This is a genomic window from Streptomyces sp. NPDC036815 (assembly GCF_055609205.1).
The window spans coordinates 1-53,470 of record NZ_JBVJPW010000014.1 but is presented as its reverse complement, the minus strand read 5'-3'; the positions used below and the strand labels follow the sequence as shown (position 1 = coordinate 53,470).

The following is a 53,470-nucleotide window of genomic DNA, read 5'->3' as shown; positions in this document are numbered from 1 at the left end:
GAGTCGGGGGCGTTCACCTTCCACGACGGGCGGGGCAACCGGATCTACCCCATCGCGGCGGGGGAGCGCGGCACCGGCTGGCTCAAGCTCACCGCGCGCGGCAAGGCGGGCCACGGCTCCAAGGTCAACCACGCCAACGCGGTGAGCAGGCTGGCCGGTGCCATCGCCCGCATCGGCGAGCACCGCTGGCCGGTGCGGCTCACCCCGACGGTGCGCGCCTCACTCGTCGAACTCGCCACGCTCTACGGCCTGGAGGCCGACCCCGAGGCGTCCGGCTTCGACGTGGACGCCCTCCTGGAGAAGCTCGGCCCGACGGCCGACCTCGTCGCGCCGACGGTCCGCAACAGCGCCAACCCGACGATGCTGCAGTCGGGTTACAAGGTGAATGTGATCCCAGGTGAAGCAGTGGCGTATGTCGACGGCCGCTTTCTGCCCGGGGGCGAGGAAGAGTTCCGCAGCACGCTTGACCGGCTCACCGGCCCTGACGTCGACTGGGAGTTCCACCACCGCGAGGTGGCGCTGCAGGCGCCGGTCGACTCGCCGACGTATGCCCGGATGCGGGCGGCCGTCGAGGGGTTCGCACCGGAGGGCCACGTCGTGCCGTACTGCATGTCGGGCGGCACGGACGCCAAGCAGTTCTCGCGGCTCGGCATCACCGGCTACGGCTTCTCGCCGCTGAGGACACCGGAGGGCTTCGACTACCAGGCGCTGTTCCACGGAGTCGACGAATGCGTTCCCGTCGACGCGCTGCACTTCGGCGTCCGCGTCCTCGACCGTTTTCTGCGTACGGCCTAGCAACAATGGGGGAAGAGAAGGACATGATGCAGACCCGGGCGTACGGATCATGGCCGTCGCCGATCGACGCCGAGCTCGCCGCCACCCACGACGGCGCCCCGGGGTACGTGGGCTTCGTCGGCGCCGAGACCTGGTGGACCGAGCCGCGCCCCACCGAGGCGGGCCGGCGCGCGCTGGTGCGGCGGCTGCCCGACGGCGAGGAGCGCACGGTGCTGCCCGCGCCGTGGAACGTGCGCAGCCGTGTCATCGAGTACGGCGGCCGCCCGTGGACCGGCGCCGAGCGGCCCGAGGGCCCGCTCGTGGTCTTCGTCGACTTCGCCGACCAGCGCCTCTACGCCTACGAGCCCGACGCGCCCGGCGCCGCGCCGCGGCCCCTGACACCGCTCTCGGACGTGGGGGGCGGGCTGCGCTGGGCGGAGCCGGTGATCCACGTGGAGCGGGGCGAAGTCTGGTGCGTCCTTGAGGAGTTCACCGGGGCCGCGCCCACCGATGTGCGGCGCGTCATCGCTGCGGTGCCGCTCGACGGGTCGGCGGCCGGGGACCGCCGGGCCGTGCGCGAACTGTCCGACGGCAGACACCGGTTCGTCACCGGGCCGCGCCTGTCGCCCGACGGCGCCCGCGCCGCCTGGATCGCCTGGGACCACCCCCGCATGCCGTGGGACGGCACGGAGCTGATGCTCGCCGAGGTGGCCGACGACGGCACCTTCGGCGCGGCGCGGGCCTTCGCGGGCGGCCTCGACGAGTCGGTCGCCCAGGTCGAATGGGCCCACGACGGGCGGCTGCTCTTCTCCAGCGACCGCACCGGCTGGTGGAACCTGTACCGGGCGGACCCGGACGCCAGCGGCGCCGTACCGCTCTGCCCGCGCGAGGAGGAGTTCGCCGGACCGCTCTGGCAGACCGGCCTGAACTGGTTCGCGCCGCTGGACAGCGGGCTCGTCGCCGTCGTGCACGGCAAGGGCGCCACCGCGCTCGGCATACTCGACCCCGAGACCGGCGAGGTCGTCGACGCGGCCGGACCCTGGACCGAGTGGTCCGCGACCGTCGCCGCGCACGGCTCCCGCGTGGTCGGTGTCGCGGCGAGCCCGCGCAGCGCGTACGAGGTCGTGGAACTGGACACCTGCACCGGCCGCGCCCGCGTCGTCGGCGCCGCCCACGACGACCCGGTGGACCCCGCGTACTACCCGGAACCACAGATCCGCACCTTCTTCGGCCCGGCGGGACGCGAGATCCACGCGCACATCTACCCGCCCCACCACCCCGGGCACATCGCGCCCGACGACGAACTGCCGCCCTACGTGGTGTGGGCGCACGGCGGTCCCACCGGCCGCGCCCCGCTCGTGCTCGACCTGGCCATCGCCTACTTCACCTCGCGCGGCATCGGCGTCGCCGAGGTCAACTACGGCGGCTCCACGGGGTACGGGCGCGCCTACCGCAACCGGCTGCGCGAACAGTGGGGCATCGGCGACGTCGAGGACTGCGCGGCCGTCGCCCTCGCCCTCGCCGACGAGGGCACCGCCGACCGCGCCCGCCTCGCGGTCCGCGGCGGCAGCGCGGGCGGCTGGACCACGGCCGTCTCACTGACCAGTACGGACATCTACGCCTGCGGGACGATCACCTACCCCGTGCTCGACCTCGCCGCCTTCGCCTCGGGCGAGACCCACGACTTCGAATCGCAGTACCTGGAGTCGCTGGTCGGACCGCTCGACGAGGTTCCCGCGCGGTACGAGGAGCGCTCCCCGGTGCGCCACGCCGAGCGGGTCTCCGCGCCGTTCCTGCTGCTCCAGGGCCTCGACGACGTGGTGTGCCCGCCCGCCCAGGCCGAGCGCTTCCTCGCCCGGATGGAGGGGCGCGGCATCCCGCACGCCTACATCGCCTTCGAGGGGGAGGGGCACGGGTTCCGTCGCGCCGACACCATGGTCCGCGCCCTGGAGGCCGAACTCTCCCTGTACGCGCAGGTGTTCAGGATCGACCTCGCCGCGCCCGTGCCCATCCTGGAGATAGCCAAGTGAGACCCCTCGTACGACCCGCGCGCCTCACGCCCGGCGCGCGGGTGGCCGTCGTCGCGCCGAGCGGCCCCGTCCCCGGCGACCGCCTCGAAGTGGGTCTGGACATCCTGCGCGGCTGGGACCTGGACCCGGTCGTCATGCCCCAGGTGCGCGAGGTCCACCCGGAGTTCCGGTACCTCGCGGGGGCGGACGCCGACCGGGCCCGTGACCTGGAACGGGCCTGGTGCGACCCGTCCGTGTCCGCCGTGTTCTGCGCCCGGGGCGGGTACGGCGCCCAGCGCATGGCCGACCTCGTCGACTGGGCGGCGCTGCGGGCCGCGGGCCCCAAGGTGTTCCTCGGCTACAGCGACGTCACCGCGCTGCACGAGGCCTTCGCCCTGCGCCTGGGGATCGCCACCCTGCACGGGCCGATGACCGCCGCGGCCGACTTCCTCAAGAACGCGCGGGCCCAGGAGCACCTGCGCACGACGCTCTTCGCCCCCGAGGAGGCCCGGGTGATCCCGGCGGGGTCCCCGCACGCGGCGGCGCTGACCGGCGGCCGGGCCCGGGGCGTCACGCTCGGCGGCTGTGTGTCGCTGCTCGCCGCCGGGCTCGGCACGCCGACGGCACGGGCGTCCGCGCGCGGCGGCCTGCTCCTCCTGGAGGACACCGGCGAGGAGACGTACCGCCTCGACCGCATCCTCACCCAGCTCCTGCGCGCCGGCTGGCTGGACGGCGTGGCGGGGATCGCGCTGGGCTCCTGGGAGGCGTGCGGGCCCCGCGACGAGCTGCGGGCGCTCTTCGCGGACCGGCTCGGAGGCCTCGGCGTGCCGGTGGTCGAGGAGTTCGGGTTCGGGCACTGCGAGGGCGCGCTGACGGTGCCGTTCGGCGTGTCGGGTGAACTGGACGCGGACGAGGGGACGCTGACGCTGGACCAGCCCGCACTGGCGTAGGGGCACCTTCACCGAAACTCCCGGCAGAAACCGCTGTCACGGTCGTTGACCTCTACATGACACGTGTCACACCATGGCGTGGCTGGTTCTTACCGGCCAGTAGCCGCCGGTCGTCGGCCGTCCTCAGTGTGGAGGTCCCCTTGTCCCGTCGCCGTGCCCTGACCCTCGCCACCGCGGTGGCGCTCGCCGCGCCGCTCGCGATCGGCGGACCCGCCCCGGCGGGCGCGACGGGCCAGTACACCGTCACCGCCCTGAGGTTCACCGTTCAGGCCGGCGGTCGGAGCTGCGCCGTCGACGCCGACCTGTACCGGCCCGCGGGCGTGGACGCCGGGCACCCCGCGCCCGCCGTGCTCGCCACCAACGGCTTCGGCGGCAGCAAGTCCGACGACGGCACCGCCGCGATCGGCAAGGCCTTCGCCGGGCGCGGCTACGTCTCGCTCGTCTACTCGGGCCTCGGCTTCGGCAAGTCCGGCTGCCCGATCTCCCTCGACGACCCCGGGATCGACGGCAGGGCGGCCGCCGGGCTCATCGACTTCCTCGGCGGCACCCGGGCCGCCGACGACGGCACCGAGGCGGACTACGTCACCGCCGACGCCGAGGGCGACCCGCGCGTCGGCATGATCGGCGGCTCGTACGGCGGCGCCGTGCAGCTGGCCACCGCCGCCGTGGACCACCGCGTCGACGCCCTCGTGCCGATGATCACCTGGAACGACCTCGCGTACTCGCTCGACCCGAACAACGCGGCCGACCGCGGCGTCCCCGGCGCCGCCAAGTGGCAGTGGATGAACGGCTTCTACCTGATCGGCGAGGGCCAGCCGCTGCTCGTACCCAACCTGGACCCCTCCCGCATCAACAGACTCGGCTGCCTGCACTTCGTCACCAAAGCCTGCGAGACGATCCGCACCCTCAACGCGGGCCGCTACCCGGCGGACAGGACGGAGGCCCTCCAGACGTTCGCGCGCGGCGTCTCGCCCGTGTCCTACCTGAGCAAGGTGAAGGCACCGACGCTTCTCGTGCAGGGCCAGGCCGACAGCCTCTTCAACCTCAACGAGGCCGAAGCGACGTACAGGACGCTCAAGGGCCAGGGCACCACGGCCAAGATGATCTGGCAGGCCTGGGGCCACAGCGGCGGCGCGAACGACGCGGCCTCCGGCGAACTCGACCTCGCCGCGGGCAACCTGGAGACCTCCTACGTCGGCAAACGCGTCCTCGCCTGGTTCGACCGCTACCTCCAGCGGAAGAAGAACACCGACACCGGCCCCGACTTCGCCTACTACCGTGACTGGATCACCGACCCCGCCGACCGGTACGCCACCGCCGCGAAAGTACCCGCCCGCAACCGCACCCTGTACCTCTCCGGGGACGGCAAGCTCGTCGACAACCGCGAGAAGGTGGCGCGCGGCAGCCGCGAGTACCGCAACTGGCTGATCCCCACCAGCCATTCGGAGTCCTCGCTCGCCGGAATGATCGGCCTGCCCGACCCGGCTCCGCACGACACCGAGGGCACCTACCTCGGCTGGACGACCGAGCCCCTCACCGACACGGTGGACGTGGTCGGCGCGCCCCGCGCGAGACTGAAGGTGATCTCGCCGAGGACCGAGCGCGTGCAGCACTCCGGCGACGCGGCCGACAAGCTCGTCCTCTTCGCCAAGCTGTACGACGTCGCCCCCGACGGCAAAAAGACTCTCGTCCACCGTCTCGTCGCGCCGGTACGGGTGCCGGACGTCACGAAGCCGTTCACCGTCGCGCTGCCCGGCATCGTGCACCGCTACGAGAAGGGCCACCGGTTGCAGTTCGTGGTGGCCGCGAGCGACGGCGCGTACGGCGGCAACAAGGGCGTCAAGCCCGTGACGGTGACCAGCGCCCCCCAGGACACCGGCGTCCTGGACCTGCCGGTCGTCCGCCCCTGACGTCACCCGATCGGCCCAGCGACCCGCCCCGGAGGGACCCCCACCGCGCGCTCCGCTCCCCGGCTGCCCATGCTGGGGAGCGGGGGAGGCCCGCGTACCTCCGACGGAAGGGTCCACACCATGAGCCCCAACACCTCCACGGGCGGCTCCCAGGGCGGCGGCCCGGGCGGCGGGCTGATGACGCCCGGCAGGGTGGCCGTCGCCGCGGTCGCCGTCCTCACCCTCGTCTTCATCTTCGAGAACACCCGCAGCACCAAGATCCGGTTGCTCATCCCCGAGGTGACGGTGCCCCTGTGGATGGCGCTGCTCGGCACGGGTCTGATCGGCGCCCTGTGCGGGGCCTACTTCATGCGCAGGCGCAGGTGAGGCGGCGGCCGACGGGCCGGGCAGTGCGGGTACCCCACGGGCCGGGAGCCCGCGGCCGGGGATAGCGTGGGCGGATGCCCGATCACGCCGCCTCGCTCGCCGAAGGTCCCCACGTGGGCATACGCCCCCTCACCGGCGCGGACCGCGCCGAGTTCACCGCACGCGCGCGCGAGAGCCACGAGCTGCACCACCCCTGGCTCTTCCCGCCCCGCACGGACGACGCCTACCGCGCCTACGCCCGCCGGCTCGCCGACGACCCGGCCAGGGCCGGGTTCCTGGTGTACGAGCGGGGCAGCGGCGACGTCGGCGGCTTCATCAACATCAACAACATCGTCCGGGGCGCGTTCCGCAGCGGCGCCCTCGGCTACGGCGCCTTCGCCCACGCGGCCGGGCGGGGCCTGATGAGCGAGGGGCTCGGCCTCGTCCTGACGTACGCGTTCGGCGAACTCGGCCTGCACCGCCTGGAAGCCAACATCCAGCCGGGCAACGCCCCCTCGATCGCGCTGGTCCGCCGCGCCGGATTCCGCCTCGAAGGGTTCTCACCGGACTTCCTGTTCATCGACGGGGCCTGGCGCGACCACGAACGCTGGGCGGTCACCGACGGCATGGCGCGGACGGCCGCTGTGACGTGAACTCCATTTGCGCCAAACCGTATTGATGGGTTCCGGCGAACGACCCGGCCCCCGACGCCTCCGTCAGCAGGTCCCACCTGCCCCGGGCGATCACCCGACAGGCGGGCCGCGCGACCGAGTTGCGCCCCGCACCGCCCGCCCGCGCGACAGCGGAGTTGAAAGCCCCGGCTCGCGTCGCCCAGGATGGGCGGCATGCGGAATATCGTGGTCGTCGACGCACCCTCCAACCTGGGCCTGCGCCCGCCCGCCCCCGGCACCGTGCCCGGCTGCTACAAACTGGCCGGCGCCCTGCGGGAGCGAGGCATCCTGCGTCGTCTCGGCGCCTTCGACGGCGGCGTCGTCGTACCACCTCGCTACGACCGGGGCGACTGGCAGGAGGGCGACGGCGTCTTCAACGCCGCGGCCATCGCCTCCTACACCCGTCAGCTCGCCGACCGCATCGAACACCACGTCCGCGGCGAGGACTTCGTCGTCGTGCTCGGTGGGGACTGCTCGATCCAGCTGGGCGCCGCCCTCGCGCTCCGCCGCATCGGGCGGTATGGCATCGCCTCCCTCGACGGCTCCGCGGACTTCCGCCACCCCGGCAACTCCGACCGGGTCGGCGCCGCGGGCGGCGAGGAGCTCGCCCTCGCGACCGGCCGCGGACAGGACGACCTCACCGACATCGAGGGGCTGCGGCCCTACGTGCGCGACGAGGACGTGACGCTCTTCGGGCTGCGGGACGGGGACGAGGACCGGGCGGAGTTCACCGCGCTGAAGATCGCCAACGCCACCGTCGGCGAGCTCAGGAAGTGGGGCCCCGAGAACGTCGCGCGCGCCGTCACGCAGACCCTCGAAGTGCCCGAGCTCGACGGCTTCTGGGTGCATCTGGACGCCGATGTCCTCGACCCCTCGGTGATGCCCGCCGTCGACAGCCCCGACCCCGGCGGCCTCTTCCCCGACGAACTCCTCGAACTGCTGCGGCCGTTCGTGCGCTCGCCGCGCTGCGTCGGCCTCAACGTCACCATCTACGACCCCGACCTCGACCCCGACGGCAAGGCGGGCGACGTGTTCACCGACGTGATCGTGCAGGCCCTCGCCCCGTCCTGACCGGGGGCCGGGCGCTCTCGGCCGCCTTTGCGCAATCCTGACCCGGGTGTGCTCTGGTCGACGCCCCGCCGAACGTGTTCCATGGTGATCGTGAAGACCACCGTGCGACGCGACGTACTGACCCTGCCCGCTGCCGAGCCGGGTCCCGAGAACCCGTTGCCGCCGCTCCTTCCCCTGCGGGCCGCGCACGTCCTCGACGAGCGTGCCAAGGATGGCCTGCCGCGCGACATGGCACGCCAGATCGGGTACGCGCCGCTGAGTTCACCACTGCCCACCCGGGTCCGCGACGCGTACGGGCGCACGCGCACCGGGACGGCGATCGACGTGCTCGTCGTGGAGAACGCCCGGCTGCGCGCCACCGTCCTGCCCGGGTACGGCGGCCGCGTCCACTCGCTCCTGCACAAGCCGACCGGACGCGAACTCCTGTACACGAACCCCGTGTTGCAGCCCGCCGCTTTCGCGCTCAACGGCGCCTGGTTCTCCGGCGGCATCGAGTGGAACATCGGCGCCACCGGCCACACCACCCTGTCCTGCGCCCCCGTGCACGCGGCGCGCGTACGGGCGCCCGACGGCGGCGAGATGCTGCGGCTGTGGGAGTGGGAGCGGCTGCGCGACCTGCCCTTCCAGGTGGACCTGTGGCTGCCGGAGGACTCCGACTTCCTGCACGTCGGCGTCCGTGTCCGCAACCCGCACGAGCGGACCGCACCCGCCTACTGGTGGTCGAACATCGCCGTGCCCGACGAGCGCAGGGTGCTCGCCCCGGCCGACGAGGCCTGGCAGTTCGCGTACACCGGCGCGCTGCGGAAGGTGCCGGTCCCGGAGTTCGAGGGCGTGGACCGCACGTACCCGCGACGCAGCGAGTACCCGGCCGACTACTTCTACGACGTGCCCGACGGCGCCCGGCGCTGGATCGCCGCGCTCGACGACGCCGGGCACGGCCTCGTCCAGACCTCCACGGACCTGCCGCGCGGCCGCAAGCTCTTCGTCTGGGGGACGGGCACCGGCGGCCGTCGCTGGCAGGAGTGGCTCACCGAACCCGGCACCGGCGGCTACGCGGAGATCCAGTCGGGCCTCGCCCGCACCCAGCTGGAGCACGTCCGCCTGGACGCCGAGTCCGAGTTCAGCTGGCTGGAGTCGTACGGACCGCTGTCCGCGCCCGCGGAGCGCGTGCACGGCGACTGGGCGGCCGCCCGTGAGGAGGTGGCCGCGCGCCTCGCCGACGCACTGCCGAGGGAGGCGGTCGAGGCCGCGTACGGGGCGTGGCTGGCCTGCGCCGACCACGAACCCGGCGAGGTGCTCGCCGTCGGCTCGGGGTGGGGCGCGCTCGAAGTCCTGCGCGCCGAGTACAAGTTGCCCGGCACGCCCTTCGCCGAGTCGACGCTCGGCCCCGAACAGGCGCCGTGGCTGGAGCTGTTGCACACGGGCGCCGTCCCCGAGCCGCGCAAGGTCGCTCCGCCCGGCCCGACGCTGGTCGCCCCGCACTGGCGGGACATGCTGGAGACCGCGCCCGCCAGACCGCTCGCCGAGTACCACCTGGGCATCGCGCAGTGGCACGCGGGCGACCGGGCCCAGGCCGTCCGCAGCTGGGAACGCGGCCTCGAACTGGCGCCCTCGCGCTGGCCGTTGCTGCGCTGCCTCGCCGTCGCCGACCGCGCGGAGGGCAACACCGAACGGGCCGCCGACCGGTACGCGGAGGCCTTCGACGACCTGTGCCAGGAGCGGCGCGACGACGGCGCCGTCTGGACCGCGGCGACGGCCGCCCTCGGCCGTGAGGCGATCACCGCACTGCTCGCCGCACACCGCCCCGACGCGGCCCGCGCGGTATGGACCCGCCTCGGCGAGACCACCCGCACCGAGGGCCGCTTCCGCCTCCTGGAGGCCCAGATCCTCTACGCGGAAGGCGACATGGCGGCCGTCCGCGCCGTCTTCGAGTCCGGCTTCGAGGTGGCGGACCTGCGTGAGGGCGCGGAGACGCTGGGCGAACTGTGGTCGGCCGCGACGGGCGAGGAGGTGCCGGAGCGGTACGACTTCCGGATGCGACCGACGGAGAGCTGAGAGCCTGGCCTCGCACCTCCGTCGACCGGGTGGCGCGCGGGCGTCACACCAGTTCGCCGTCGCGTGCCACGACCCGGCCGCCGCGCACCACCAGATCCCGCTGCGGCAGGTCGACGACCGCCTGCGGCAGGCCTTCACCGCGTACGAGGAGGAAGTCGGCCGGGGCGCCCGGCGTGAGGTCGGCGTGGTCGAGGCCCATGACGTCCGCGCCGCCGTGGGCGCCCACGCGGTAGCAGTCGGCCAGCTCCTCGTCGAGGCGGACGTCGGTGACCCAGCCCAGGATGTGCGCGCGGTGGAGCATGTCCGCGTTGCCGAACGGGCTCCACGCGTCGCGCACGCCGTCGGAGCCGAGCCCGACGCGCACCCCGTGCTCGCGCAGCTTCGCGATCGGCAGGACCAGCGACTCGTTCGGCGCGACCGTCGTCAGGGAGATGTCCTGCTCGCCCAGGTCGGCCGCCATCCTGCCCAGTTCGGTGTCGGACAGCTGCGGCAGGCAGAAGACGTGGCTGACCGTGACCTTGCCGCGCAGCGAGAGCGCGCGGGTGCGCTCGATGACCGCCCGCAGGACCTTCGTGCCCTTCTCGTCGCGGTCGTGGAGGTGGATGTCCACGCCGAGGCCGTGCCGGTCCGCGAGGCCGAAGACCAGATCGAGCTGCTCCTCCATCGCGTGGTCGAAGCTGATCGGGTCGATGCCGCCGATGAGGTCGACGAGACCGGAACGGGCGGCCTCCTCCAAGAGCTCGGTGGTGCCGGGCGTCCGGACCACGCCGTGCTGCGGGAACGCCACGATCTGCACGTCAAGCGCGTGCCGGAGCCGGTCCCGCGCGTGGGCGACGCCTTCGAGCCCCGCCAGGTCGTAGGCGGGGGCCACGTCCGCGTGGGCGCGCATCGCCCGGGTGCCGCGGGTCACGGCGTGCGCCATCAGACCGTGGGCGCGCTCGCCGACCGGCCGCGCCTGGCTCTTGAACAGCTCCACGTCCTGGGCGCAGTAGTCGGCGATCCCGCTCGCCGGTCTCCGCGTCACCCAGGGCCCGCCCCACGTCGTCTTGTCGGGGTGGATGTGCGCGTCCACGAGCGAGGGCAGCGCGACGCGGCCGCCGCACTCGACGACCTCGGCGCCCTCGGGCGCGGGCCGGTCCGAGATCCGGCCGTCGACCACCGTGAGGTCCACGGGGCGCCGCACGCCGAGCGGGCGGACGTCGCGGAACACCACGGCCCTGGGACGGCGGCGGTCACCGGACCCGCGGGCGGCCGCGGCGTCCGGCGCCAGGGCGGCTCCGGTACCGGCGAGCGCGGCGGCACCGGTGAGCACACCGCGGCGGGTGAGCCCGGAAGGGGGTGGCGGAGTGTTCTCGACGCACATCGGGCGACTCCTGGGGGAGGGGAGGAGAGAGGGAACGGAGGGGGCGCGTCCGCCAGTTTGTATACCAAGTGGGGAGGTGGGTGCAAGGGTCGGTGAGGTCGATGCAGGAAAGAGCGGTGAATTGTCTGGGTGGCGCGGCGAGGGTCAGCTCTGCGGTATACAACTCGCTAGCTTGCGCGTCGGGGCCCGCCCGCCCGTCCACCGCACCGGTGTCGACCGAGTGGACCGCGGGGCGTGACCTCGTGGCGGTTGTGGCGTTAGCGATCTTGTTCGCGGCTTTCCGCCCGGATCCGTCTTCTGTAAGGAGTCTCGATGAAGCCCATGATCAAGATTGGTATCGCCGCCGCCGCTGCCTGTGCCGCCGTGCTCGGTGCCACCGGTGTGGCCGCCGCCGACGCCGGTGCTTCGGGCGCGGCCCAGAACTCGCCCGGCGTTATCTCCGGCAACGTCATCCAGGTCCCGGTGCACGTCCCGGTCAACGTCTGCGGCAACAGCATCGACATCGTCGGCCTGCTCAACCCGGCCTTCGGCAACACCTGCGTCAACGACTGACAGAGGTCTCGCGGTTTCCTGTGCCGTGACAGGCCGGGTCGCTTTCCGGTTCTTCCCCTCCGGACGGGCGGCCCGGCCCTCGCGTTTCCGGCGGCGCCCGCCGCGCGGCGCCTTTGGCCAAACGGCCGTGCGACGTCTGTTCACCTCGGGAGCATGCCCATATGCTGAGCGGCCTTCGCGGACTGGGGAGGTCCCGTGAACGGTCTCCGTGCGCTTGTCGTCTGCCTGGTGATCGCGTCTGCCGCGCTGGTGTCGCCGGTCGCGGCGCCTGCTTCGACACCCGTCCCGGCGCCGGGCTGGGCGGCGCTCACCGTCCCCGCCGCGGCCCCGCCCGTGACCGTGTCCGATCTCGCCGCACGCGGACCCGGCGAGGCGTGGGCCACCGGGTTCGAGCAGGTCCCCGACGGGCTGCGGCCGATGCTGTACCGGTGGGACGGCAAGGCGTGGAGCCGGGACGCCACGTTCCCCGGCGCCGGTGAGCCGGGGTGGCTCGGCACGGTGCAGTTCGTCGGCAAGGAGATGTGGGTCCTGCACAACCGCGCGGGGCAGGGCGAGATCCTGCGCCGCTCGGCGACGGGCGCGTGGAGCGCGATCCCGCTGCCGCGGACCCTGTGGACCTACCAGGACTTCACCGCCGTACCGGGCGCCGCGTGGGTGGTCGGCGAGGACGACACCGGGCTGAAGGTGCTGCACTACGACGGTTCCGGCTGGACCACGCAGTCCACCCCGGACGGCGTGCTGTACCTGATGGGGATCACCGCGCGTACCGCCACCGACGTCTGGGCCTGGGCGGACACCACCACCGGGACCACCATCCTGCGCTGGGACGGCACGGCGTGGCGGGACGGCGAGGTGCCGCTGCCGCCCAACAGCAACGTGCACACGACCCTGCTCGAACCCTCGGGACGGGTCACCATCGGCGGCAGCCAGTACACCGACGGCGTGGGCCGAACCTACCTGATGACCTTCAACGGGCATGCCTGGCGCACCACTTACCCCCCGCTGGGCGACACCTACACCGAGGGCATGGTGCGCGGACCGGACGGCGCGCTGTGGCTGCCGGTGCGCAGCGACCGCGCGTTCCAGTCGAAGTACGCACGCGTGGACGGCTCCCGCACCACCTTCTCGTACGGCCCGGAGCGCGCGAACGCGATCGACGTCAAACCGCGTGAGCTGACGAGGGCCGGGTCCGCGCTGCTCTCCTTCGGCACCGTCGAGATCTACGGCTCCAAACCGAACCTGATGAGCGAGCGGCTGGGAGGCTGACCATGGCACGCAGACTTCTCGTCGCGGCCCTCGCCGCCGTCCTGACCCTGGTGGCCGTGATGGCCGCGGCCGCGGCGGAGACCCGCTCCTGGCAGCACGTTCCGGTCCCGGCCGAAGTGCGTCCGCAGGCCGGGCTCAGCGAGGCCGTGGCGTTCGGTCCCGACCGGGCGTGGGCCGTCGGCGCCGACGCGGTCGGCCGCGAGGCGCCGGGCTTCCCGCTGTTGCTGCGCTGGGACGGCACCGCCTGGCAGCGCCAGAAACTGCCCGGGTCCGGCTGGCAGGGGGAACTGGTGTCGATCGCCGCGACCTCGCCCACCGCCGTCTGGGCGGCGGGCCGTGACGCGTCGGGCGGCGCCCACCTGCTCCGCTTCGACGGCAAGGCCTGGCAGGAGAGCCGCCCGCCGAGCGGTGTCGTGCCGACCAAGGTCGTCGCGGGCGGCGGCGAGACCTGGCTGATGGGGACGCGGGAGGGCGCGCAGGTCCTGCTGCGCAGGGACGGCCGCGGCTGGCGGGACCTGCCGGTGCCGCCGGGAGCCGTGTACGGACTGCACGTCCTGGCGCCCGACGACGCCTGGGCCGCGGGCGCGACCGGATCGGGTGCGGCCGTCTCGCACTGGAACGGCCAGGCGTGGCAGCAGACGATCGTGGACGGATTCCCCCGGGCGACCGTGACCAGCGTCCTGGCGACCTCGCCGACGGAGGTGTGGGCGGGCGGCACGGCCGGCTTCGTCGGCGGCCCGGTGGGCAAGCCGATCCCGCCCCTCCTCGTCCGCTGGGACGGGCAGTCGTGGAGCCGGGTGGCCATGCCCACCGACTTCGGCGCGGTCACCTCGATGGCGCCTGCCGCGAACGGCAAGCTCGGCTGGATCTCGGTGGCCCGCTCGCTGAAGTGGGGCCCGCCGGGCAGCTATCCCCCACTGGTCCCCGGGCCGGACTTCCTCTCCTGGAACGGAGAGTCGTTCACCGGGTACAGCGAGCCGGAGGTGGCCGGGGAGGGCGACTCCGCGCTGCTGCGCCTCGCGCCCGTGCCGGGTACGGAGACGGTGTGGGCGGTCGGCCGCGCCGCCGGGCCGGAGGGAGCGTTCGCGCCGCGCGTCCTGCGGTTCGACTGAGAGCCTGTCTTTGAACCCCCGTCGTCCGCGCGGAGCGCGGGCGCAGCGGCGTCCGGTGCGTGCGATCGGTGTGCGGAGTCCGAGGTCATGTGGCGGAGCCACCTGTCCTTGGACTCCGTGCGCCGAGCGTGCGTGCCGGGCGTCGGGGCGCAGGCGGGGGTTCAAAGACAGGCTCTGAGGGCGATCGGTACGGGCGCCGTCAGCTCGCGGCCCGCTCCGAGGGGAAGTCGGTGCTGAGAGTGACCTCCCGCCAGTCGGCGAAGGTGGTTCTGAGGGCGTCGAGTTTGGCGGTGGCGAGGTCGTACGCGGCCTTGCCGAGCAGCAGGCGCGGCGGTGGCTGTTCGGACGTGACGGCGTCGATGACGGCTCGGGCGGCGCGTGCCGGATCTCCCGGCTGGTGGCCGTAGGTGGCCAGGGTGCCTGCGCGCCGAGCGCCCGCCGTGGGCGCGTAGTCGTCGATGGTGGCGGCGGACTGGCGCATCGAGGGCCCGGACCAGTTGGTGCGGAACGCGGCGGGTTCGACGATCGTCACCTTGATGCCCAGGGGGGCGACTTCGGCGGCGAGCGACTCGGAGAGGCCTTCCACGGCGAACTTGGTGGCGTGGTAGTAGCCGGTGGCGCCGAAGCCGAGCAGGCCGCCGAGTGAGGAGATGTTCACGATGTGGCCGGCACGGCGGGCCCGCATGCCCGGCAGGACGGCTCTGGTGGTGGCGGCCAGGCCGAAGACGTTGGTGTCGAACAGATCGCGGATCTCGTCGTCCTCGCCCTCTTCGACGGCGGCGAGGTAGCCGTAACCGGCGTTGTTGACCAGGACGTCGATCTTTCCGAAGGCGGCCTGTGCCCGGGTGACCGCGGCCGCGATCTGCCGGGAGTCGGTGACGTCCAGGGGCAGCGCGAGGGCGCGCTCGCCGTGGCCGGAGATCACGTCGGCGACCGTGCGAGGGTCTCGCGCGGTCACCACCGCCTGCCAGCCGCGCTCCAGTACGGCGGTGGCCAGTGCCCGGCCCAGGCCGGAGGAGCAGCCGGTGATGAACCAGACCGGTACGTCAGGGGAGGTCATGTCGGGTGTGCCCTTCGTTCGTCGTGGCGTGGGAATCGGTGCGGGGGAAATCGCCGAGCAGGGCCAGCGACCGCTCGTCGGCGGTGCCGGGCTCGGCCCGGTAGACGACGAGGTGCTGGCCGGGGGCGCTGTTGACGGAGAAGGTCTCGAAGCCGAGGGTGAGGTCGCCGGCCAGCGGATGGTGGAAGCGCTTCGTCGAGGCCGTCTTGGCGCGCACCTCGTGGCGCGCCCACATCCGTGCGAAGTCGGGGCTGCGTACGGACAGTTCGCCCACCAGCTCCCGCAGCCGCTGATCGTCCGTGGCGGGGTTGGCGGCTCGCAGCGCGGCCACACACCCCTGCGCGACGACGGCCCAGTCGCGGTAGAAGTCGTGGGCGTTCGGGTTGAGGAACAGGGCCGTGATCAGGTTGGTGTCGCTGCCGAGCCACGAGAAGAGGGCCTCTCCGAGCGAGTTGACGGCCAGCAGGTCGAGGTACCGGCCGTAGACCAGAGCCGGTGTGTCCGCCCACGTGTCGAGCAGGGCCACCAGCTGCGGGCCCGCGTACTCCCGGGCGGGCCCCGAACGCCGGGAGCGTGGGGGATCGACCAGCGCGCGCAGGTAGGCGGCTTCTTCGTCCTCCAGGAGCAGGGCGGCCGCCAGGGCGCGCAGGACCTGGGGCGAGGGGTTGCGTTCGCGGCCCTGTTCCAGCCGCACGTAGTAGTCGGTGCTCACCCCGGCGAGGACCGCGATCTCCTCACGTCGCAGACCGGGAGTTCGGCGGGCTCCCGCGGGCATCTCGTGGTCCTCGGGGCGCACCAGAGCGCGCCGGGCCCGCAGGAAGTCACTCAGCCGATTCGTGTGCATGGCCACCAACGTAGGGGGACGAGGCGCGGAGAAGGTGGCCCTGTCACACCCACCCGGACGCCCTCGTCGCGCGCGTTCCCAACCGGTCAGGAACGGAGAAGCCGCGGTGGAAACGTCGGCTATAGCGTGACGTCATCCACCTGGAGCACCTCAAGGAGAAGTCATGCCGTTGCAGATGAACACCGTGATGCTGGGCGTCGAGGACCTGAACCGGGCCAAGAAGTTCTACGTCGAAGGACTGGGGGCCGAGCTCGACCAGGACTTCCCCGGGTTCGTGAAGCTCGGCCTGGGGCCGGACTCCTCGATGCTGGCGCTCTACGAGTGGGAGGCGGCCGCGAAGGACGCCGGAGTGCCTTCCGAAGGGTCCGGGTTCCGTGGCGTCTCGCTGCACTTCGTCACCGACTCGCGGGACGAGGTGGACGAGACCCTGCAGGCGGCGGAGGCCGCCGGCGCCACCGTGGTGAAGGCCGCGGCCGCCTCCGAGTGGGGCGGGTACTTCGGCTACTTCAGCGACCCCGACGGCCACCTGTGGAAGGTCGCCACCAGCGCGTGACGTCGGGTCCCGCTCGGGCCCGACCGCTCGGGCCCGACCGCTCAGGCCCGCCCGCCCTCGCCCCGGTCCTCGTCGCCCTCCTCGAAGAGCGACTTCAGGGCCACGGCCTGGCTGTCCCGCACATGGAGCAGCGTGCTCGCCGCCGCCGTGTCCTCGTCGCCCGCCGCGATCTGCCGGTAGATGAGCCGGTGCTGGGCCCGCATGTGGTCCGGCTCGGCCCGCAGGCCGAACAGGAGCTGGAGCTGCCAGCTCAGCTGCTCCATCGTGCGGGCGAGCAGCGGGTTGCCGGAGAGGGCGACGATGCCCTCGTGGAACGCGGTGTGCGCGGCCACCTCGCGCGCGCCGTCGTCCGCGTCGGACGCCCGGTCCGCGTGGCCGAGGGCGGCCCGCAGCGCGGCGAGGCCCGGTGGCTCCTCGGGCGCGCTGTGCGCCACCCGGCGCGCGGAGAGCCGGGACGCCTGTACGGCGAGGGGCTCCCACACCTCGTACAGGTGGCGCACGTCGGCACGCCCCAGGCGGCGGACCCGGACGCCGCTGTGCGGCAGGAGTTCGAGCAGGCCCTCGGCGACCAGGGAGCGCAGCGCCTCGCGGACGGGGACACGGGACATCCGCAGCTCCTCGGCGACCTCCCGCTCCACCAGGCGTGCGCCGAGGGCGTAGCGGCGGTCGACGATGCGCTGCCGTACGGCCTCGCGGGCCCGGGCGCTCAGCGACGTCCGTTCGGCGCCGCTCGCCGTGCGGTCCGCCGCGCCGTCCGCAGAGCCGCTCGCCGTACTGCCCGCCACGTGCACCGTCCTTGGTTCGCTCCGGGCCCGCGGCCCGGGGGACGCCTGCCCCGCCGTGGAGGATACGGGTCAGCTGCCGGCGGCGCGGCGGTCCACGTACTCGAAGACGGCGCCGTCGGGGTGCATCGCGATGAGGTTGCGGCCCACGGGCGTCGGCACCGGGCCCGCGATGACCCGCGCGCCGGAGGCGGTCAGGACGGCGAAGGCCTCGTCGACGTCCTTCACCGCGATGGTCGCCGCGACCTTGCGGAGCACTTCCAGCTCCTCTTCCGGGCCGCTCATCAGCAGGAAGCAGCCGATCGCCGCGACGGACACGCCGCCGCGCTCGAAGCGCAGGGCCGTGCTGCCCGCCAGCCGTTCGTAGAACGCGACCGAGGACTCCAGATCCTCGACGCAGATCCGCAGCGTGGTTCCCAGGATCTCCATGATTGGAACGCCCTCACCTCTCTGGCCTGCCACCGGCTCCGCAACGATTTCATGATTGCCCGCTGGCCCGCCACCGTCTCCGGCGAGAAGCTCTCCCGGCTGCGGCCCGGTCAACTCGCGTACGCCACAAGCACGTCGGAGGGCGGCACCGTACGGTGCCGCCCTCCGGTGGTCGAGTCCGCCGTCAGGACTGGGGACGGCTGCCGTGGTTCGCGCCGTTCTTGCGGCGGGCCTTCTTCTTGCGACGTCGCTTCGAGGACATGGATACCTCCGTGGTTCCGATGGTGCTTCCCGGGTGCGAACCCGGGCGATCATGCGCCGCCTACCCCGGCGGGCACCTCGTCATGGCGTGGCCTGTGTCACGTACGGGCGGCGGGTGCGAGCTGCCGTTAAGCGTCCGTGGGTCCGGGTACCCGGGCGCCATGACTGGCCCAGACGAACCACTGACCGTCCCCGAGAAGCCCGTGAGCGGCCCCGGCACACCGCTGACCGACCCCGGGAAGCCGTTGGGCGGCCTCGACAGGGCTCTGACCGACGAACTGGTCCGGGCGATCCGCGCCGAGCTGCGGGAGGAGCTGCGCGAGCAGACCAGGAAGCAGCGGCGCAAGGCCACGCTGTACGCCGCGTCCGGCGCCGCGGCCCTCTACGCGGGCGCCGCCGTCGCGCTCGCCCTCGGCCTCGTCGTCGACCTCGGCCTGCCCGCCTGGGCGGCGGCCCTCATCGTGGGCGCCGTGCTCGGTGCGGCGGCGGTTCTGCTGCGCGGCGCCGCACGGTCGGGGAGCGGCCGGGACGCCGGGGCTCCGGCGGCCGGAGCGCTTCCGGGGGCGGGCGGCAGCGGGCTCACGGCCCCTGGTGGAGCCTCGGCTCCGGGCGGAACTCCGGCTCCGGGCGGAGTCTCGGCCCCCGGCGGAACTCCGGCCCCCGGCGCAACCCCGGCCCCCGACGGGCTCGCCGCCCCCGGTGGACCCACTCCGCCCGGCCGCCCCGGCGTGCCCGCACCCCCGCCCATGCCGCCCACCGCGCCCGCCCCCGGCCCCGCCGAAAGTGCGAGCACCCCCGACCCTGAAGCGCCCTCCCGCCGGGACGGATGAGCCGCACTGCCCCGCCACTCGCGCCCCCTCACTCCCACCCCGTCACCCGCACCACCTCCGCCGCGATCTCCCGTAGACCGCGGGCATCCGTGGCGATGCGGTGGGTGCCGGGGGCCACGTGGTCGTCCAGATGGCGGGCCATGTACGCGCTGCGGCTCAGCTGCTGTGCGAGCTCCGAGCCCACCTCGCGTGCGGTGAGCCGCTGCTCGGCCGTGGCGTCCGTCGCGGTCAGCAGTACGCGGATGATGCGCGGCCCCTCCATCGCGTTCGCGAACAGGTGCTCCTCGGAGGGAAGGACGCTCGCCGTGTTCGTGTAGACGAGCCGGCGGCAGCCGAGCGCCCGGTAGTTGGCCCAGACGGCCGCGAGATTGCGCTCCGTGATCCGTGAGCGGTCCGGGTCACCCGGCGGTGCGGGGTGGACCGCGTCCAGGAGGTCGCCCTCGATCAGGGCGTGGCCGATGTCCGCGGCCCGCAGCCGCGCCGCGACCTCCCGGCCGACCGACGACTTGCCGACGCCGGACCGGCCCCCGATGAGCAGCACCTCGACGTTGTCCATGGCGCGAGCCTGGCAGGAAGCCCCCGCCTCGCGCGATCGGAATTACGGCGGCCCTCACACCACCCGGAACTCCGCCACCTCGTCCGTACGCAGCTGCAGCCCGTGTCCGATGCCGCAGCCCGGACGGACCACGCCCCCCGTCGGGTCGAGCGCGCCGTCGAAGAACATCGACTCGATCCGCACGTGGTCGTGGAACCACTCGATGTGCCGCAGATTCGGCACGCACGCGGCGACCGCGGCATGCGCGTGCGGCGCGCGGTGCGCCGAGAGCTCCAGGCCGTGTGCCTGCGCGAGCGCCGCCGCGCGCAGCCACTCCGTGAGACCGCCGCAGCGCGTCGCGTCCACCTGGAGGCAGTCCACGGAGGGGATCATGCGGCTGAAGTACGGCAGGTCGTACCCGTACCCGCCCGCCGTCACGTCGCACACCAGCGCGTCCCTGACCTGCGCGAGCCCGCGCAGGTCGTCCGACGACACCGGCTCCTCGAACCAGCCGACGCCGTACTCGGCGAGCACCCTGCCCACGCGTACCGCCTGCTTGCGCGTGTAGCCGCCGTTCGCGTCGACGTACAGCTCGGCCTGCGGGCCGATCACGTCGCGCGCGGTGCGGACCCGGGACACGTCGCGGCCGGCCGCCCTGCCCCACCCCTCGCCGACCTTGATCTTGACGCGGGGGATGTGCTGCCCGTGCACCCAGCCGTTCAGCTGCGCCGCCAGATGCGTGTCGTGGTACGTCGTGAAGCCGCCGCTCCCGTAGACGGGAACCTCGTCGCGGGCCGCCCCGAGGAGCCGTACGAGAGGCAGCTCGAGGAGCCGGGCCTTCAGGTCCCACAGGGCGATGTCGACCGCGGAGATCGCGCACGCGGCGACGCCGGGGCGGCCGGTGTCGCGGACCGCCTTCGCCATCGCGTCGTGCGCGGCGGGGATGTCGAGGGCGTCAAGTCCCCTGATCGCGGGCGTGAGCTGTTCTTCGACGAGGGCGGCCGTGGCGGCGGGGGCATAGGTCCAGCCGGTCCCCGTCGCGTCGCCCGCGGTGATCTCGACGACGATGACGGTCGTGGTGTCCCAGGCGAAGGTGCCGTCGGCCTCAGGGCCGTCCGCGGGCACCGTGTAGGCGGAGACGGCGGGCCGTTCGAGGGAGACTTCGTGCTTCATCGCATCGTTCCTAGGTCGTGGGGGAGGCGGGCGCCGCGTCCTGGATCCGCGGCAGCACCTTGGTGCGGTAGAAGTCGAAGAAGCCCCGCTGGTCCGGGCCGATCTGGCTCACGTACACCCGGTCGAACCCGGCGTCGGCGAACGCGGTGAGCGCCCCCACGTGTTCGTCGGCGTCGGCGCCGCACGTGAAGGACGAGGCGGCCATCTCGTCGGTGACCAGCGGTCCCAGCTGCTCGAAGTGGCGCGGTGTCGGCAGGATCTGGCCCGCCTCGCCGGGCAGCAGTTGACTGCCCCACAGCTCGCGCGCCCGGCGCGCCGCCGCCTCGCGGTCGAGGCCGTAGCAGACCTTGAGGCCACCGCTGACGGGCTTTCCGCCCCCGCCGCCCTTGCGGTAGTGGGAGACGAGCGTCTCGTCGGGCGCCATCGTGACGAAGCCGTCGCCGACGCGGGCCGCGAGCGCGGTGGCCTTGGGGCCGAAGCCGGAGATGTCGATCGGGACGGGCTCGTCCGGCACCGTGTACAGGCGGGCGTTCTCGACCGTGTAGTGCGTGCCGCGGTGGCTGACCTCCTCGCCGGTGAAGAGGTTCCGCATCACCTGGACCGCCTCCTCCAGCATCTCGAGGCGGACGTGGACGGGTGGCCAGGAACCGCCCAGGATGTGTTCGTTGAGCGCCTCGCCCGTGCCGACGCCGAGCCGGAAGCGCCCGTCCGTCATGACCGCGCTCGTCGCCGCGGCCTGCGCCACGACCGCCGGGTGCAGGCGCACGGTCGGGCAGGTCACCGCCGTCTGCACGGGCAGGGACACCGCCTCGGCGAGCGCGCCGATCACCGACCATACGAAGGGGCTCTCGCCCTGCGCCGCGTTCCACGGGTGGAAGTGGTCGGAGATCCACAGCGCCTGGAACCCGGCCTGCTCGGCCATGCGGGCCTGTTCGAGGAGTTCGGCGGGGCCGAACTCCTCGGTCGACAGGAAGTATCCGTACTCGGGCATGGGGGTGCACCTCCGGAACGGCGTGCGGAGCTGGACGGATACGACTGCGGGTAACCCCGGCGCGCGGCGGCAAACGGCGCCGGAGCGGTGTTCACCCGCCCGGCACCGGAGTTTGGCGTCCGCCGCACAGGGGCACGCGGGGGGTCCCTGCCCACCGGGCCGAGGCCGGGCGGACCGCAGCACCCGCAGTCCAAGGAGGACCCTCATGTCCAGCAGCAACGAACAACTGGACGCTCTCGCACGGCAGTTGCGCGTCGATTCGGTCCGGGCCGCGGCCGTCGCGGGCTCCGGGCACCCCACCTCGTCGATGTCCGCCGCGGACCTCATGGCGGTGCTCATCGGCCGCCACCTCCACTACGACTTCGAGCGCCCCGACCACCCCGGCAACGACCGTTTCATCCTCTCCAAGGGCCACGCGTCGCCGCTGCTGTACGCCGCGTACAAGGCGGCGGGGGCACTCACCGACGACGAGCTGCTCACCTTCCGCGAGCAGGGCAGCCGCCTCGAAGGGCACCCCACGCCGCGCACCCTGCCCTGGGTCGAGGTCGCCACCGGATCGCTGGGGCAGGGGCTGCCCGTCGGCGTCGGCATGGCGCTGTCCGGCAAGCGCCTCGACCGGATCCCGTTCCGGGTCTGGGTGCTGTGCGGCGACAGCGAGCTCGCGGAGGGCTCCGTCTGGGAGGCCGCCGAGCACGCCGGGTACGAGCACCTGGACAACCTCACCGCGATCGTCGACGTCAACCGCCTCGGCCAGCGAGGACCGACCCGCCACGAGTGGCAGCTGAGCGCCTACGCCGACCGCTTCAAGGCCTTCGGCTGGCACGTCGTGGAGACCGACGGGCACGACGTCGACGCCGTCGACCGCGCCTGCCGGGAAGCGCGCTCCACCGCCGGGCGGCCCACCGTGATCCTCGCCCGCACCGTCAAGGGCAGGGGCGTCGCCGCCGTGGAGAACCGCGAGGGCCTGCACGGCAAGCCGCTGCCGGACGCCGACGCGGCCGTCGAGGAGCTCGGCGGCGTGGGTGACGTGCGCGTGGAGGTGCGCAGGCCGGCCGCCGCGCGGACCACGCACGCGGTGCCCAGCGGCCACCTCGAACTGCCGCGCTACGAGAAGGGCGAGGCCGTCGCGACCCGGGACGCGTACGGCCGGGCGCTCACCGCGCTCGGCACCGCGCGCGGCGACGTGGTGGCCCTGGACGGCGAGGTCGGCGACTCGACCCGCACCGAGTACTTCGCCAAGGAGCACCCCGACCGGTTCTTCGAGTGCTACATCGCCGAGCAGCAACTCGTCGCCGCCGCCGTGGGGTTGGCGGCGCGCGGCTGGGTGCCGTACGCGTCGACGTTCGCGGCGTTCCTGACCCGCGCGCACGATTTCGTACGGATGGCCGCCGTCAGCGGCGCCGAGATCAACCTCGTCGGCTCGCACGCGGGCGTCGCGATCGGCCAGGACGGCCCCTCCCAGATGGGCCTCGAGGACCTGGCGCTCTTCCGTGCGGTGCACGGCTCCACGGTCCTCTACCCGTGCGACGCCCACCAGACGGGGCAGCTCGTCGCGGCGATGGCCGGACTCGACGGGATCTCCTACCTGCGTACGTCGCGGGGCGCGGCGCCCGTCATCTACGGGCCCGACGAGGAGTTCCCGGTCGGCGGCTCGAAGGTGCTGCGCTCCAGCGACGCGGACCGGCTGACCGTGGTGGCCGCGGGCGTGACCGTGCACGAGGCGCTGGCCGCCGCGGAGTCGCTCGACCGCGAGGGCATCCCCGTACGCGTCGTCGACCTGTACTCCGTCAAGCCCGTCGACCGCGACACCCTGCGCGAGGCGGCCGAGCGAACCGGCTGCCTGCTGACCGTCGAGGACCACCGCGAACAGGGCGGCCTCGGCGACGCGGTCCTCGACGCGTTCACCGACGGCAGGCCGGTGCCGCGGCTCGTGCGGCTCGCGGTGCGGGGCATGCCGGGCTCGGCCTCGCCCGCGGAGCAGCTGCACGCCGCGGGCATCGACGCCGAGTCGATCGCGGCCGCGGCGCGGCTCCTGGTGGAGGAGGGGGTGGTGCGCTGAGCGCGGCTTGCGCTCAGCGGCGCCGGGCCGGCCTGAACCAGGTGTTGGCCGCGGGACGGAACATCAGCACCGTCGCGGTGAGCACGACGGCGAGGAACAGCACCCGCGCGCCGCCGACCAGGACGTCGAGGGCCCCCGCGTCCCGGAAGGCGTCGCCGATCGCCGTCCGGTGGACGGCGGCCGCCACCAGGGGCACCGTGCCGAGCGCGCCGAGTCCGCAGGCCAGCGCCGGACGCGCCCAACCGGCGCCGCGGCGCATCCGCACCGCGACGAGGACGGCCGCCGCGAGCACGGCCATGCGCAGCGGCACGCCCCACGCGAACCCGTCGGTGACCCCGTACGGGGAAGAGCCCGCCCCGGCGACGGCGAGCACCGTCTCGAAGACGCCCGCGGCGACCGCCGTGAGCCACAGCGCGAAGGCCGCCCTGACGACGCCCGGCGCCGGTGGCTCGTCGCCGCCCGGCAGCACGCGGGCCAGTGGCCACGGCTCGTGCGAGCGGGGCCGGGGCCTGGGGCTCCGGGGCAGCTCGGAGCGGGGCGTGGAACCGCGCGGCGCGGCGGAGGCGTGGGTGGCGTCGGAGCGGTGCGTCATGGCGTGCCTCACAGAGCGGTAGCGGGTCGGCTGGTGGGGCCGATGGCCCCGACGGGTCGTACGGCGCCCCGGGCCCGGTGACCCCGGCCGTCTCGATCCTCGTGGCTCGGGCGCCGCCGCGCACGCCCGTCGGCCCCCCACTTCCCGGTGGTGCCAGCCACCCTCCCCACCAGGGTGAACACCACCTGACCGGGCGGGCACGCCCCACCGTGGACGACTACCGGGGGCGGCCCCGGGTACCCGCCGGTGACGTCGGAACCGGCGAAGCGCAGCGAGGCGAAGGGAGCCCCATGAACGACGTACGGACGGTGCGGGCCGGCCGCCGAACCGTAGAGCTGCACCGACCGCGAAAGGTCCTCTTCCCGCGCCGCGACGGCGACGGCGGTCACACGAAACAGGACCTCTTCGACTACTACCGGGCCGTCGCCCCCTTCATGCTGCCCCACCTGCGCGGCCGTCCCCTGATGCTGGAGCGCCACCCGGACGGTGTCGGCGGCCCCCGGTTCATGCAGAAGGACACCCCGGACCACTATCCGGACTGGATCACCCGGGCCGAGGTGCCCAAGGAGGGCGGCACGGTCACGCACACCGTGTGCGACGACACCGCGACGCTCCTCTTCCTGGCCGACCAGGCCTGCGTCACCCTGCACCGCTGGCTCTCGCGCACGGGGCGGGTCGAGCTCCCGGACCGGATGGTGTTCGACCTCGACCCCGCGAAGGACGACTTCGCCGCCGTGCGGGACGCGGCCCGGCTGCTCGGTGAGCTGCTCGACCACATGGGGCTGCCGTCCGCCCTGATGACGACGGGCTCGCGCGGACTCCACGTCGTCGTACCCCTCAACGGCCGCCACGACTTCGACGACGTGCGCGCCTTCGCCAGGGACGTCGCGGAGACCCTCGCGGCCGCCCACCCCGAGCGGCTCACCACGGCCGCCCGCAAGCAGGCGCGCGGCGACCGGCTCTACCTCGACGTGCAGCGCAACGCGTACGCGCAGACCGCCGTCGCCCCCTTCTCGGTGCGGTCCGCGCCGGGCGCCCCGGTGGCCGTACCGCTCGCGTGGCAGCAGCTCGACGACCCGGCCGTGCACGCCCGCCGCTGGACCATCGACGATGCCGTGGAGCAGGCGCGCACGGACCCGTGGGCCGACGTCATGCGGGCGGGGCGCGCGCTCGGACCGGCCCGCCGCAAGCTGCGGGCGCTGCGTGGCTGAGCGTCCCGGGAGGCCCGGAGGGATACGCAGCGATCACGTTTGGCCAAGGCTCAGCGGGTAACTCGGTGGAGGAGGTGAACATGGCCAATACGACGCGTAAGACGACAGACAGCAAGACATCAGGCGAAAAGGCATCGGAGCGGAAGGCGCCGGAGGCCGAGGCCGAGAAGTCCGGGGCGTCGGACGGCGGCGGAAGCGCGCAGCCGGGCCCCATGGTCGTTCTCCGCGGCGCCCGCGAGCAGCTCGCCGAGCTGACCGGCATGACGCCCGAATCGGTGTCGTCCTTCGAGCGCACCGAGGACGGCTGGCTGTTGGAGATCGAGGTCCTCGAACTGGCCCGTGTCCCCGACACCATGAGCCTCCTCGCGAGCTACGAGGTGCAGCTGGACCCGCAGGGCGAGCTCACGGGCTACCGAAGGCTCCGCCGCTACGAGCGCGGACGCTCGGAACCCCGCGGCACCGGCGGCTAGACCGCCGCCTCCCGCGCACCCCCGGAATCCGGACGAAAGACCCGGCAGAGAGACCGGACGAGAAAGCAGAGATCCAGAGCCAAGACCCCAGCACGACCCAAGGAGGCAGAGTCGGCATGACCGTAGTCCCGGCACAACAGTCCGGCGGCGGAGGCGGCACGAGTGGCCTGTACGACGTCGTGGAGCTCATCCTCGACCGAGGACTCGTCATCGACGCCTTCGTACGCGTATCGCTCGTCGGCATCGAGATCCTGAAGGTCGATGTCCGTGTCGTCGTCGCGAGCGTCGACACCTATCTCAGGTTCGCCGAGGCCTGTAACCGCCTCGACCTGGAAACCGGACAGAAGAAGGACCCCGGGCTGCCCGGCCTCGTGGGTGAGATCACGGAGTCGGGCGCCAAGGGCAAGTCCAAGGGCGCGCTCTCCGGAGCGGCCGAGACCATATCGGACGCCTTCAAGCAGTCCCGGGACGAAGGCCAGCGTGAGAGCGAGGAGCGGCCGCGGGCCCGACGCTCCACCACGTCCCGCCGGAAGGAGGAGAAGGAGTGACCACGTACGTCTACGGCATCGCGAGCAGCTCCCACCCGGCGCTGCCGGACGGCATGGAGGGCATCGGCCGGCCGGCCTGCCCCGTGCGCGTCCTGAAGAACGGCGACCTCGCCGCCATCGTGAGCGACGCTCCCGAGGACCTCAAGCCGAAGCGGCGCGATCTGCTCGCGCACCAGAACGTCCTGTCGGAGGCCGGTGCCGCGGGCTCCGTGCTCCCGATGCGGTTCGGCAGCCTCGCCCCGGACGACGAGACCGTCGTGTCCGTCCTCGGGGAGCGCGCCGAGCACTACGTCGAGCGGCTGCACGCCCTCGACGGCAGGGTCGAGTACAACGTGAAGGCGACCCACAACGAAGAGGCCGTACTGCACCAGGTGCTCGCCGACAACCCGGAACTGCGCGCCATGGTCGAGGCCAACCAGCGCCAGGGCGGCGGCAGTCACGAACAGAAGCTGCAGCTCGGCGAGATGATCACGTCCAGCGTGCGGGCCCGCGAGACGACCGACGCCCACGCGGTGCGGCGCGCGCTCGAACCGGCCGCCGAAGCGGTCGGCGACGGCCCCGAGGGCACCGGCTGGCTGGCGAACATCTCGTTCCTGGTCAACCGCAAGTCCTCGGAGGGCTTCCTCGCCGCTGTCGAGGAACTCAAGTCCGCCCAGCCCCACCTGGAGCTGCGGGTGCACGGCCCGCTGCCCCCGTACAGCTTCGTCGACCCGGGGCCGGCCGAGCCCTCGGAGTGACGAGTGACGCAGGGACGTGACGCATGGGACTCATCGGTGAACTGCTGATGCTTCCTCTGGCCCCGGCCCGTGGCTCCCTCTGGGTGCTGCGGCAGGTGGTCGACGAGGCGGAGCGGCAGTACTACGACCCCTCGGCGATCCGTCGTGAACTCTCCCGCCTCGAGGAACTCCTGGAGGCGGGAGAGATCGACGAGGCCGAGTTCGAACGGCACGAGGACGAGCTCCTCGACCGACTGCAGCACAGCACAGGACGGGAATTCTGAGAATGAACCGAATGGCAGTGGGCCTCGCCGTGGGCGCGGGATACGTCCTCGGACGCACGAAGAAGGCGAAGTTCGCGTTCGCCGTCGGCACGATGGTGGCCGGCAAGCGGCTCAACCTGAGCCCCAAGGCGCTGGGCCAGTTGGTGACCCAGCAGCTGGAGAACAACCCGCAGTTCAAGGAGATCGGCGACCAGCTGCGCCAGGATCTGCGGGGCGTGGGCAAGGCTGCCACGGGTTCGCTGCTCAACCGGCAGCTCGAAGGCCTCGCCGACCGTCTGCACGACCGCACCCTCGGCGTCCAGGACCGCATCTCCGGTGTGGTTCCCGACGACGAAGAGGAGCGCGAGACCGGGACCGAGGACTCCTCGGACGACGAGGGCCGTCGGGACGACCAGGACGACCGGGACGACGAGGAGAAGGACGCGGAGTCCGAGCGGTCCGAGCCGCGCAGGAAGGCCCCCGCCAAGCGGTCCGCCCCGAAGACGGACGCGAAGTCCGCCCCGAAGGCGGCGAAGAAGACCGCGGCCAAGAAGGCCCCGGCGAAGAAGACCGCGCGGAACACGGCCCGCAACACGACCAGCAACACTGGCAAGACCGCCCAGAAGAAGTCCACCGCGGCGGCCCGCAGGGCGAAGGGAGGCAGCGACCATGGCTGAATCACCCCTCAGCAACATCGCGCGCGGCCCGGCCGTCGACCGTCTGAAGGAAGAGGCGCAGGCCTACCTCATGGCGCAGGCCGAGCGCATGCTCGTGGGCGTCGGACACCGGCTCGGTGACGCCACCGTCAAGCTGAACGACATAGCGGAGGGCAACAGCCCCGGCTTCGGCAAGCTCGCGGCGCAGGCGGGCAAGAAGGTCGCCGAGGGCAAGGGCCCGGTGCGCAGCGCGCTGGAACTCGGCGGCGGCCACCTGAAGGACAAGGTCACCGACGCCGTCAAGGGCCTCGGCGGCAAGCGGAAGAAGGGCGGTGCCGGCCAGAAGCCCACCGTCATCCTGGAGTACGTCGACGTCGGCGTCCCGCTCCGCGAGGCCTACGACCAGTGGACGCAGTACCAGGAGTTCTCCACCTTCGCCAAGGGCGTCAAGGGCGCCACCGTGGCGAACGACACGGAGTCCGACTGGAAGCTCAAGGTCTTCTGGTCCAACCGGAGTTGGAAGGCGCACACCACCGAACAGGTGCCGGACCAGCGGATCAGCTGGACGTCGGAGGGCGCCAAGGGCACGACCAAGGGCGTCGTCACCTTCCACGCGCTCGCCGAGAACCTCACCCGGGTGCTGCTCGTCATCGAGTACTACCCGAAGGGCCTCTTCGAGAAGACCGGCAACATCTGGCGCGCCCAGGGCCGCAGGGCCCGGCTCGACCTCAAGCACTTCGCCCGGCACATCACGCTGCGCGGCGAGGCGAGCGACGGCTGGCGCGGCGAGATCCGTGACGGCGAGGTCGTCCGCAGCCACGAGGACGCGGTGGCCGAGGAGGAGGACGAGCAGGCGCGCCAGGACGAGGTCGAGGCCGGCACGGACGGAGAGGACGAGCCGGAGGCCGAGTACGAGGAGGAGGCCGAGGGCGACGAGGAGGAGACCGGCCGCGACGACGAACCGGCCGAGGAGTACGAGGACGAGGACGAGCCCGAGGAAGAACTCGAGGACGAGCCCGAGGCCGAGTACGACGAAGAGGACGAGCCGGCCGAGGAGTACGAGGACGAGGCCGACGCCGACGAGGAGAAGCAGCGTGAGTACGCCGAGTCGGCCGGCGGCGGACGGGACCGTCGATGACGGCCTCTCCGGGCGGCGGACTGCCTGGCCCCTACGGCAGCAACGGCGGTGGGGCCAACCTCGCCGACATCCTCGAACGTGTCCTGGACAAGGGCATCGTCATCGCGGGTGACATCAAGATCAACCTGCTCGACATCGAACTCCTCACCATCAAGCTCCGCCTCATCGTCGCCTCCATCGACAAGGCCAAGGAGATGGGCATCGACTGGTGGGAGGACGACCCGGCGCTCTCCACGGGGGCGCGCCGCGCCGAGCTCTCCCGGGAGAACGCCGAACTGAGGCAGCGTCTGGCAGAACTGGAGGACAGGCAATCCCTGGAGCCGGCCGAGAAGGAGAACGATGAACGCCGTCAACGATGATCCGTACGGTGACGGTCCGCAGTACGACGGTCCGCACCACGACGGCCCGCACCACGACGACCTGCGTTACGTCTACGCGGTCTGCCGTCCGCTCGCCGCACCGCTCGCCGCCGACCTCACGGGGGTCGGCGGCGTCCCGCCCCGCCAGCTCACCCACGCGGGCCTGGTCGCCATGGTCGGCCCGGTGCCGGAGCGGGACTTCGCGGAGGAGCCGCTGCGTGCCCACCTCGAGGACCTGGACTGGCTCTCCGAGACGGCCCGCGCGCACCAGCGGGTGATCGACGCGCTCACCTCCGTGACCTGCCCGCTGCCGCTGCGGCTCGCGACCGTCTTCCGGGACGACAGCGGGGTGCGCGCGATGCTGGAGGACGGGGCGGAGCGTTTCCACCGCGTCCTGGAGCGGATCGACGGGCGCGTGGAGTGGGGTGTGAAGGTCCACATGGAGAGCGAGGGGTCCGCCGCACCGCAGGCTGCCGCCGAGACGCCGCGGCCGAGCGGCCCCGGCAGCGGACGCGACTACCTGCGCCGGCGGCGCAGTCAGCGGACGGCCCAGGAGGAGAGCTGGCAGCGGGCCGAGGCCTTCGCGCGGGAGCTGCACGAGACGCTCTCGCGGCGGGCCGACGACTCCCGGCTGCACGCGCCGCAGAACACGGAGCTGTCCCGCACGCCGGGCCGCAACGTCCTCAACGCGGCCTACCTCGTGTCCCGCGCGGACTCCGAGGAGTTCGTCGAGCTGGTGGACCGCACCAAGGACGAGGACGGGGGGACGGGCCGCCTGCGGGTCGAACTGACCGGGCCGTGGGCCGCGTACTCCTTCACCGGCGATGAAAAGGAACGTGCCGAATGACCGTCGTCGAGCGCCGGGAAATAGCCCTCGTCGACCTGCTCGACCGGCTGCTCGCGGGTGGCGTCGTCATCGCGGGCGACATCACCCTGCGGATCGCGGACGTCGACCTCGTACGCATCGATCTGAACGCGCTGATCAGCTCGGTGAACGAACGCGTGCCCGCGCCGTGGCCGGAGACGGAGTGAACGATGGAACCAGCACAACCACGACAGCCCGAACGCCGCAAGCGCATGGACCTCGACCCCGACACGGTCGAGCGGGACCTGGTGAAACTGGTCCTGACCGTCGTCGAACTCCTCCGTCAGCTGATGGAGCGCCAGGCGGTACGGCGCTTCGACACCGGTGAGCTGACCGAGGACCAGGAGGAGCGGGTCGGCCTCACGCTGATGCTCCTCGAGGACCGGATGGCCGAACTGCGGGACCGGTACGGGCTGCGGCCCGAGGACCTGAATCTGGACCTCGGGCCGCTGGGCCCGCTGCTTCCCAGGGAGTGAACGCCCCCGTGCGCCTGCCTCGCCCCCTGCCCCCGGCTCCGCCTCACTTCCGGCAGAGGACCTCCCCGTGCAGCACCGCGAACCAGGCGTCCTCGCGGATGCCCCACTCCCGCCACGCCGCCGCGACGGCGCGCAGCCGCCCGGGGTCCGCGTGGCCGCCCGCCACCGCGTGCTCGGCGTACGCGGAAGCCAGGGTCCGGTCCGCCCACAGCCCGCTCCACCAGGCCCGCTCCTCCTCGGTGCTGTAACACCAGGTGCCCGCGGTCGAGGTGATGTCCGTGAAGCCGGCCTCCAGCGCCCATGCCTTGAGACGGCGTCCCGCGTCGGGCTCGCCGCCGTTGGAGCGGGCCACCCGCCGGTACAGGTCGAGCCACTCGTCCAGGGCGGGCGCGGCCGGGTACCAGGTCATCGCCGCGTAGTCCGCGTCGCGGACGGCGACGAGACCGCCCGGCCGGCAGACCCGCCGCATCTCGCTCAGCGCCCGCACCGGGTCGCCCACGTGCTGCAGCACCTGATGGGCGTGGACGACGCAGAAGCTGTCGTCGGGGTAGTCGAGGTCGTGCACGTCGGCGACGGCGAACTCGACGTTCTCCAGGCCGCGTTCGGCGGCGGTGGCGCGCGCCGTGTCCAGGATCCCGGGCGCCCGGTCCACACCCGTGACGCGGCCGTCCGGGACCAGTGCGGCCAGGTCCGCGGTGATGGTCCCGGGGCCGCAGCCGATGTCGAGGACCCGCATGTGCGGCTTCAGCGAACCGACCAGGTACGCGGCCGAGTTGGCGGCGGTGCGCCAGGTGTGCGAACGCAGCACGGACTCGTGGTGTCCGTGCGTGTAGACGGCGGTCTCCTCCGGCATGGCGGAACTCCTTCGATGCGTGTATTACGCACCGTACGCCGCCATGCCGGATGATGAGACCGCCGTATCAATATGTGGTCAGGGGGTGTCGCGGGGCGGTCAGCGTATGGGGGACAGCGGGCGGTAGACCGTCAGCGCCTCGGGCAGCTTGTCGACCGTCAACGTGCCCTGGATGCGCGTGACTTCACCGTCGTACGCCACGACCGTGTCCGCGCCGAGCCCGTCCACCCGCAGCCGCGGCAGCCGCACGGCGGCCTGTGCGGGGGAGCGCACCTCGGACCCCGTCAGCGCGGCCGCGAGCAGCCGGGTGCCCGGCCTGCGGCCGCCGTGCACGATGCGCACGTCGAGCAGGCCGTCCGCCAGGTCGAGCCGCCGGCCCGGGGTGAAACCGGGGCGGTGGTAGGTGCAGTTGCCCGCGAAGAGCAGCCACAGCGCCCGCTCCTTGCCCCGGAACTTGCCGACCATCGGACGCTCGTCGGAGCGCAGCACCTTCCAGGCGGCGAGCACCGACGCGGGCTTGCCGCCGATGCGCTTCGCCCAGTGCTCGCGCAGCCGCACCAGCTCCGGGTACACGCCGAGACTGAAGGTGTTGAGGAAGTACTTCTCCACCCGCTCACCAGACCCGGCCCCGTCGCAGGCCGTGAACCGGCCGACGTCGACGGCGACCGCGTCGCCCCCCTCCACCGCCCCGGACAGGTCGCGGGCATCCTCGACCCCGAGGTCGTACGCGAAGTGGTTGAGCGTGCCGCCGGGCAGCACCGCGAGCGGCAGCCCGTGCTGCAGGGCGACGGTGGCCGCCGCGTTGACGGTGCCGTCACCGCCGCACACGCCGAGGACCCGCGCGCGGGCCGCCGCCTTCTCCAACTCGGCGCCCAGGTCGGCGGGTTCGGTGACCACGACCTCCGCCTGGGGTAGCGCGTCGTGCAGCGCCTTCACCCGCTGCGAGGTGCCCGCCCCCGCGTTGGCGACGAGGACCAGACCCTCGCCGCCCGGCAGCGCGGGCGCCGTGACCCGCGGGCGGCCGGGCGGGGCCAGCTGCGCCCGCGTCGGCACCAGGCCGCGCACCGCGAAGGCCGCGCCCGCGCCCAGCGCCCCGCCCACCAGGACATCGCTGGGGAAGTGCGCGCCGGTGTAGATCCGGGACACCGCCACCGCCGCCGCGAGCGGCGCGACGGCCGCGCCCCACGCCCGCGACTCCAGCGCCACACCCGTGGCGAAGGCGGCGGCGGACGCCGCGTGGCCCGAGGGGAACGAGGTGGTGATCGGCTGCCGCTTGAGCTGCCGGATCAACGGCACCGTGTCGAGCAGCGGCCGGGCCCTGCGCACCGAGCGTTTGCCCAGCGTGTTGATGGTCGCGGAGGCCAGCGCGAGGGAGGCCACGCCGCGCACGGCGGCGCGCCGGGCCCGCGGGGTCCGCGTCGCGGTGATCCCCGCGGCCACCGTGAACCACAGCACGCCGTGGTTGGCGCCCTGGCTGAGCCGGGGCAGCACCCGGTCGGCGCCGGGCCAGTGCCGTTTGGCGACCGCGTCGAAGAGACGGCTGTCGAGAGAGACCATGCGGGCCTTGAACGGGCGGTGCCCGGCCGCGGGCCGGGACAGGTCGAGGCCGGAGACGTCCGGGTTGTCAGCGCTCATGGCGCCCGCGTACCCCGCGCGCCGCGATTCAGGCTCCGCGGAGCCGAAGCCGCTGGTGGGGAGCCGTACGCCCGCTCCTTTCCCGCTCCTTTCCCGGCGCTTTCGCGCCCCGGAAGGGAAACGGTTTGCCCGGGCGGCGGTCGGCCACGGACAATCCGCACATGGGACATCTGGAAGCCGCACACCTCGAGTACTACTTGCCGGACGGGCGGGCGCTGCTCGGTGATGTGTCCTTCCGGGTCGGCGAGGGTTCCGTCGTCGCCCTCGTCGGGGCGAACGGCGCGGGCAAGACCACGCTGCTCCGGCTGATCTCCGGCGAGCTCCAGCCGCACGGCGGCACCGTCTCGGTGAGCGGCGGCCTCGGCGTGATGCCGCAGTTCGTCGGCTCCGTGCGGGACGAGACCACCGTGCGCGACCTGCTCGTCTCGGTCTCCCACCCGCGCATCCGCGAGGCCGCGAAGGCCGTGGACACCGCCGAGCACCTGATCATGACGGTCGACGACGAGGCCGCTCAGATGAAGTACGCGCAGGCGCTCTCGGACTGGGCGGAGGTCCAGGGGTACGAGGCCGAGACGCTGTGGGACATCTGCACCACGGCCGCGCTCGGCGTCCCGTACGACAAGGCCCAGTTCCGCGAGGTCCGCACGCTCTCCGGCGGCGAGCAGAAGCGCCTCGTGCTCGAAGCGCTCCTCCGCGGCACCGACGAGGTGCTGCTCCTCGACGAGCCGGACAACTACCTCGACGTCCCCGGCAAGCGCTGGCTGGAGGGGCAGCTCAAGGAGACCCGCAAGACCGTCCTGTTCGTCTCCCACGACCGGGAGCTGCTCGCCCGCGCCGCCGAGAAGATCGTCAGCGTCGAGCAGAGCCCCGAGGGCGCCGACGCCTGGGTGCACGGCGGCGGCTTCGAGACGTTCCACGAGGCCCGCAAGGAGCGCTTCGCGCGCTTCGAGGAGCTGCGCCGTCGCTGGGACGAGAAGCACGAGCAGCTGAAGAAGCTGGTGCGCACGCTGCGCCAGGCCGCCGACGTCAGCCACGAGATGGCCTCGCGCTACCACGCGGCGCAGACCAGGCTGCGCAAGTTCGAGGAGGCGGGCCCGCCGCCCGAGCCGCCGCGCGAGCAGGACATCACCATGCGCCTGCACGGCGGACGCACCGGCGTACGGGCGGTGACCTGCGAGAACCTCGAACTCACCGGTCTGATGGAGCCCTTCGACCTGGAGGTGTTCTACGGCGAGCGGGTCGCCGTCCTCGGCTCCAACGGCTCGGGCAAGTCGCACTTCCTGCGCCTGCTCGCGGGCGAGGACGTCGCGCACACCGGTGCCTGGAAGCTCGGCGCGCGCGTCGTGCCGGGACACTTCGCGCAGACCCACGCGCACCCCGAGCTGATGGGCCGTCCGCTCCTGGACATCCTGTGGCGCGAGCACGCGCAGGACCGCGGCGCCGCGATGTCCCGGCTGCGCAGGTACGAGCTGACGAACCAGGCCGAGCAGAAGTTCGAGCGGCTCTCCGGCGGTCAGCAGGCCCGCTTTCAGATCCTGCTGCTCGAACTGGAGGGCTGCACGGCCCTGCTGCTCGACGAGCCCACGGACAACCTCGACCTGGAGTCCGCCGAGGCCCTCCAGGAAGGCCTGGAAGCCTTCCAGGGCACGGTCCTCGCCGTCACGCACGACCGCTGGTTCGCCCGCTCCTTCGACCGCTACCTGGTCTTCGGCAGCGACGGCCGGGTCCGGGAGACCCCGGAGCCGGTGTGGGACGAGCGACGGGTCGACCGCGTGCGGTAGACCCGCCCCGCCCGCGCCCGCGGGGGATCAGCCGAACGCGGGGGATGCCGGTTTCGTCAGCTTGCGGCCCGGCACCGCCCGGCACGTCACGTCCTCGGCCGGCAGCGCGCCCGAGACGAGGTACGCCGTGGCGGTGTCCTCTGCGCAGCGGTTGGCCGGACCCGCGGCCATGCCGTACGCCACGCCGTGCCCCTCGCCCTCGTCGACGGTCACCAGGCGCGAACCCTTGAGCGCCCGGTGCATGTTCCGCGCGGCCGTCAGCGGGGTCTGCGAGTCCCACTCGTTCTGCAGGATCAGCGTTTCGACGCTGTTGTCCACGGTGGTGGCGGGCTCCGCCGGGCGGTTCCAGAACGCGCACGGCGCGATGTTGGAGACGAAGTCCCCGACCAGCGGGTGGCGGGCGGCGTCCCGGACCGAGTCGCGGTAGTACGTCCGCGGGTCGCGCGGCCACGCGCTGTCGCCGCACACCACGGCCCAGAGCGCCGACACGCCGTTGTCCCCTTCCTCCGGCGCGGTCGGGAACTCCGGGACCGGCTTGCCCGCCGCGGCGTCCCGGAGCAGGGCGACGAGTTCGGCGCCGCTGCGGACGGTGAAGAACTCGCGGCGCAGAACGAGGCGGATGTCGGAGCCGGTGAGCTTCTCGGTGCCCACGACGATCGGGTCACGGTCGGCCCGCTTCACCAAGTCCCAGAAGGTGGCGCGCACTTGGGCCGGGGTCTTGCCCAGGCGGTAGGCGGCATCGTGCGACGCCGTCCACCGCGACCAGCGCCGGAAGGCGGGCTCGACCTCGGGCGCCCAGATCTGGAACATCTTGCGCCACATGCGCTCCGGGTCGACGGCGCTGTCCAGGACGAAGCGGTCGGCGCGCCCGGGGAACAGCTGGGTGTAGACGGCCCCGAGGGCGGTTCCGTACGAGACGCCGAAGTACGAGATCGTCCGCTCGCCGAGGACGGCCCGCAGGACGTCCATGTCCCGCGCGGTGTTGCGGGTGGTGATGTGCGCCAGCGTGCCGCCCGCCTTCGCGCGGCACTTGTCCGCCACGGACCTGGCCGTGCGGACGCTCTCGCCGAACGGCAGGTAGTGGCGCGGCCACTGCCGCTCCGCCTCCGCGAGCCCGCAGTTCACCGGCGTGCTGCGGCCGATCCCGCGCGGGTCGAAGCCGATGAGGTCGTACCGGTCGGTCACCGCCTTCGGCATGTCCTTGGCCAGGGCGAGCGGCAGGTCGAGTCCCGGGCCGCCGGGGCCGCCCGGGTTGGAGAGCAGCACGCCGTGGCGCTTTCCGGCGTCACCCGCCCTGATCCGGGATATCGCGAGGTCGATGGCGGTGCCGCCGGGGGAGCGGTAGTCGAGCGGCACCTTGATGGTGGCGCACCGCAAGCGCGCGGGGGTGTCGGCACCGCACCGCCGCCAGTCCGGCTTCTGGTGCGTGAACCGGTCGAGCGGGTCGTTCGCGGTGGCGTCCTGCCGGGGTGCGGCCGAGGCGGACGCCGCGACGAGGCCGGGGGCCAGCGTGGCGGTCATGGCGAGGGCGAGGAACGGTAAGAGGCGGCGTCTCGCTGCGTCGTGGGGCACGTGGGCGGTCCTTCCGGTCGGAATTGCTCTGCCGACCGGGTGGACGCGGAAACAAGGCACCCTGCCTCCCCCCGCGGAACCCTCGTTTCAGGACATTCGCCGGTGCTCTGTACGCGCCGGTTGCGCCGTGCGGTGCGCGCGCGGACCCCGGGCGGTGCATCCTGGGGAGTACGGGCCGAACGGTCCCGGGGCACGGAGCGACGCGACGGAGCGATCGGAGCGACCCATGACCGGAGTCGATCCGGGTCGGCTGGACGACCAGCAGCTCATCAAGGAGCTGGAGACGATCCACCGCACCCGCCACGGCACGCTGCTGCACGGCTCGAACGACGCCCTGCGCGCCCACAACGACCGCATGGCGCAGTTGGAGGGCGAGTACCTGCGGCGCCATCCGCGCAGGGCGGTGTCGGGCGGCCGTACCCGCGCCGGTGCGCGCGAGAGGGAGAAGGGAACCACGGGTTCATGAGCGACGAGCAGGACACCACGGGCGGGTCGGACAGGACGGCCGGGGCCGAGAAGGCGGCCGGGCGGCCCCCGGTCCTCGACCGGCACGGCGAGGCGCTCGACCTCTTCGCCGACCGGGTGCACGCCGTCCGCGCGGACCAGTGGGACGCCCCCACGCCCTGTGCCGACTGGACCGTGCGCGACCTGGTCAACCACCTCACGGCCGAACAGCTGTGGGTGCCCGCGCTGGTCCGCGACGGCGCCACCGTCGAGTCGGTCGGCGACGCCTTCGACGGCGACGTGCTCGGCCCCGACCCGGTGACGTCCTGGGACACCGCGGCCGCCCCCGCCCGCGCCGCCTTCGAGGAGCCGGGCGCCCTCGACCGCACCGTCAACCTCTCCTTCGGCGCCACCGCCGCCACCTTCTACTGCGGCCAGATGACCACCGACCTCGTGGTGCACGCCTGGGACCTGTCCCGCGCGATCGGCGCCGACGAGACACTGCCCGAAGCCCTGGTCACCTTCGCCCTGCGCGAAGTCTCCCCGTACGCCGCCGAGTTGGAGAAGAGCGGACTCTTCGCCCCCGCGGTGGAACCGCCCGCCGACGCCGACGAGCAGACGAAACTGCTGAACCTGCTGGGGCGCAGGGTGTGACCCCCGTCGCTTGCTCGCGCGCACACGGGGAAACTGGTGTGCATGAGAGTTGGCGTGGTGGATGTGGGATCGAACACGGTGCGGCTCGTCGTGGCGGACGCCGACGGCCAGGTACCGCTGCCGGTCCATACGGCGAAACGGCGATTGCGGCTGGCCGAGCACGTGGACGGCGAGGGCCGGCTCGCCGAGGAGCCGGTCCGGGCGCTGGTCGACGCGGTGCGCGACGTACAGGAGGAGGCCCGTCGGTGGGGCGTGGTGGAACCGTTCGCCTTCGCGACGTCGATCGTGCGCGACGCCCCGAACCGGGCCGAGGTCCTGGAGGCGGTGGAGTCGGGCGCGGGGGTCCGGCTGCGCACCCTGTCCGGTGAGGCCGAGGCGGAGCTGACGTTCCTCGCCGCCCGGCGGTGGATGGGCTGGCGCGCGGGGCCGCTGGTGCTCTTCGACATCGGCGGCGGGTCCCTGGAAGTGGCCTTCGGCCGCAGCCGCCTGCCGGACTACGCGGCGTCGCTGCCGCTCGGGGCGCGGCGGCTGACACGGGACCTCTTCGACGGCCAGGACCCTCCCAGGGAGGAGCACTTGAAGGCCGTACGCCGCCAAGTGCGTCACCAGCTGCGGGACGTGGCCGCCCGGATCCGCTGGGAGATGCCGCACACGGCCGTCGCCACGTCGCGCACGTTCCAGCAGCTCGCCCGGTTGTGCGGGGCGGCGCCCGGCCGCTACGGCCCGTTCGTGGAGCGGCAGTTGGACCGCCGCGCGCTGAGCGAGGCGCTGAAGGAACTGGCCCGGCTGCCCACCGAACGACGGGCGCAGCTGCCGGGCATCTCCGCGGCGCGCGCCGAGCAGTGCGTGGCCGGGGCGGTCGTCGCCCACACGGCGATGAAGCTGACCGGCACCGAGACGGTGACCGTCTGCCCCTGGGCGCTGCGCGAGGGGATCCTGCTGCGCTACATCGAGGACGGCGACGCCGACTGGTGGGCCCGGGAACACGTGGAGACCGGCGACGGCGCGCGCGGCGGCGCGGCCTCCCTGCGGCTGGCCGCGGCGACCTGTCCGACCTGAGCGGGGGGTTCGGAGACAGGCTCTCAGCTTGTTGTTTATCTACCAGGATCTTCCGGGTCTGCCGATGGCCTTGAGGGGCTCAGGGCGTTTGACGGTTTTGCCGACGTCGTAGCGGGGTGCGGGGTGCGGTTCTTGGTCCTGGACATGGTCCGGGACCGGCGCCCCGAGGTTGAGGAACACGGGCGGGACTGAGCAGGTGGGCTCGGATGTTCCTAAAGCCCCGGCGGACCCGGGCCGGGGTGAGGCATTCCGGCCTGACCGGCTCTTCCCAGGGTCGGCTCGCGGCACAGGTGATCAGTGCTTCGCTCGCGAACGCTTAAGACCGGCACAGCTGCCGGTAAGGGGCCTCGGGGAGGAACCTGCTCCAGGCGGCTGGGGACAGCGGGGTTCCGGCGCGTGCACAGACCGTGTCGACGGCTCGGTCCGGATCGATGTCGTACTTCTGCCACGGCACGTGTTCACCCGCGACGTGCAGTGTGCCGCCGTCCGGGCTGAAGGCCAGGGACAGGATGCCATCGCCTGGAGTGGGCAGGGCGGGGCCGAGGGGTTGCTGTGAGGTCGTGTCCCACAGCCGCAGGGTGCCCTGGTTTCCGGCGACGGCGAGGGTGGTGCCGTCAGGGGAGAAGGCCACCGCGGTTGCTTCCTCGGGTTCCCCGGGCGTGGCACGGAAAAGGGTGCCCGGCAGCGTGCCCAGGGGTGTACGCAGCGTGCCGTCCCACAGCAATACCGTTCCCCAGTCCGTCGCCGCGGCGATCCGGCGCGTGTCCGGGCTGAATGCGAACAGGCAGTCACTGCAGCGCCCGAGTTCGCCGGACAAGATTTTGCCGTCGGACATCCTTATCAGGGCACCGGTGTACGTCAGGAGCTTCGTGCCGTCAGCGCTGAGCGCGCCGATGCTATAGCCCTGGATATTGCCACCGCCACTATTCGGCTCGGGCAGGGTGCGCAGCCGCTTTCCACTGCGGGTGTCCCAGACCTTGGCGCCGCTGTCCCCGTCGTTGGTCAGCACCTTCCGGCCGTCGGGGCTGAGGGCGACCGCATAGAAACCCAAGTCCGCATTTTCAGCAGTGAGGGTCATGACCTGACGGTGTCTCCTCGTATCCCACACGCGGATCCGGTGCGCGCCGTATGACGACTTGCCGAATCCATAAGCGAAGCGGCTCCCGTCGGCGTTCAGCGACATCAGCGGGAACGAGCCGTCGTCCTTAGGGGAGGCGGACGGCTCCGGATTCGGTATATCCGTTATGGTCTTGCCGCTGCGGTCGAGCAGGGTGAAGCGGCCCGCTCGGGCCCCCCGGCGGGCCAGGGCCAGTGTGCTGCCGTCCGTGCTGACCGTGGCGTCTTTGACAGCTTGCGCACGCCAGGACGAGGTGGTGGACCGGCCCAGATCGAGTGTGTGTACGACAGGTTGGGCGTCGGCCCCGCTGACCACGTAGCGGATCGCACGGGACCTCATGTCGATTTCGAGTTCGCCGGGGTACGCGTACTCCTCGGCCAGCGGGTGGCGGAAGACGGGGGCCTGCGGCCGGTCAAGGCGCCAGAGCAGGATCTCGTTCCTGCCCGCGCCCGCCACGAACTTCCCGTCGTCGCTGAAGAAATACTGCTCCGGGGACGTCTGGCGGAGCCTGGGCAGTTCCTTGCCTGAAGAGAGCCGCCAGCGCCGCAGCCCCTGCCCATCCCCCACGGCCAGAGTTCGTCCGTCGGGGGAAAACTGTATGCCCCACCCCGTCCGGCAAGGCACTTTCGTGATCCAGTCGGCAACCGATCGGCGGTTCTGGCGCACGTCCCACAACTCGACACGGGCGTTATTGCCGCATTGAGCCAGCAGGCGGCCGTCCGCGCTGACGTCCACCACCTCAGCCACGGTGTTATCCGGGCCGGAGCTCTTGAACAGCTGCCGCCCGGTACGCGTGTCCCACACCTCTACAGTGCGCGCGTTGACGCTGAAGTACATTGCCCGCCCACTGCTGCTGAAACCACTGGACAAGGAGGTGGCAGAACGGGAGGGGCCGAAGGCGGAGCTGCGATACCGTCCGGCGCGGATGTCCCACAACCGCACCTGCGTGCCGTGGCCCGTAGGGATGGCGAGCACCGCCCCATCGGGGCTGTGCTCGACGGGGAGGCCTACCCAGGGGTCCGTTCGACGCGGCAACGCGCGGTAGGTGCCGGTCACCCGGCCCGTCTCCGCGTCCCACACCGTGATCCGCCTCTTGCCGATGCGGGTGAAGGTGCGACCACCGCCGCTCAGGAACTGCTGGCCGTCATACCCGGAGGCCGATGGCTCGAACCTCGCCCGCTCCCGCTGCTCCAAGGCGCCCAGCAGCGCCGACTTCGTCTCCGGCGTATGGCGCAGACTCCAGGCGGCGACACTGAGTTGCAGAGCCAGCCGGGGGTCGGAGGAACGCAATCCGTTAGCCACGGCGGCTGCCCTGCGGGCGGCGGCGAGTACCCGCTGCCGGTCGCTCTGCCGCGTCTGCTGCCAGGCGACGACGCCAGCCAGGAGGGCGAGCACCACCACAGCGGGACAACGAGCCGACCAGCGTACGCAGCCGGCGTGTGGCCCGGGTCGCCGCCCGCCGTTCCTGATCGCGTGCTGCGGCACTTGCGGTGAGGAAGTCCGCCTCCAGCACCGTGAGGGAAAAGTTATGCGCGGGCGGGGCGAAGATCTCCTCGGCGGTGGCCAGGCGGGTGCCGCGGTACAGGGCTCCCGGGTCGCGTCCGAGGTCGTCCCAAGCGCAGGCCGCCTCGGTCAGGCGGCGGTGGGCGCGCAGCTGCTCGCGGGCGTCCTCGATCCAGCCGTGCAGCCGGGGCCAGGCGGATATCAGGGCCTCGTGGGCGAGATCGGCGGTGTTTTCGTCCAGGGTGAGCAGCCGGGAGCCGGCCAGCCGGTCCAGGACGAGGGCGGTGTCGTCCTGGGAGGCGGAGCCGAAGTCGAGTTCACTGCGGTCGACCGGGCGCCGGGTGTCCTGGGAGCCCTCGCCGGGGGCGATCAGCCGCAGCACGATCAGCCGGGCCAGCTCCGCGTGCTCGGGTGCCAGGCGGGTGTAGATCTCCTCGGCGGTCTGCGCGATGGCGCCGTGCATGCCGCCAGCTGCCTCGTATGCCTCCATGGTGAGCACCCGGCCGCGGCGCCGCCGCCAGGTCTCCCGCAGGGCGTGGGAGAGCAGCGGCAGGCCGCCCGGCTCGCCGTTGGCCTCCTCCACCAGGCGGGCGGTCAGCTCGCGTTCGACAATCAGCCCGGCCGACTGCGCCGGCCTGACGACGGCCTCGCGAAGCTCGGCCGGGCTCATCGGGCCCACCAACAGGTTGGCCTCGGCCAGGGCGTCTGCGAGTTCCCGGTGCTCGGCGCAGCGTCCGTAGAAGTCGGCGCGTACGCCCAGGACGACGCGCAGCCGGCTTGCGGGCTCGGCGGCAACCAGTAGGCGGGCAAGGAAGCTGGCCCGCTCTGCGGTGTCGCGGCAGAGGGTGAAGACCTCCTCGAACTGATCCACCACCAGCCAGGTGTCCCCCTCGCCCGCAGCCGGTAGGCACACGGCGTCGAGGGCGCGCAGCGCATGCCCGCCCGGGGTGAAGATCCGCACCGCCGCCGGCCGGTGCGGTCCCTCCAGGCTGCGCAGGCGCGGAACCAGCCCCGCCCGCAGCAGAGATGACTTACCGCTGCCGGACGGCCCGAAGACCGCAAACACGCGATGCTCCGACACCGCGCGGACCAGCGCATCGGTCACCTCCTCCCGGCCGAAGAACAGCTCCGCATCGCCCACATCGAAACGGGCCAGACCACGGTAGGGAGAAGGAACCGCCTCGTCCGCCACCAGGTCGGCCGCCCGGGCCAGCTCCGTAACCGCCTCGCGCCAGCGCCGCTCCCACGCCTGCTCCTCGCCGCCACACGCCCGCACATAAGCCAAGGCCACCGGCAGGGAGGGCAGCTGCTCCCCTTTGGCCGCTCTCGACAGGGTGGAGACCGAGACCTCCACCTGCCGGGCCATCTGCCGGTAGGTGGCCCCGCCCGCCTCCTGACGCAGCTTGCGCAACTCGAACGCAAACCGCTGAACCGGACCCCGCTCCGGATCGAGGTCCGCCTCCGGACGCCCCATGCCGCTTCCCTCCCCCGTACCGCCCCGTGACCAGCAGCGGCGTCTCATCCCAACACGTGCCCCACCACCGTGAAAGACGCCATCCCGCCAACCCGGGCTTGTGACCTGCTTTGTTTCATGCCCGGGACACGGCTGCGCAACAACCCTCAGTCCGATGAACTCGACACCGAATCAACCGAACGGCACGCCCCGGGATCCGGCGGCGTGCGGCCGTGGGCACAGGCCGTGCCCGTGAGTAGGCCAGGGTCCGCTCCCGTCATCGGGTGCGCAGGCGACCACGGGCACCGCTCAGGCGTGGCGAACTCCGAGGCCCAGCGCTTCCCGACTTCTCAGCAAGATCAAAGACCAAGGAAAGAGAGGACCACATGAGTATGGATCGAAGGCAGTTGTTGCGCGGATCGCTTGCGGTCGGTGCCGCGGCCCTCCCCGGCGGGGCGCTGGCCGCTCCCGCGTACGGCGTCGTGCACAAGCCGCGCGCACAGGCTCGGCGGGCGGGTTTCAACCTGGCCCTGCTGGACGCGGCGAACGGGATCATCACGAACCATCACACCGGGGACATCCGCACCAACACAAAAGGTGAGAAGGAATTCGGCAAGCCATGGGCGACATTCCGCACAGGCAAAGATGGAGCGGTCGGCTGGGACCCGCTGGAGATCAAGGTCCGCACGCTCGAAAACGGGAAGGGAGAAAAGGCCTTTCTCATCTGTGGAGGAAATCCTACCGAGGGTCACGTGACAATCCATCGCAACAGTGACGGTGTTCCGCTCGGTTGGATCAGCGGACTGACCAACTTCCCGCATTCCTTGGAGTACATTCCCGAGCACGAGGTGATCGTCGTCGTGGGCCCGCGGGGCCTGGGCCAATACGATCCCCCTCCGGCAAACGGCGATGAACCAGGCGGTTGCTATGAACTGTTCGTTGCCCCCACTCGAGGGAGCGTCGGCCAGCTCAAGAGGATCCCCCGCCCGGACAAGGAGCGCGCTTTCTGGAAGGCGCACGGGGTCGTCTGGGACACTGGCAAGAAGCGGCTGTGGATCTTCGGTGGCAACAAGCTCAGGGAATACGAGGTGAGCGGGACCGGGGCGGACGCCCGCCTTGACAAAACAGGCATCGAATTCGAATTATCGGGCAAAGGCAAAGACTACGGGAACGGGCACGATCTCCAGCCTGACCCCTTGGAGTCCCAGTACCTGTGGGCGACAGCAGGGAAAAACATCCTACAGCTCCGTAAAGCCGGAGGAAGGGTGGAGGTGCAGTGGCCGTTTCCGAAGGATTATTCCGTGAAGTCTTGTGCCCGTGACCGCTCGGGCAGCCTCTTCTGGACTGAGGATACGGGCGATACCGGCTACGGCGACGACAAGGTCCGGTTCCTATGGGACCCGAACGCAACGGGTCCCGTCACAGTCCCGGCTGTATCCGGGGAGACGAAGCCGAAAGAAGTCTATAAGGCCAGGCTTCTCGACATCTGAGCACCGCCAATTGCGAAGCCCTCCTGCCGATCCTAGCGAAAGGAATGCCCTGTGGCACCTCGCTCAGTAAAGACGATCCTCGGCGCCGCCCTTGGCGCCGCGCTCTGCCTCACCTTGACCGCTTCCCCGGCCTCGGCGGAGGAACGTCCCGACCACTGGGACAACGGATACATCCCGTACGTCAACGGGCGTTACGCTGAAACAGATGCCACTTTCGGCGCCTACGCCTCCGTAGCCGTGGAATGGGAGGGTTACAAAGTAAGCCTCTCGGGCACAGTGTGGGACCGTGCCGCCGACACCTACGGCGTGCGGATGGAAGTGGGCTACAACTGGCAGGACGGTGCCACCTGGGAGTGGACCACCCGCATCCTCGGCAAGGCCGAAGGAGGAAAGGGCGACTCCAAGACCAGCAGCGCACACTCCAAGGCCGGAGTGAACGTGAAGGGCGTCAAGATCCGGGCATGCACCGTCAACAACAGCAACGTTGTGGTGGCTTGCAGCCCGTGGGCGTAGAAGAGCGAACCGGTCCGGGGAGCAATGCGGAGCGCCGGCCGGCCATCGAGTGAGGGAGCCCGCCGACAGGTTGGGAGAGAGGGAACGCCGACCACGTACACCGGCCCAGCAGACATGGATGCGTGGCAGTCACACGACGGACCGAGCGAGCCACCTCTTGGGTCAGCGATGTGATGGAGCCCTTCACTGTCGACCGGGCAGCTGAGCTTGTTCTTTATCTTTGAGCCCCGAACAGCGCGGGAAGATAAAGAACAAGCTCAGCGCAGGGCCACGACGAGGGCCAGCGTCAGGGCGGCAAGACCGGCCGCCAGCCAGCTGACGTAGTCGCCGACGCGCCCCGAGTGCAGGCGCAGCAAGGGGCGGACGAGGCGGTGCGGGCCCAGGCCCGGGCGGCGTACGGAGAGGAGTCCGAGGGCGGCGGCGAGGGCGGTGGACAGCGTCCCGTACAGCAGGCCCTCGACTGTCCAGGCGGTGTGCGGCACGCCGGGCGGCAGCGGGTCCGGGGCACCGCGCACGGCCGCCAGGTATCCGGCGCGGTCGGCGAAGAGCCGGGCTCCGTCCGCCAGGGCGTGCCGCACGGCGGGGACGGTGCCCACCGCGAGCGAGGCGGCGAGCAGCAGCCGGGGCACGGCGAGCATCGGGCGCGGCACCCGCCGCCCCGCCGCCCGCGTGACCTCCGGCTCCTCGCGGCCCCCGGACATCTCCTCGGCGGGCCCGGGGGCCACCCGTGCGCCGACGCCGAAGAAGACCCGCAGACCGGCCCGGAGGACCGCGCCGCCCGTGACCGCGGACACCGCCACGTACACACCGGGCAGCCACGCGTGCTCCGCGGACGCCGCGTGCTCGGTGAGGGACTTGCCGAGGGCCGTCCCGAACGGCGGGAGTCCGGCCAGGGCGAGCCCGCCGAGCAGGAACACCTCGCCGGTGACGGGCAGTTCGCGCGCCCGCCCGTGCAGCTCCCGCTCGTCCACCGAGCCGTAGCGGTCGAGGACGATCCCGGTGAGGCCGAACAGCGCCGCGTTGACTCCGGCGTGCCCGGCGACGTACACCGCCGTGCCCGCGAGCCCGTCGGCGGTGAGCGGCGCGATGCCGATGAGGAGCAGACCCGCGTGCGCCACCGTGGTGAAGGCGAGCAGCCGCTTGAGGTTGCGCTGCTGCCAGCACATCACCGCGCCGAGGAGGGCTGTCACCGTTCCGGCGCCGGTGAGCAACGGCACGTGCACGGACGGCGGGAGGCCGCCGGGGCCGCCGAAGGCCACCGAGCAGACCCGCGCGATGCCGTACACGCCGAGCGGCACCATCACGCCGGCGAGCAGCATGTTCACCGGCGTCGGCGCGACCGTGTGGGCGTCCGCGTGCCAGAAGTGGAAGGGCGCCGACGCCGCCTTCACCAGGAGGCCGGTCAGGACCAGGGCCACGGCGCACCCGAGGAGGGCGTCCGGCCTCAGCTCCGCGAGCCGCACGCCGATCCGCGCGAAGCCGAGCTCGCCGGTGCGCGCGTAGAGGAGCCCGGTGCCGAGCAGCATGCAGAACCCCGCGAGCGCGTTGACGATGCCGAACGTCAACGCGCCCTGCAGCGGCCGCACGTCCTCGATGCGGAAGCCGGTGAGCGCGACCGCCGCGACGCCCATCAGCTCGAAGAAGACGAAGGAGTTGAACAGGTCGCCGGTGAGCGAGAAACCGCACATGCCCGCCTCGAAGAGCAGCACGAGCGCGGGAAAGACCCCCGGATGCCCGCGCGGCGGCTCCTCGAAGTACCGCCAGGAGTAGGCGATCACCGACAGCACGAGGAGCGCCGCGAGCAGCGCGATGCCCACCGCGAACCGGTCGCCGACCAGGACGATGCCCACGCTCCGCCCGTCCCGGGGCCGCCAGCCGCCCGCCCATTCGACGACGCGCGACGCACTCGTACGGGCCCACAGCACCGTCAGATCGACGATCACCGCCAGCGCGCACGCGGCGGCCAGCGCGTCCGTGGCGAGCCGCGGCAGTCTGCGCCCCGCCGCCACGAGGGCGGCCGCGCCGAACAGCGGGAGGGCCACCGACAGGGGCAGGGCGGCGCCCGCGCTCATCCGCGCAGCTCGCCGAGGCGGTCCGGGTCGACGGTGCCGTGCCGCTTGCGGATCTGCAGGACCAGCGCGAGCAGCAGCGCCGTGACGGTCGCCCCGACGACGACGTCGGTCAGGGCCATCGCCTGCACCACCGGGTCCACCACCGGGGTGCGCACGGAGACGTCGGCGAACACGGGGGCGCCCGCGCCGTCCCGGTAGCCGACACCGAGCAGCAGTACGTACGTGGCGGACTGGGTGACCGACAGACAGCCGACGGTGTGGATCAGGTCCCGGCTGGTCACCATCCCGTACAGCCCGACCAGGAAGATCCATCCGGCCACCAGAAACGGCAGCGTGCTCAACGCGTTCCTCCCGACTCGTTCTCGTGGGTGCGTCCCGGCTTCCGCGCCCCGGTCCGCGGCGCCTCCATCTCGTGTGCCTGGTCCAGGAAGTGGGCGAGGAGCACGACGATCCCCGAGCCCACCTCCACCCCGACGGCGGCGTTCACGACCGGCACGAGGCCGCCCGACGAGAGCGCGCGGAAGGTGCCGAGCGGCAGCACGTTCTCCAGGTAGGAGGCGCCCGCGAGGAGGCCCGCACAGCCCAGCGCCGCGAACGCCCCGGCGGCGATCGCGTCGGCGGCATGCAGTGCGGCGAGCGGCCGCACGCGCTTCAGCACGCGGTAGTCGGCGGCGAGGTAGGCCAGGTGCAGACCCGTCGCCAGGACGATGCCGCCCTGGAAGCCGCCACCGGGCGTCAACTGTCCGTGCGCCACGACATAGCCGCCGGTCAGCAGGGTCACGGGCAGCGCCAGGGCGCCGAACAGACCGATGGGCGGCGGCACTTCCACGTGCTCGGGGTCGTGGGCGCGTTCGTCGCGGGCCCGCCGCAACAGCACGACCGCGCCGAGCACCGCCGCGAACAGCAGCGCCTCCTCACCGAGTGTGTCAAGGGCGCGCTGGTCGAAGGTGACGGAGGCGACGGCGTTCGCGGTGCGCTGTTCGAGGGAGGCGGCCACCGCCCTTGTCCCGTAAGGGTGTCGGCCGGTGCCGAAGGGCGGCAGCCGGAAGCAGGCCAGGGCGAAGCAGACGGCGAACACCGCGGCGGAGCCGAGGAAGAGCAGTGTCCTGACGCGCCTGCTCATGCCCCTCCCTCGCCCCGCGCGTCGTCGTCACCGTGACCGGAGGAGCGGTCTCCCGCGGCTCCGTCGGTACCGCCCGTGTCCCGGCCCGCGGATCTGCGCAGCGACCGGGCCGTCAGCAGGATCAGGAGCGGCGTCACGGCCGCGCCCACCGCCAGTTGGGAGAGCGCCACATCGGGCGCGTGCAGGAGCAGGAACAGCAGGGCGAGCAGCAGCCCCAGCATGGCGAGGACCACCGCCTGGCGGACCGGGTCGCGGGTGAGGACGGCGACGGTCGCGGCGACCGCCACGAGGAGCAGCGAGGCGACGAGCGGCAGATCCGACGGGCTCACCGGGGGCTCTCCTTCCGTTCCTGGCCGGTCCCGCGGGCCTGGGCGCGGGCCACCGCCGTCGTCGTGGCGGGCCCGCCGACCGCCGAGAACAGGGCGATGAAGAGCAGTTTGAGCGCCGCGCGTCCCGGCCCGGTCTCCACCGCCGCCGCGAGCGCCACGAGCGGCACACCGACCGAGGTGGCGGGGGCCAGGGCGTGCAGCCGCCCGTACGGGCGGTCCAGGACGAGGAGCGCGAGGGCGCACATCAGCAGGACGCCGACTCCGGCCGTCAGCAGCGCCAGCGCGCAGGCGTGCCGCACGGGTCAGTCCTCCAGGGGCAGGCAGCGGGCGAACACGAGGACCCCGACGGGGCCGAGCACGACGGCGACCAGGGCGACATCGCCGTACGAGGAGCGGTCGAAGCCCTGGGCGAGTGCCAGGAACACGGCGGGCGCGAACGCGGAGGCGAGGGCGAGCCCCACGAGGCGCTCGGCCGCGGGCCCGCGGCAGGCGACCCACAGCGCGGGCCCCAGACCGCCGACGAGCAGCGCGAGGGCCGCGCCCAGCCAGCCGTTCACGCGGCGCCGCCCGGGGCGCGGGGCGGTGCCCCGTCGTCTTCTCCTCGCCCGAGGGCCCGCTCAAGGCGGGACGGATTCCCGTCGAGGGCGCGCATCCGCAGTTCGTCGCCGTCCACGTCCAGCACGTACGCCCCCGGCGTCGACGACAGCACCGTGGCCGCCCACGCGGAACCGGCGTCCGGGCGGAGCCGCACCGTGCGGAAGACACCGCGCGCCGGCCGCCCCCGCACGGCGCGCACCACCGCGGCACCCAGTGCGAACAGCTCCGTGACGCAGGCGAGCGGCCAGACCCGCAGCGCGGCCAGGCACGGCCCGAGGCCGCCCAGGCGCACCCCGGAGGCCCGCCGCACGGCGCGCGCGGCCACCGCGCCCAGCACGGCGATGCCCGCGCCGACGAGGATTTCGAGCGGAGTGAGGGGGCCCACGAGGATCACGTAGAGGAGGAGTAACAGGGCCGCCCAGAGCAGCACTTCACGGGACCTCACCCGAAAGCGCCTCCGTTCCGGACCGAGCCGTAACCGTCCAGCCTGTTGTACGGGCCTTTCGCGCGTGGCCGGGGCAACGACACGGGCTAGTGCCTTCCGTCCGGCGCCGCACGGCTGATGTCCGCCAGTGCGGACGACGGGTCCTGGGCGAGGGCGAGGTCGCCGAGGCTCACCATGCCGACGGGGTGGCCGTCCTCGACGACGGGCAGGCGGCGCACCGCGTGGTCGCGCATCAGCCCGACCGCGTCCGACACCGGATCGTCGGGGGCCACCACCACGGGGTTGGGCGTGCAGACAGCCTGCGCGCTGACCGTCAGCGGGTCGGCGCCGTCGGCCACCGCGCGCAGCGCGATGTCCCGGTCGGTGAGCACGCCGATGACATGGCCGTCCGTGGCCACCAGCACGTCGCCGATGTCCTGCGCGCGCATCAGCTGCGCCGCTTCGACGAGAGAGGCGTCGGGGCGTACCGCCACGACGCCCGGCGTCATGACGTCCCTTACGAAGTCAGCCATGGCTGGGCCCCTTCCTGCATACGTTCGTCGTGCGTTCGTCGTGGAGACTCCCCGCAGTACCCCTGGGGCATCGCGCTATGCCTCGCCGCGCCATGGAGGTTTGCCCGTCCGCGCCGGGGAGACCCGCCCCGCACACCCCCACGGAAAGGGGGAGGGGTCATGGCGGTACTCGCCGTATTCATCCCGCTGGTGATGCTGGGCGTGGTCCTGGCGCTCGGCCGGTACGAGGAGTTCCTGCTGCCGCCCGCACAGAACCCGGACGAGGCGGACGTCGTCGCACGACGCCGCGCCGCGTGACGCGGCAGCACGCCGGTGCCGCCGGGGCCCTCGAACGGCCGGGCGGCACCGTCGCGCCCGGGGCACGGACCCGAACCGACGGAAAACCCCTGGGTGTTTGCTGCCGGAAGCCCGGGGCAGGCGGAAGAAAGTGCTTCGGACCGGAGGCACGTCCGTGGGAGTGACGTCGTCGCTCTTCCCGGGTGTGCCCCGTCGTGGTCCGACGCGCACGCGCTCCCACGGTGACCGTCCACCCAAGGCACCCACATAGGGAGTTGCGACGCACCATGCGATCCCATACCAGCACCGCCGTAGTACCCGTGCGGACGAACGACACCGCGGTCCCCGCGCGGGCCATCGCCACCGCGGCACCCACCCGGACCAAGCGTCACCCGCACGACGACGCCCCGGACACCACCGAAGCCTTCGAGCGCCTCGTCGAGCTGCCCCCGGGCGCCGAACGCGACGCCTTGCGCAAGGAGATCGTCCAGGCCTGGCTGCCGATGGCGGAACGCCTCGCCGGCCGCTTCCGCAACCGCGGCGAGGCCCTCGACGACCTGCGCCAGGTCGCGGCCCTCGGCCTCGTCAAGGCCGTCGACCGCTACGACCCGGAGCGCGGCACCGCCTTCGAGAGCTACGCGGTGCCGACCGTCACCGGCGAGATCAAGCGGCACTTCCGCGACCACATGTGGACCCTCCACGTGCCGCGTCGCGTCCAGGACCTGCGCAACCGCGTGCGGTTCGCCCGCCAGGACCTCGCGTCGGTCTCCGGCCGCGCCCCCACCCTCGCCGAGATCGCCGAGCACGCGCAGATGAGCGAGGAGGACGCGAAGGCAGGCCTGGAGGCGCTCGACAGCTTCACGGCACTCTCCCTCGACGCCGAACTGCCGGGCAGCGAGGACGGCTACTCGCTGAGCGACGCCCTGGGCGGCTCCGACCCCGCGCTCGACATCGTCGTTGACCGCGAGGCCGTCAAGCCGCGCATCGCCCAGCTGCCCGAGCGCGAACGCACCATCCTCTACATGCGGTTCTTCGGCGACATGACGCAGAGCCGCATCGCCGACGAGATGGGCATCTCCCAGATGCACGTCTCCCGGCTCATCAGCCGCTGCTGCGACCGGCTGCGCGACCAGGTGATGCGGGACGCCGCCTGACGCCGCGGCGCATGGCGAGCGCCATGTGGCGGGACATCACGTCGACCACCCGCGCCTCCGCCATCGAGAAGGCGAGCCGGGGGCCGCTGCGGAACAGCGTGAGGACGCCCTCCACCGGGCCGTGCGTACGGGCCGTCAGCGGTACGCACAGCAGGGAGGTGACCTCGGCGCGGACCAGCACGTGCGCGCCGGACGCGTCCCTGCCGAAGGCGTCCGGGTCCTCCGGGCGCACCTGGAGCGAAGCCGCCCCGCCGCGCGCCGCCTCCACGACGAGGGGGCACGCGGCGGGGTCCTGCCCGAGAACGTCGGCGACCGGCGCGCCCGGCGGCCCGAGGACCGTCGTGCGCCGCAGCCGCGCCGCCCCCTCGTCGGCGATCACCCAGTCGGCGAACCGCTCGTGCAGGACGGCCGCGGCCCGGTGGAGGACGGCCGTACGGTCACCGGCGGGCGCGCCGAGCAGTGCCGTCGTCATGGCGTCCGCCAGGTCGGCCATGGCGGCTTGCCGGGTCGCCTCGCCGAGGTCGGGGGCGGGGCCCGGCGCGCTCGGCTGTTCCTGCGCGCGCCCGGCGGGCTGGAGCACGACGAGGACCGCCATGCGGGGCTCGGTGCCGGGGCGCAGCGCCGTGAGCGTCGCGCGGACCGGTGTGCCGGGGCTCTGCTGGAGGTGGATGTTCAGGCTCCGGTCGCCGTCGCCGCGGGCGACCGCCGCGGTCTGCGAGCGGAACGCGACCCGGTCGGCGTGCAGCAGGAAGCCGGTCAGCGGCCGGCCCGTCGCGTACCCCGCGCGTACCCCGGTGAGGTTCGTCGCGGCGAAGTTCATGCGCCGGACCACGGTCTCCCTGTCTATCAGCGCGACCGGCAGCGGCATCCGCTGGAACAGCGCCCGCAGCAGCCGCTGTTCGTCCCGGTCGGAGGTGGCACTGTCCCACTCCCCGTTGTGGGCGAGCCGTTCGTACGTGGGCCACAACTGGTCCGCGACATGGTCGAGTTCGAAGAGCGCCGCGTCGAGCACGGTGCTGAGGTCGCTCGCGGGTACGGAACGAGCCGACTTCAACTCGGCGATGCGCCGCACAAAATCCGCGAGCTCTTCACCGAACTCTTCCAATTGAGACATGTGTCGAACCTATCCGCTGGGACAGTTTTCCGGAGGCCTTGCCGGGAAGCCGTAGGAGAGAGGAGGAACTCCCCATGGCCCCCTTGCCGGATCCGGACCTGCTGCGACCGGAATCATCCTTGCCCGGCCGTCGGCTGTCCGAACTCGCCGAACAAGCCGTACGGTGCACGCCCGCCTGCTGCGGCGCGAGCACGACCGTCTCCGACGGCGGCGACGAACACCCCGCCGCGGTCACCCACCCCGACCTCGCCGGGCTCGTCTCGGTGCAACTGCGCTCGGGCGAAGGGCCCATTCCCACCGCCGAGGAACGGGGCGCGCCCGTCGACGCCGCGGACCTGCTGCGCGACGAGCGGTGGCCCGAGTACCGCGCGCTGGCCCTCGACTCCGGCGTGCGCTCCTGCGTCACGCTGCCGTTCCTGCGCGGCGGACTCACCGTCACGCTGACCCTGTTCAGCTTCCGGCCCGGCGCGTTCGACGACCCGAGGCACGGACCCGCGCAGGCACTCGGCGACCTCGCCACGACGAGCTTCGTGCGCGACCGGCAGTACCGCGCCGCGCTGACCGAGCTCGACCAGCTGGGCGCGGCCCTGCGGACCCGGCCGGTCGTGGACCAGGCGTCCGGGATCGTCATGCACGTCCTGGGGTGCGACGCCGAGGTCGCGTTCGGAGTCCTGCGGCAGATCTCCCAGGCGACCAACCGCAAGCTCGCGGACGTCGCGGCCGCCCTGGTCGAGACGAAGGGCCGCGGCCTGGAGCGCGAACTGGTCTCGCTGGCCCGCTGAGGGCCGCGGGGGGAGGGGAACGGACGGGCGGGCCGAGGCCCTCTCTTCTCCCGTCCCCCCGCCTAGTGCAAACGTCACAAACCCCACCCACCAAAAGACCCCA

The 53,470-nt window shown here is 72.7% G+C and carries 58 protein-coding genes and 1 pseudogene (1 of these 59 cut by a window edge); 34 read left to right on the top strand and 25 right to left on the bottom strand.

The annotated features are described in order from the left end of the window. From ACZ69I_RS25995 to ACZ69I_RS25960, 8 genes are all read left to right on the top strand, one after another. Positions 1 to 795 carry the 3' portion of a M20/M25/M40 family metallo-hydrolase gene (locus ACZ69I_RS25995; RefSeq protein WP_470834947.1) on the top strand. The gene continues 606 nt to the left of window position 1, outside the view, so 795 of the gene's 1,401 nt are visible here — the last part of the coding sequence; its start codon lies beyond the left edge, outside the window; its stop codon occupies positions 793 to 795. 26 nt (positions 796 to 821) lie between these two features. Next, entirely contained in the window at positions 822 to 2,804 is a 1,983-nt protein-coding gene (locus tag ACZ69I_RS25990; protein WP_467673907.1) for a S9 family peptidase, read from the top strand. Then, the gene (locus ACZ69I_RS25985) at positions 2,801 to 3,733 is read left to right on the top strand and encodes a S66 peptidase family protein (RefSeq protein ID WP_470834946.1); all 933 of its coding nucleotides are present in this window, start codon (positions 2,801 to 2,803) and stop codon (positions 3,731 to 3,733) included. Before ACZ69I_RS25990 ends, ACZ69I_RS25985 begins: the two co-directional genes overlap by 4 nt. Before the next feature lie 56 nt (positions 3,734 to 3,789). After that, positions 3,790 to 5,643, top strand: coding sequence for a CocE/NonD family hydrolase (locus tag ACZ69I_RS25980; protein ID WP_470834944.1), 1,854 nt, complete (start codon positions 3,790 to 3,792; stop codon positions 5,641 to 5,643). Between the two features lie 120 nt (positions 5,644 to 5,763). Next, entirely contained in the window at positions 5,764 to 6,009 is a 246-nt protein-coding gene (locus tag ACZ69I_RS25975) for a LapA family protein (RefSeq protein WP_467673656.1), read from the top strand. 74 nt (positions 6,010 to 6,083) lie between these two features. Continuing rightward, a complete protein-coding gene (locus ACZ69I_RS25970) occupies positions 6,084 to 6,641 on the top strand; it encodes a GNAT family N-acetyltransferase (protein ID WP_470834942.1) in 558 nt (185 codons plus the stop codon). Between the two features lie 192 nt (positions 6,642 to 6,833). Then, positions 6,834 to 7,730 carry an arginase family protein gene (locus ACZ69I_RS25965; RefSeq protein ID WP_467673652.1) on the top strand — a complete coding sequence of 299 codons (897 nt, stop codon included), beginning with the start codon at positions 6,834 to 6,836 and terminating at the stop codon, positions 7,728 to 7,730. Between the two features lie 81 nt (positions 7,731 to 7,811). Beyond that, on the top strand, positions 7,812 to 9,785 hold the full coding sequence (locus tag ACZ69I_RS25960; protein ID WP_470834940.1) for a DUF5107 domain-containing protein: 1,974 nt from the start codon (positions 7,812 to 7,814) through the stop codon (positions 9,783 to 9,785). A 43-nt stretch (positions 9,786 to 9,828) separates the two neighbouring features. On the opposite strand, the gene ACZ69I_RS25955 is transcribed toward ACZ69I_RS25960, so the two are convergent. Next, a complete protein-coding gene (locus ACZ69I_RS25955; RefSeq protein ID WP_470834938.1) occupies positions 9,829 to 11,148 on the bottom strand; it encodes an amidohydrolase in 1,320 nt (439 codons plus the stop codon). 321 nt (positions 11,149 to 11,469) lie between these two features. On the opposite strand from ACZ69I_RS25955, the gene ACZ69I_RS25950 reads away from it, so the two are divergent. The 3 genes from ACZ69I_RS25950 (at position 11,470) to ACZ69I_RS25940 (ending at position 14,078) form a co-directional block, all read left to right on the top strand. After that, a complete protein-coding gene (locus ACZ69I_RS25950) occupies positions 11,470 to 11,700 on the top strand; it encodes a chaplin (RefSeq protein ID WP_467673646.1) in 231 nt (76 codons plus the stop codon). A gap of 195 nt (positions 11,701 to 11,895) precedes the next feature. Continuing rightward, the gene (locus ACZ69I_RS25945; RefSeq protein ID WP_470834937.1) at positions 11,896 to 12,966 is read left to right on the top strand and encodes a hypothetical protein; all 1,071 of its coding nucleotides are present in this window, start codon (positions 11,896 to 11,898) and stop codon (positions 12,964 to 12,966) included. A gap of 2 nt (positions 12,967 to 12,968) precedes the next feature. Next, a complete protein-coding gene (locus ACZ69I_RS25940; RefSeq protein WP_470834936.1) occupies positions 12,969 to 14,078 on the top strand; it encodes a hypothetical protein in 1,110 nt (369 codons plus the stop codon). Between the two features lie 199 nt (positions 14,079 to 14,277). Here ACZ69I_RS25940 and ACZ69I_RS25935 read toward each other — a convergent pair whose 3' ends face one another. Further along, the gene (locus ACZ69I_RS25935) at positions 14,278 to 15,138 is read right to left on the bottom strand and encodes an oxidoreductase (RefSeq protein ID WP_470834934.1); all 861 of its coding nucleotides are present in this window, start codon (positions 15,136 to 15,138) and stop codon (positions 14,278 to 14,280) included. Further along, positions 15,125 to 15,982: a helix-turn-helix domain-containing protein gene (locus ACZ69I_RS25930; protein WP_470834933.1), complete on the bottom strand. Its 858-nt coding sequence runs from the start codon at positions 15,980 to 15,982 to the stop codon at positions 15,125 to 15,127. The genes ACZ69I_RS25935 and ACZ69I_RS25930 overlap by 14 nt, the downstream gene beginning before the upstream one ends. Positions 15,983 to 16,145: 163 nt before the next feature. Here ACZ69I_RS25930 and ACZ69I_RS25925 point away from each other — a divergent pair, with 163 nt between their 5' ends. After that, positions 16,146 to 16,535, top strand: a complete 390-nt coding sequence (locus ACZ69I_RS25925; RefSeq protein ID WP_470834931.1) for a VOC family protein — start codon at positions 16,146 to 16,148, stop codon at positions 16,533 to 16,535. A gap of 41 nt (positions 16,536 to 16,576) precedes the next feature. On the opposite strand, the gene ACZ69I_RS25920 is transcribed toward ACZ69I_RS25925, so the two are convergent. The 3 genes from ACZ69I_RS25920 to ACZ69I_RS25910 form a co-directional block, all read right to left on the bottom strand. Next, the gene (locus ACZ69I_RS25920) at positions 16,577 to 17,320 is read right to left on the bottom strand and encodes a GntR family transcriptional regulator (protein ID WP_470834930.1); all 744 of its coding nucleotides are present in this window, start codon (positions 17,318 to 17,320) and stop codon (positions 16,577 to 16,579) included. Between the two features lie 69 nt (positions 17,321 to 17,389). After that, complete coding sequence (locus ACZ69I_RS25915) at positions 17,390 to 17,746, bottom strand: VOC family protein (RefSeq protein WP_467673632.1); 357 nt, start codon at positions 17,744 to 17,746, stop codon at positions 17,390 to 17,392. A gap of 184 nt (positions 17,747 to 17,930) precedes the next feature. After that, the gene (locus ACZ69I_RS25910; RefSeq protein ID WP_370443954.1) at positions 17,931 to 18,008 is read right to left on the bottom strand and encodes a 50S ribosomal protein bL37; all 78 of its coding nucleotides are present in this window, start codon (positions 18,006 to 18,008) and stop codon (positions 17,931 to 17,933) included. A 160-nt stretch (positions 18,009 to 18,168) separates the two neighbouring features. Here ACZ69I_RS25910 and ACZ69I_RS25905 point away from each other — a divergent pair, with 160 nt between their 5' ends. Continuing rightward, on the top strand, positions 18,169 to 18,837 hold the full coding sequence (locus tag ACZ69I_RS25905) for a phage holin family protein (protein ID WP_470834929.1): 669 nt from the start codon (positions 18,169 to 18,171) through the stop codon (positions 18,835 to 18,837). Between the two features lie 28 nt (positions 18,838 to 18,865). On the opposite strand, the gene ACZ69I_RS25900 is transcribed toward ACZ69I_RS25905, so the two are convergent. The 3 genes from ACZ69I_RS25900 to ACZ69I_RS25890 are packed head-to-tail and all read right to left on the bottom strand — an operon-like array spanning position 18,866 to position 21,536. Beyond that, on the bottom strand, positions 18,866 to 19,393 hold the full coding sequence (locus tag ACZ69I_RS25900) for a nucleoside/nucleotide kinase family protein (RefSeq protein ID WP_470834928.1): 528 nt from the start codon (positions 19,391 to 19,393) through the stop codon (positions 18,866 to 18,868). A 54-nt stretch (positions 19,394 to 19,447) separates the two neighbouring features. Beyond that, the gene (locus tag ACZ69I_RS25895) at positions 19,448 to 20,545 is read right to left on the bottom strand and encodes an enolase C-terminal domain-like protein (protein WP_467673626.1); all 1,098 of its coding nucleotides are present in this window, start codon (positions 20,543 to 20,545) and stop codon (positions 19,448 to 19,450) included. Positions 20,546 to 20,555: 10 nt separating this feature from the next. Continuing rightward, on the bottom strand, positions 20,556 to 21,536 hold the full coding sequence (locus ACZ69I_RS25890; RefSeq protein WP_467673624.1) for a TIGR03557 family F420-dependent LLM class oxidoreductase: 981 nt from the start codon (positions 21,534 to 21,536) through the stop codon (positions 20,556 to 20,558). Positions 21,537 to 21,741: 205 nt separating this feature from the next. Here ACZ69I_RS25890 and ACZ69I_RS25885 point away from each other — a divergent pair, with 205 nt between their 5' ends. Next, positions 21,742 to 23,595, top strand: a complete 1,854-nt coding sequence (locus ACZ69I_RS25885) for a transketolase (RefSeq protein ID WP_470834927.1) — start codon at positions 21,742 to 21,744, stop codon at positions 23,593 to 23,595. A gap of 13 nt (positions 23,596 to 23,608) precedes the next feature. Here ACZ69I_RS25885 and ACZ69I_RS25880 read toward each other — a convergent pair whose 3' ends face one another. Next, positions 23,609 to 24,187, bottom strand: a complete 579-nt coding sequence (locus ACZ69I_RS25880) for a hypothetical protein (protein ID WP_470834925.1) — start codon at positions 24,185 to 24,187, stop codon at positions 23,609 to 23,611. Between the two features lie 290 nt (positions 24,188 to 24,477). On the opposite strand from ACZ69I_RS25880, the gene ligD reads away from it, so the two are divergent. The 11 genes from ligD to ACZ69I_RS25825 all read left to right on the top strand — a co-directional run bounded on the left by ligD (position 24,478) and on the right by ACZ69I_RS25825 (position 30,889). After that, positions 24,478 to 25,398 carry a non-homologous end-joining DNA ligase gene (gene ligD, locus ACZ69I_RS25875; protein ID WP_470834924.1) on the top strand — a complete coding sequence of 307 codons (921 nt, stop codon included), beginning with the start codon at positions 24,478 to 24,480 and terminating at the stop codon, positions 25,396 to 25,398. Positions 25,399 to 25,478: 80 nt separating this feature from the next. Next, positions 25,479 to 25,868, top strand: a complete 390-nt coding sequence (locus tag ACZ69I_RS25870) for a gas vesicle protein GvpO (protein WP_467673616.1) — start codon at positions 25,479 to 25,481, stop codon at positions 25,866 to 25,868. A 116-nt stretch (positions 25,869 to 25,984) separates the two neighbouring features. Next, entirely contained in the window at positions 25,985 to 26,416 is a 432-nt protein-coding gene (locus ACZ69I_RS25865; protein ID WP_467673614.1) for a gas vesicle structural protein GvpA, read from the top strand. After that, positions 26,413 to 27,153, top strand: coding sequence for a GvpL/GvpF family gas vesicle protein (locus ACZ69I_RS25860; protein ID WP_470834922.1), 741 nt, complete (start codon positions 26,413 to 26,415; stop codon positions 27,151 to 27,153). Before ACZ69I_RS25865 ends, ACZ69I_RS25860 begins: the two co-directional genes overlap by 4 nt. A gap of 23 nt (positions 27,154 to 27,176) precedes the next feature. Then, entirely contained in the window at positions 27,177 to 27,416 is a 240-nt protein-coding gene (locus ACZ69I_RS25855) for a gas vesicle protein GvpG (protein WP_467673609.1), read from the top strand. A gap of 2 nt (positions 27,417 to 27,418) precedes the next feature. Continuing rightward, a complete protein-coding gene (locus ACZ69I_RS25850; protein WP_470834921.1) occupies positions 27,419 to 28,072 on the top strand; it encodes a DNA primase in 654 nt (217 codons plus the stop codon). Beyond that, positions 28,065 to 29,189, top strand: coding sequence for an SRPBCC family protein (locus ACZ69I_RS25845; RefSeq protein WP_470834920.1), 1,125 nt, complete (start codon positions 28,065 to 28,067; stop codon positions 29,187 to 29,189). Before ACZ69I_RS25850 ends, ACZ69I_RS25845 begins: the two co-directional genes overlap by 8 nt. Beyond that, positions 29,186 to 29,548, top strand: a complete 363-nt coding sequence (locus tag ACZ69I_RS25840) for a gas vesicle protein (protein ID WP_467673603.1) — start codon at positions 29,186 to 29,188, stop codon at positions 29,546 to 29,548. The genes ACZ69I_RS25845 and ACZ69I_RS25840 overlap by 4 nt, the downstream gene beginning before the upstream one ends. Continuing rightward, positions 29,529 to 30,395, top strand: coding sequence for a GvpL/GvpF family gas vesicle protein (locus ACZ69I_RS25835; protein ID WP_470834919.1), 867 nt, complete (start codon positions 29,529 to 29,531; stop codon positions 30,393 to 30,395). Before ACZ69I_RS25840 ends, ACZ69I_RS25835 begins: the two co-directional genes overlap by 20 nt. Beyond that, the gene (locus ACZ69I_RS25830) at positions 30,392 to 30,580 is read left to right on the top strand and encodes a gas vesicle protein (RefSeq protein ID WP_361733827.1); all 189 of its coding nucleotides are present in this window, start codon (positions 30,392 to 30,394) and stop codon (positions 30,578 to 30,580) included. The genes ACZ69I_RS25835 and ACZ69I_RS25830 overlap by 4 nt, the downstream gene beginning before the upstream one ends. A gap of 3 nt (positions 30,581 to 30,583) precedes the next feature. Then, entirely contained in the window at positions 30,584 to 30,889 is a 306-nt protein-coding gene (locus tag ACZ69I_RS25825; protein WP_467673599.1) for a gas vesicle protein K, read from the top strand. Between the two features lie 43 nt (positions 30,890 to 30,932). Here the strand turns inward: ACZ69I_RS25825 and ACZ69I_RS25820 are convergent, their stop codons facing one another. Both ACZ69I_RS25820 and ACZ69I_RS25815 read right to left on the bottom strand, forming a co-directional pair. Further along, entirely contained in the window at positions 30,933 to 31,742 is an 810-nt protein-coding gene (locus ACZ69I_RS25820; RefSeq protein ID WP_470834917.1) for a methyltransferase domain-containing protein, read from the bottom strand. 99 nt (positions 31,743 to 31,841) lie between these two features. Then, positions 31,842 to 33,377, bottom strand: a complete 1,536-nt coding sequence (locus ACZ69I_RS25815; protein WP_470834916.1) for a phosphatase PAP2 family protein — start codon at positions 33,375 to 33,377, stop codon at positions 31,842 to 31,844. Positions 33,378 to 33,538: 161 nt separating this feature from the next. Between ACZ69I_RS25815 and ACZ69I_RS25810 the strand changes: the two genes are divergently transcribed. After that, the gene (locus ACZ69I_RS25810; RefSeq protein WP_470834914.1) at positions 33,539 to 35,158 is read left to right on the top strand and encodes an ABC-F family ATP-binding cassette domain-containing protein; all 1,620 of its coding nucleotides are present in this window, start codon (positions 33,539 to 33,541) and stop codon (positions 35,156 to 35,158) included. A gap of 27 nt (positions 35,159 to 35,185) precedes the next feature. Here the strand turns inward: ACZ69I_RS25810 and ACZ69I_RS25805 are convergent, their stop codons facing one another. Then, the gene (locus ACZ69I_RS25805; protein ID WP_470834913.1) at positions 35,186 to 36,679 is read right to left on the bottom strand and encodes an alpha/beta hydrolase; all 1,494 of its coding nucleotides are present in this window, start codon (positions 36,677 to 36,679) and stop codon (positions 35,186 to 35,188) included. Between the two features lie 277 nt (positions 36,680 to 36,956). Between ACZ69I_RS25805 and ACZ69I_RS25800 the strand changes: the two genes are divergently transcribed. Genes ACZ69I_RS25800 through ACZ69I_RS25790 form a run of 3 tightly spaced genes read left to right on the top strand, consistent with a single transcriptional unit; the run spans position 36,957 to position 38,887 of the window. Further along, positions 36,957 to 37,196, top strand: coding sequence for a DUF6158 family protein (locus ACZ69I_RS25800; RefSeq protein WP_361733819.1), 240 nt, complete (start codon positions 36,957 to 36,959; stop codon positions 37,194 to 37,196). Beyond that, positions 37,193 to 37,828 carry a TIGR03086 family metal-binding protein gene (locus ACZ69I_RS25795; protein ID WP_470834912.1) on the top strand — a complete coding sequence of 212 codons (636 nt, stop codon included), beginning with the start codon at positions 37,193 to 37,195 and terminating at the stop codon, positions 37,826 to 37,828. The genes ACZ69I_RS25800 and ACZ69I_RS25795 overlap by 4 nt, the downstream gene beginning before the upstream one ends. 42 nt (positions 37,829 to 37,870) lie before the next feature. Next, the gene (locus ACZ69I_RS25790) at positions 37,871 to 38,887 is read left to right on the top strand and encodes a Ppx/GppA phosphatase family protein (protein ID WP_470834910.1); all 1,017 of its coding nucleotides are present in this window, start codon (positions 37,871 to 37,873) and stop codon (positions 38,885 to 38,887) included. A gap of 39 nt (positions 38,888 to 38,926) precedes the next feature. On the opposite strand, the pseudogene ACZ69I_RS25785 reads toward ACZ69I_RS25790, so the two are convergent. From ACZ69I_RS25785 to ACZ69I_RS25775, 3 genes and pseudogenes are all read right to left on the bottom strand, one after another. Then, positions 38,927 to 39,164: pseudogene (locus tag ACZ69I_RS25785) on the bottom strand (NF041680 family putative transposase); the annotation flags it as partial. Positions 39,165 to 39,203: 39 nt separating this feature from the next. Beyond that, positions 39,204 to 41,405, bottom strand: a complete 2,202-nt coding sequence (locus ACZ69I_RS25780; protein WP_470834908.1) for a WD40 repeat domain-containing protein — start codon at positions 41,403 to 41,405, stop codon at positions 39,204 to 39,206. Further along, positions 41,299 to 42,981 carry a helix-turn-helix domain-containing protein gene (locus tag ACZ69I_RS25775; RefSeq protein WP_470834907.1) on the bottom strand — a complete coding sequence of 561 codons (1,683 nt, stop codon included), beginning with the start codon at positions 42,979 to 42,981 and terminating at the stop codon, positions 41,299 to 41,301. The genes ACZ69I_RS25780 and ACZ69I_RS25775 overlap by 107 nt, the downstream gene beginning before the upstream one ends. A 365-nt stretch (positions 42,982 to 43,346) precedes the next feature. Here ACZ69I_RS25775 and ACZ69I_RS25770 point away from each other — a divergent pair, with 365 nt between their 5' ends. Then, on the top strand, positions 43,347 to 44,450 hold the full coding sequence (locus ACZ69I_RS25770; protein ID WP_470834906.1) for a hypothetical protein: 1,104 nt from the start codon (positions 43,347 to 43,349) through the stop codon (positions 44,448 to 44,450). 51 nt (positions 44,451 to 44,501) lie between these two features. After that, entirely contained in the window at positions 44,502 to 44,963 is a 462-nt protein-coding gene (locus tag ACZ69I_RS25765; protein ID WP_470834904.1) for a hypothetical protein, read from the top strand. A 257-nt stretch (positions 44,964 to 45,220) separates the two neighbouring features. Here the strand turns inward: ACZ69I_RS25765 and ACZ69I_RS25760 are convergent, their stop codons facing one another. The 8 genes from ACZ69I_RS25760 to ACZ69I_RS25725 all read right to left on the bottom strand — a co-directional run bounded on the left by ACZ69I_RS25760 (position 45,221) and on the right by ACZ69I_RS25725 (position 50,041). Then, on the bottom strand, positions 45,221 to 47,035 hold the full coding sequence (locus ACZ69I_RS25760; RefSeq protein WP_470834902.1) for a complex I subunit 5 family protein: 1,815 nt from the start codon (positions 47,033 to 47,035) through the stop codon (positions 45,221 to 45,223). Beyond that, positions 47,032 to 47,376 carry a sodium:proton antiporter gene (locus tag ACZ69I_RS25755; RefSeq protein ID WP_467673583.1) on the bottom strand — a complete coding sequence of 115 codons (345 nt, stop codon included), beginning with the start codon at positions 47,374 to 47,376 and terminating at the stop codon, positions 47,032 to 47,034. Before ACZ69I_RS25755 ends, ACZ69I_RS25760 begins: the two co-directional genes overlap by 4 nt. Beyond that, positions 47,373 to 48,158, bottom strand: a complete 786-nt coding sequence (locus ACZ69I_RS25750; protein WP_470834900.1) for an MnhB domain-containing protein — start codon at positions 48,156 to 48,158, stop codon at positions 47,373 to 47,375. Before ACZ69I_RS25750 ends, ACZ69I_RS25755 begins: the two co-directional genes overlap by 4 nt. Continuing rightward, positions 48,155 to 48,487, bottom strand: coding sequence for a DUF4040 domain-containing protein (locus ACZ69I_RS25745; protein ID WP_467673579.1), 333 nt, complete (start codon positions 48,485 to 48,487; stop codon positions 48,155 to 48,157). The genes ACZ69I_RS25750 and ACZ69I_RS25745 overlap by 4 nt, the downstream gene beginning before the upstream one ends. Next, complete coding sequence (locus tag ACZ69I_RS25740; RefSeq protein ID WP_470834898.1) at positions 48,484 to 48,786, bottom strand: monovalent cation/H(+) antiporter subunit G; 303 nt, start codon at positions 48,784 to 48,786, stop codon at positions 48,484 to 48,486. Before ACZ69I_RS25740 ends, ACZ69I_RS25745 begins: the two co-directional genes overlap by 4 nt. 3 nt (positions 48,787 to 48,789) lie before the next feature. Beyond that, positions 48,790 to 49,044 (bottom strand): monovalent cation/H+ antiporter complex subunit F, encoded by a 255-nt coding sequence (locus ACZ69I_RS25735; RefSeq protein WP_470834897.1) that lies wholly within the window; start codon positions 49,042 to 49,044, stop codon positions 48,790 to 48,792. Then, complete coding sequence (locus tag ACZ69I_RS25730) at positions 49,041 to 49,529, bottom strand: Na+/H+ antiporter subunit E (RefSeq protein WP_467673573.1); 489 nt, start codon at positions 49,527 to 49,529, stop codon at positions 49,041 to 49,043. Before ACZ69I_RS25730 ends, ACZ69I_RS25735 begins: the two co-directional genes overlap by 4 nt. 86 nt (positions 49,530 to 49,615) lie before the next feature. Further along, positions 49,616 to 50,041, bottom strand: coding sequence for a CBS domain-containing protein (locus ACZ69I_RS25725; RefSeq protein ID WP_467673571.1), 426 nt, complete (start codon positions 50,039 to 50,041; stop codon positions 49,616 to 49,618). A gap of 159 nt (positions 50,042 to 50,200) precedes the next feature. Here ACZ69I_RS25725 and ACZ69I_RS25720 point away from each other — a divergent pair, with 159 nt between their 5' ends. Further along, a complete protein-coding gene (locus ACZ69I_RS25720) occupies positions 50,201 to 50,338 on the top strand; it encodes a hypothetical protein (protein ID WP_467673569.1) in 138 nt (45 codons plus the stop codon). 266 nt (positions 50,339 to 50,604) lie between these two features. After that, positions 50,605 to 51,471, top strand: coding sequence for an RNA polymerase sigma factor SigF (locus tag ACZ69I_RS25715; protein WP_467673567.1), 867 nt, complete (start codon positions 50,605 to 50,607; stop codon positions 51,469 to 51,471). On the opposite strand, the gene ACZ69I_RS25710 is transcribed toward ACZ69I_RS25715, so the two are convergent. Beyond that, positions 51,419 to 52,585, bottom strand: coding sequence for a PAS domain protein (locus ACZ69I_RS25710; protein ID WP_467673565.1), 1,167 nt, complete (start codon positions 52,583 to 52,585; stop codon positions 51,419 to 51,421). The genes ACZ69I_RS25715 and ACZ69I_RS25710 overlap by 53 nt on opposite strands. A gap of 74 nt (positions 52,586 to 52,659) precedes the next feature. Here ACZ69I_RS25710 and ACZ69I_RS25705 point away from each other — a divergent pair, with 74 nt between their 5' ends. Further along, complete coding sequence (locus ACZ69I_RS25705) at positions 52,660 to 53,367, top strand: ANTAR domain-containing response regulator (RefSeq protein WP_467673563.1); 708 nt, start codon at positions 52,660 to 52,662, stop codon at positions 53,365 to 53,367. Positions 53,368 to 53,470 lie beyond the last annotated feature (103 nt).

Excerpts from the sequence above, each read along its gene's own strand:
- ACZ69I_RS25990 (WP_467673907.1), top strand. The coding sequence starts at position 822 with ATGCAGACCCGGGCGTACGGATCATGGCCGTCGCCGATCGACGCCGAG.
- ACZ69I_RS25980 (WP_470834944.1), top strand. The coding sequence starts at position 3,790 with ATGACACGTGTCACACCATGGCGTGGCTGGTTCTTACCGGCCAGTAGC.
- ACZ69I_RS25975 (WP_467673656.1), top strand. The coding sequence starts at position 5,764 with ATGAGCCCCAACACCTCCACGGGCGGCTCCCAGGGCGGCGGCCCGGGC.
- ACZ69I_RS25970 (WP_470834942.1), top strand. The coding sequence starts at position 6,084 with ATGCCCGATCACGCCGCCTCGCTCGCCGAAGGTCCCCACGTGGGCATA.
- ACZ69I_RS25965 (WP_467673652.1), top strand. The coding sequence starts at position 6,834 with ATGCGGAATATCGTGGTCGTCGACGCACCCTCCAACCTGGGCCTGCGC.
- ACZ69I_RS25960 (WP_470834940.1), top strand. The coding sequence starts at position 7,812 with ATGGTGATCGTGAAGACCACCGTGCGACGCGACGTACTGACCCTGCCC.
- ACZ69I_RS25955 (WP_470834938.1), bottom strand. The coding sequence starts at position 11,148 with ATGTGCGTCGAGAACACTCCGCCACCCCCTTCCGGGCTCACCCGCCGC.
- ACZ69I_RS25950 (WP_467673646.1), top strand. The coding sequence starts at position 11,470 with ATGATCAAGATTGGTATCGCCGCCGCCGCTGCCTGTGCCGCCGTGCTC.
- ACZ69I_RS25940 (WP_470834936.1), top strand. The coding sequence starts at position 12,969 with ATGGCACGCAGACTTCTCGTCGCGGCCCTCGCCGCCGTCCTGACCCTG.
- ACZ69I_RS25935 (WP_470834934.1), bottom strand. The coding sequence starts at position 15,138 with ATGACCTCCCCTGACGTACCGGTCTGGTTCATCACCGGCTGCTCCTCC.
- ACZ69I_RS25930 (WP_470834933.1), bottom strand. The coding sequence starts at position 15,982 with ATGCACACGAATCGGCTGAGTGACTTCCTGCGGGCCCGGCGCGCTCTG.
- ACZ69I_RS25925 (WP_470834931.1), top strand. The coding sequence starts at position 16,146 with ATGCCGTTGCAGATGAACACCGTGATGCTGGGCGTCGAGGACCTGAAC.
- ACZ69I_RS25915 (WP_467673632.1), bottom strand. The coding sequence starts at position 17,746 with ATGGAGATCCTGGGAACCACGCTGCGGATCTGCGTCGAGGATCTGGAG.
- ACZ69I_RS25910 (WP_370443954.1), bottom strand. The coding sequence starts at position 18,008 with ATGTCCTCGAAGCGACGTCGCAAGAAGAAGGCCCGCCGCAAGAACGGC.
- ACZ69I_RS25905 (WP_470834929.1), top strand. The coding sequence starts at position 18,169 with ATGACTGGCCCAGACGAACCACTGACCGTCCCCGAGAAGCCCGTGAGC.
- ACZ69I_RS25900 (WP_470834928.1), bottom strand. The coding sequence starts at position 19,393 with ATGGACAACGTCGAGGTGCTGCTCATCGGGGGCCGGTCCGGCGTCGGC.
- ACZ69I_RS25895 (WP_467673626.1), bottom strand. The coding sequence starts at position 20,545 with ATGAAGCACGAAGTCTCCCTCGAACGGCCCGCCGTCTCCGCCTACACG.
- ACZ69I_RS25890 (WP_467673624.1), bottom strand. The coding sequence starts at position 21,536 with ATGCCCGAGTACGGATACTTCCTGTCGACCGAGGAGTTCGGCCCCGCC.
- ACZ69I_RS25885 (WP_470834927.1), top strand. The coding sequence starts at position 21,742 with ATGTCCAGCAGCAACGAACAACTGGACGCTCTCGCACGGCAGTTGCGC.
- ACZ69I_RS25880 (WP_470834925.1), bottom strand. The coding sequence starts at position 24,187 with ATGACGCACCGCTCCGACGCCACCCACGCCTCCGCCGCGCCGCGCGGT.
- ligD (WP_470834924.1), top strand. The coding sequence starts at position 24,478 with ATGAACGACGTACGGACGGTGCGGGCCGGCCGCCGAACCGTAGAGCTG.
- ACZ69I_RS25870 (WP_467673616.1), top strand. The coding sequence starts at position 25,479 with ATGGCCAATACGACGCGTAAGACGACAGACAGCAAGACATCAGGCGAA.
- ACZ69I_RS25865 (WP_467673614.1), top strand. The coding sequence starts at position 25,985 with ATGACCGTAGTCCCGGCACAACAGTCCGGCGGCGGAGGCGGCACGAGT.
- ACZ69I_RS25855 (WP_467673609.1), top strand. The coding sequence starts at position 27,177 with ATGGGACTCATCGGTGAACTGCTGATGCTTCCTCTGGCCCCGGCCCGT.
- ACZ69I_RS25850 (WP_470834921.1), top strand. The coding sequence starts at position 27,419 with ATGAACCGAATGGCAGTGGGCCTCGCCGTGGGCGCGGGATACGTCCTC.
- ACZ69I_RS25845 (WP_470834920.1), top strand. The coding sequence starts at position 28,065 with ATGGCTGAATCACCCCTCAGCAACATCGCGCGCGGCCCGGCCGTCGAC.
- ACZ69I_RS25840 (WP_467673603.1), top strand. The coding sequence starts at position 29,186 with ATGACGGCCTCTCCGGGCGGCGGACTGCCTGGCCCCTACGGCAGCAAC.
- ACZ69I_RS25835 (WP_470834919.1), top strand. The coding sequence starts at position 29,529 with ATGAACGCCGTCAACGATGATCCGTACGGTGACGGTCCGCAGTACGAC.
- ACZ69I_RS25830 (WP_361733827.1), top strand. The coding sequence starts at position 30,392 with ATGACCGTCGTCGAGCGCCGGGAAATAGCCCTCGTCGACCTGCTCGAC.
- ACZ69I_RS25825 (WP_467673599.1), top strand. The coding sequence starts at position 30,584 with ATGGAACCAGCACAACCACGACAGCCCGAACGCCGCAAGCGCATGGAC.
- ACZ69I_RS25820 (WP_470834917.1), bottom strand. The coding sequence starts at position 31,742 with ATGCCGGAGGAGACCGCCGTCTACACGCACGGACACCACGAGTCCGTG.
- ACZ69I_RS25815 (WP_470834916.1), bottom strand. The coding sequence starts at position 33,377 with ATGAGCGCTGACAACCCGGACGTCTCCGGCCTCGACCTGTCCCGGCCC.
- ACZ69I_RS25810 (WP_470834914.1), top strand. The coding sequence starts at position 33,539 with ATGGGACATCTGGAAGCCGCACACCTCGAGTACTACTTGCCGGACGGG.
- ACZ69I_RS25805 (WP_470834913.1), bottom strand. The coding sequence starts at position 36,679 with ATGACCGCCACGCTGGCCCCCGGCCTCGTCGCGGCGTCCGCCTCGGCC.
- ACZ69I_RS25800 (WP_361733819.1), top strand. The coding sequence starts at position 36,957 with ATGACCGGAGTCGATCCGGGTCGGCTGGACGACCAGCAGCTCATCAAG.
- ACZ69I_RS25795 (WP_470834912.1), top strand. The coding sequence starts at position 37,193 with ATGAGCGACGAGCAGGACACCACGGGCGGGTCGGACAGGACGGCCGGG.
- ACZ69I_RS25790 (WP_470834910.1), top strand. The coding sequence starts at position 37,871 with ATGAGAGTTGGCGTGGTGGATGTGGGATCGAACACGGTGCGGCTCGTC.
- ACZ69I_RS25775 (WP_470834907.1), bottom strand. The coding sequence starts at position 42,981 with ATGGGGCGTCCGGAGGCGGACCTCGATCCGGAGCGGGGTCCGGTTCAG.
- ACZ69I_RS25770 (WP_470834906.1), top strand. The coding sequence starts at position 43,347 with ATGAGTATGGATCGAAGGCAGTTGTTGCGCGGATCGCTTGCGGTCGGT.
- ACZ69I_RS25760 (WP_470834902.1), bottom strand. The coding sequence starts at position 47,035 with ATGAGCGCGGGCGCCGCCCTGCCCCTGTCGGTGGCCCTCCCGCTGTTC.
- ACZ69I_RS25750 (WP_470834900.1), bottom strand. The coding sequence starts at position 48,158 with ATGAGCAGGCGCGTCAGGACACTGCTCTTCCTCGGCTCCGCCGCGGTG.
- ACZ69I_RS25725 (WP_467673571.1), bottom strand. The coding sequence starts at position 50,041 with ATGGCTGACTTCGTAAGGGACGTCATGACGCCGGGCGTCGTGGCGGTA.
- ACZ69I_RS25720 (WP_467673569.1), top strand. The coding sequence starts at position 50,201 with ATGGCGGTACTCGCCGTATTCATCCCGCTGGTGATGCTGGGCGTGGTC.
- ACZ69I_RS25715 (WP_467673567.1), top strand. The coding sequence starts at position 50,605 with ATGCGATCCCATACCAGCACCGCCGTAGTACCCGTGCGGACGAACGAC.
- ACZ69I_RS25710 (WP_467673565.1), bottom strand. The coding sequence starts at position 52,585 with ATGTCTCAATTGGAAGAGTTCGGTGAAGAGCTCGCGGATTTTGTGCGG.
- ACZ69I_RS25705 (WP_467673563.1), top strand. The coding sequence starts at position 52,660 with ATGGCCCCCTTGCCGGATCCGGACCTGCTGCGACCGGAATCATCCTTG.